At 70.1% G+C, this 57,671-nt stretch carries 51 protein-coding genes and 1 pseudogene (1 of these 52 running past the window's edge); 34 read left to right on the forward strand and 18 right to left on the reverse strand.

What is annotated here, in order from left to right; all coding sequences use genetic code 11:
* The 4 genes and pseudogenes from ABZS54_RS15315 to ABZS54_RS15330 form a co-directional block, all read right to left on the reverse strand.
* A pseudogene (locus ABZS54_RS15315) lies at window positions 1-303 on the reverse strand (protease); the annotation flags it as partial.
* 156 nt (window positions 304-459) lie between these two features.
* A complete protein-coding gene (gene xseA, locus ABZS54_RS15320) occupies window positions 460-1,671 on the reverse strand; it encodes an exodeoxyribonuclease VII large subunit (protein ID WP_355534971.1) in 1,212 nt (403 codons plus the stop codon).
* A gap of 130 nt (window positions 1,672-1,801) precedes the next feature.
* Window positions 1,802-4,258 (reverse strand): SpoIIE family protein phosphatase, encoded by a 2,457-nt coding sequence (locus tag ABZS54_RS15325; RefSeq protein ID WP_355534973.1) that lies wholly within the window; start codon window positions 4,256-4,258, stop codon window positions 1,802-1,804.
* 24 nt (window positions 4,259-4,282) lie between these two features.
* A complete protein-coding gene (locus ABZS54_RS15330; protein ID WP_355534975.1) occupies window positions 4,283-4,783 on the reverse strand; it encodes a (deoxy)nucleoside triphosphate pyrophosphohydrolase in 501 nt (166 codons plus the stop codon).
* A 133-nt stretch (window positions 4,784-4,916) separates the two neighbouring features.
* Here ABZS54_RS15330 and ABZS54_RS15335 point away from each other — a divergent pair, with 133 nt between their 5' ends.
* Together ABZS54_RS15335 and ABZS54_RS15340 are read left to right on the forward strand one after the other, a co-directional pair.
* On the forward strand, window positions 4,917-5,954 hold the full coding sequence (locus tag ABZS54_RS15335; protein ID WP_355534977.1) for a PHB depolymerase family esterase: 1,038 nt from the start codon (window positions 4,917-4,919) through the stop codon (window positions 5,952-5,954).
* 217 nt (window positions 5,955-6,171) lie between these two features.
* Complete coding sequence (locus ABZS54_RS15340) at window positions 6,172-7,125, forward strand: 4-hydroxy-3-methylbut-2-enyl diphosphate reductase (RefSeq protein ID WP_355534979.1); 954 nt, start codon at window positions 6,172-6,174, stop codon at window positions 7,123-7,125.
* A gap of 138 nt (window positions 7,126-7,263) precedes the next feature.
* Here the strand turns inward: ABZS54_RS15340 and ABZS54_RS15345 are convergent, their stop codons facing one another.
* Entirely contained in the window at window positions 7,264-7,647 is a 384-nt protein-coding gene (locus ABZS54_RS15345) for a DUF6542 domain-containing protein (protein ID WP_355534981.1), read from the reverse strand.
* Between the two features lie 536 nt (window positions 7,648-8,183).
* Window positions 8,184-8,726, reverse strand: a complete 543-nt coding sequence (locus ABZS54_RS15350) for a hypothetical protein (RefSeq protein ID WP_355534983.1) — start codon at window positions 8,724-8,726, stop codon at window positions 8,184-8,186.
* A 135-nt stretch (window positions 8,727-8,861) separates the two neighbouring features.
* Here ABZS54_RS15350 and ychF point away from each other — a divergent pair, with 135 nt between their 5' ends.
* A complete protein-coding gene (ychF, locus tag ABZS54_RS15355) occupies window positions 8,862-9,935 on the forward strand; it encodes a redox-regulated ATPase YchF (protein ID WP_355534985.1) in 1,074 nt (357 codons plus the stop codon).
* 263 nt (window positions 9,936-10,198) lie between these two features.
* Window positions 10,199-10,693, forward strand: a complete 495-nt coding sequence (locus ABZS54_RS15360) for an HIT family protein (protein WP_355534987.1) — start codon at window positions 10,199-10,201, stop codon at window positions 10,691-10,693.
* A gap of 105 nt (window positions 10,694-10,798) precedes the next feature.
* Here ABZS54_RS15360 and ABZS54_RS15365 read toward each other — a convergent pair whose 3' ends face one another.
* The 5 genes from ABZS54_RS15365 to ABZS54_RS15385 form a co-directional block, all read right to left on the reverse strand.
* Entirely contained in the window at window positions 10,799-11,557 is a 759-nt protein-coding gene (locus tag ABZS54_RS15365; RefSeq protein WP_355534989.1) for a succinate dehydrogenase/fumarate reductase iron-sulfur subunit, read from the reverse strand.
* A complete protein-coding gene (locus tag ABZS54_RS15370; RefSeq protein WP_355534991.1) occupies window positions 11,557-13,485 on the reverse strand; it encodes a fumarate reductase/succinate dehydrogenase flavoprotein subunit in 1,929 nt (642 codons plus the stop codon). The genes ABZS54_RS15365 and ABZS54_RS15370 overlap by 1 nt, the downstream gene beginning before the upstream one ends.
* A gap of 81 nt (window positions 13,486-13,566) precedes the next feature.
* A complete protein-coding gene (locus tag ABZS54_RS15375) occupies window positions 13,567-14,388 on the reverse strand; it encodes a hypothetical protein (protein ID WP_355534993.1) in 822 nt (273 codons plus the stop codon).
* A gap of 4 nt (window positions 14,389-14,392) precedes the next feature.
* On the reverse strand, window positions 14,393-14,716 hold the full coding sequence (locus ABZS54_RS15380; protein WP_355534994.1) for a hypothetical protein: 324 nt from the start codon (window positions 14,714-14,716) through the stop codon (window positions 14,393-14,395).
* Window positions 14,717-14,991: 275 nt separating this feature from the next.
* Window positions 14,992-15,801 (reverse strand): hypothetical protein, encoded by an 810-nt coding sequence (locus ABZS54_RS15385; RefSeq protein WP_355534996.1) that lies wholly within the window; start codon window positions 15,799-15,801, stop codon window positions 14,992-14,994.
* A 201-nt stretch (window positions 15,802-16,002) separates the two neighbouring features.
* On the opposite strand from ABZS54_RS15385, the gene typA reads away from it, so the two are divergent.
* The 11 genes from typA to ABZS54_RS15440 all read left to right on the forward strand — a co-directional run bounded on the left by typA (window position 16,003) and on the right by ABZS54_RS15440 (window position 31,022).
* Window positions 16,003-17,868, forward strand: a complete 1,866-nt coding sequence (gene typA, locus ABZS54_RS15390) for a translational GTPase TypA (protein WP_355534998.1) — start codon at window positions 16,003-16,005, stop codon at window positions 17,866-17,868.
* A 391-nt stretch (window positions 17,869-18,259) separates the two neighbouring features.
* Window positions 18,260-19,237: an ABC transporter permease gene (locus ABZS54_RS15395; protein WP_355535062.1), complete on the forward strand. Its 978-nt coding sequence runs from the start codon at window positions 18,260-18,262 to the stop codon at window positions 19,235-19,237.
* Between the two features lie 132 nt (window positions 19,238-19,369).
* Complete coding sequence (locus ABZS54_RS15400) at window positions 19,370-21,133, forward strand: ABC transporter substrate-binding protein (protein ID WP_355535000.1); 1,764 nt, start codon at window positions 19,370-19,372, stop codon at window positions 21,131-21,133.
* 129 nt (window positions 21,134-21,262) lie between these two features.
* The gene (locus ABZS54_RS15405) at window positions 21,263-22,249 is read left to right on the forward strand and encodes an ABC transporter permease (RefSeq protein WP_355535002.1); all 987 of its coding nucleotides are present in this window, start codon (window positions 21,263-21,265) and stop codon (window positions 22,247-22,249) included.
* 133 nt (window positions 22,250-22,382) lie between these two features.
* On the forward strand, window positions 22,383-23,483 hold the full coding sequence (locus ABZS54_RS15410) for an ABC transporter ATP-binding protein (protein WP_355535064.1): 1,101 nt from the start codon (window positions 22,383-22,385) through the stop codon (window positions 23,481-23,483).
* A gap of 45 nt (window positions 23,484-23,528) precedes the next feature.
* Complete coding sequence (locus ABZS54_RS15415; RefSeq protein ID WP_355535004.1) at window positions 23,529-24,662, forward strand: oligopeptide/dipeptide ABC transporter ATP-binding protein; 1,134 nt, start codon at window positions 23,529-23,531, stop codon at window positions 24,660-24,662.
* 492 nt (window positions 24,663-25,154) lie between these two features.
* Window positions 25,155-26,795 (forward strand): ABC transporter substrate-binding protein, encoded by a 1,641-nt coding sequence (locus ABZS54_RS15420; RefSeq protein ID WP_355535006.1) that lies wholly within the window; start codon window positions 25,155-25,157, stop codon window positions 26,793-26,795.
* Between the two features lie 159 nt (window positions 26,796-26,954).
* Entirely contained in the window at window positions 26,955-27,884 is a 930-nt protein-coding gene (locus ABZS54_RS15425) for an ABC transporter permease (RefSeq protein WP_355535008.1), read from the forward strand.
* Complete coding sequence (locus tag ABZS54_RS15430) at window positions 27,877-28,887, forward strand: ABC transporter permease (RefSeq protein WP_355535010.1); 1,011 nt, start codon at window positions 27,877-27,879, stop codon at window positions 28,885-28,887. Before ABZS54_RS15425 ends, ABZS54_RS15430 begins: the two co-directional genes overlap by 8 nt.
* Window positions 28,888-28,903: 16 nt before the next feature.
* Window positions 28,904-29,947, forward strand: a complete 1,044-nt coding sequence (locus ABZS54_RS15435; protein ID WP_355535012.1) for an ABC transporter ATP-binding protein — start codon at window positions 28,904-28,906, stop codon at window positions 29,945-29,947.
* Complete coding sequence (locus ABZS54_RS15440) at window positions 29,940-31,022, forward strand: dipeptide ABC transporter ATP-binding protein (RefSeq protein ID WP_355535014.1); 1,083 nt, start codon at window positions 29,940-29,942, stop codon at window positions 31,020-31,022. Before ABZS54_RS15435 ends, ABZS54_RS15440 begins: the two co-directional genes overlap by 8 nt.
* A 284-nt stretch (window positions 31,023-31,306) precedes the next feature.
* On the opposite strand, the gene ABZS54_RS15445 is transcribed toward ABZS54_RS15440, so the two are convergent.
* On the reverse strand, window positions 31,307-33,439 hold the full coding sequence (locus ABZS54_RS15445; protein WP_355535016.1) for a prolyl oligopeptidase family serine peptidase: 2,133 nt from the start codon (window positions 33,437-33,439) through the stop codon (window positions 31,307-31,309).
* 206 nt (window positions 33,440-33,645) lie between these two features.
* On the opposite strand from ABZS54_RS15445, the gene ABZS54_RS15450 reads away from it, so the two are divergent.
* The 5 genes from ABZS54_RS15450 (at window position 33,646) to ABZS54_RS15470 (ending at window position 39,278) form a co-directional block, all read left to right on the forward strand.
* Window positions 33,646-33,846, forward strand: a complete 201-nt coding sequence (locus ABZS54_RS15450) for a DUF2304 domain-containing protein (protein WP_355535018.1) — start codon at window positions 33,646-33,648, stop codon at window positions 33,844-33,846.
* A 238-nt stretch (window positions 33,847-34,084) separates the two neighbouring features.
* Window positions 34,085-34,705, forward strand: coding sequence for a methyltransferase domain-containing protein (locus tag ABZS54_RS15455; RefSeq protein ID WP_355535020.1), 621 nt, complete (start codon window positions 34,085-34,087; stop codon window positions 34,703-34,705).
* 59 nt (window positions 34,706-34,764) lie between these two features.
* Entirely contained in the window at window positions 34,765-35,667 is a 903-nt protein-coding gene (gene mshB, locus ABZS54_RS15460; RefSeq protein WP_355535022.1) for an N-acetyl-1-D-myo-inositol-2-amino-2-deoxy-alpha-D-glucopyranoside deacetylase, read from the forward strand.
* Window positions 35,668-35,677: 10 nt separating this feature from the next.
* On the forward strand, window positions 35,678-36,070 hold the full coding sequence (locus ABZS54_RS15465) for a DUF6113 family protein (RefSeq protein ID WP_040878340.1): 393 nt from the start codon (window positions 35,678-35,680) through the stop codon (window positions 36,068-36,070).
* A gap of 355 nt (window positions 36,071-36,425) precedes the next feature.
* Window positions 36,426-39,278, forward strand: coding sequence for a VanW family protein (locus tag ABZS54_RS15470; RefSeq protein WP_355535024.1), 2,853 nt, complete (start codon window positions 36,426-36,428; stop codon window positions 39,276-39,278).
* Window positions 39,279-39,400: 122 nt separating this feature from the next.
* On the opposite strand, the gene ABZS54_RS15475 is transcribed toward ABZS54_RS15470, so the two are convergent.
* Window positions 39,401-40,120, reverse strand: a complete 720-nt coding sequence (locus ABZS54_RS15475) for a hypothetical protein (protein ID WP_355535026.1) — start codon at window positions 40,118-40,120, stop codon at window positions 39,401-39,403.
* A gap of 90 nt (window positions 40,121-40,210) precedes the next feature.
* Between ABZS54_RS15475 and ABZS54_RS15480 the strand changes: the two genes are divergently transcribed.
* From ABZS54_RS15480 to ABZS54_RS15500, 5 genes are all read left to right on the forward strand, one after another.
* A complete protein-coding gene (locus ABZS54_RS15480; RefSeq protein WP_355535028.1) occupies window positions 40,211-41,161 on the forward strand; it encodes an ABC transporter ATP-binding protein in 951 nt (316 codons plus the stop codon).
* Window positions 41,158-41,886, forward strand: coding sequence for an ABC transporter permease (locus ABZS54_RS15485; protein ID WP_355535030.1), 729 nt, complete (start codon window positions 41,158-41,160; stop codon window positions 41,884-41,886). The genes ABZS54_RS15480 and ABZS54_RS15485 overlap by 4 nt, the downstream gene beginning before the upstream one ends.
* A gap of 46 nt (window positions 41,887-41,932) precedes the next feature.
* Window positions 41,933-43,141, forward strand: coding sequence for a sensor histidine kinase (locus ABZS54_RS15490; RefSeq protein ID WP_355535032.1), 1,209 nt, complete (start codon window positions 41,933-41,935; stop codon window positions 43,139-43,141).
* A 10-nt stretch (window positions 43,142-43,151) separates the two neighbouring features.
* A complete protein-coding gene (locus ABZS54_RS15495) occupies window positions 43,152-43,757 on the forward strand; it encodes a response regulator transcription factor (protein ID WP_355535034.1) in 606 nt (201 codons plus the stop codon).
* 300 nt (window positions 43,758-44,057) lie between these two features.
* A complete protein-coding gene (locus tag ABZS54_RS15500; protein WP_355535036.1) occupies window positions 44,058-45,677 on the forward strand; it encodes a cellulose binding domain-containing protein in 1,620 nt (539 codons plus the stop codon).
* A gap of 63 nt (window positions 45,678-45,740) precedes the next feature.
* On the opposite strand, the gene ABZS54_RS15505 is transcribed toward ABZS54_RS15500, so the two are convergent.
* Window positions 45,741-46,580 carry a transglutaminase-like domain-containing protein gene (locus ABZS54_RS15505; RefSeq protein ID WP_355535038.1) on the reverse strand — a complete coding sequence of 280 codons (840 nt, stop codon included), beginning with the start codon at window positions 46,578-46,580 and terminating at the stop codon, window positions 45,741-45,743.
* Complete coding sequence (locus tag ABZS54_RS15510) at window positions 46,577-47,518, reverse strand: GNAT family N-acetyltransferase (RefSeq protein ID WP_355535040.1); 942 nt, start codon at window positions 47,516-47,518, stop codon at window positions 46,577-46,579. The genes ABZS54_RS15505 and ABZS54_RS15510 overlap by 4 nt, the downstream gene beginning before the upstream one ends.
* Window positions 47,519-47,722: 204 nt before the next feature.
* On the opposite strand from ABZS54_RS15510, the gene fdxA reads away from it, so the two are divergent.
* The 5 genes from fdxA to ABZS54_RS15535 all read left to right on the forward strand — a co-directional run bounded on the left by fdxA (window position 47,723) and on the right by ABZS54_RS15535 (window position 52,734).
* Window positions 47,723-48,049, forward strand: coding sequence for a ferredoxin (gene fdxA / locus ABZS54_RS15515; RefSeq protein WP_020556628.1), 327 nt, complete (start codon window positions 47,723-47,725; stop codon window positions 48,047-48,049).
* A gap of 87 nt (window positions 48,050-48,136) precedes the next feature.
* Window positions 48,137-49,219 (forward strand): succinyldiaminopimelate transaminase, encoded by a 1,083-nt coding sequence (dapC, locus tag ABZS54_RS15520; protein WP_355535066.1) that lies wholly within the window; start codon window positions 48,137-48,139, stop codon window positions 49,217-49,219.
* Between the two features lie 89 nt (window positions 49,220-49,308).
* Window positions 49,309-50,370 (forward strand): succinyl-diaminopimelate desuccinylase, encoded by a 1,062-nt coding sequence (gene dapE, locus ABZS54_RS15525; protein WP_355535042.1) that lies wholly within the window; start codon window positions 49,309-49,311, stop codon window positions 50,368-50,370.
* 75 nt (window positions 50,371-50,445) lie between these two features.
* A complete protein-coding gene (locus ABZS54_RS15530) occupies window positions 50,446-51,228 on the forward strand; it encodes a TIGR00730 family Rossman fold protein (protein ID WP_355535043.1) in 783 nt (260 codons plus the stop codon).
* A gap of 96 nt (window positions 51,229-51,324) precedes the next feature.
* Window positions 51,325-52,734 carry an alkaline phosphatase PhoX gene (locus ABZS54_RS15535; protein ID WP_355535045.1) on the forward strand — a complete coding sequence of 470 codons (1,410 nt, stop codon included), beginning with the start codon at window positions 51,325-51,327 and terminating at the stop codon, window positions 52,732-52,734.
* Window positions 52,735-52,851: 117 nt separating this feature from the next.
* Here the strand turns inward: ABZS54_RS15535 and folP are convergent, their stop codons facing one another.
* On the reverse strand, window positions 52,852-53,664 hold the full coding sequence (gene folP / locus ABZS54_RS15540) for a dihydropteroate synthase (RefSeq protein WP_355535068.1): 813 nt from the start codon (window positions 53,662-53,664) through the stop codon (window positions 52,852-52,854).
* A gap of 203 nt (window positions 53,665-53,867) precedes the next feature.
* Here folP and ABZS54_RS15545 point away from each other — a divergent pair, with 203 nt between their 5' ends.
* Window positions 53,868-54,533 carry a DivIVA domain-containing protein gene (locus ABZS54_RS15545; protein WP_355535047.1) on the forward strand — a complete coding sequence of 222 codons (666 nt, stop codon included), beginning with the start codon at window positions 53,868-53,870 and terminating at the stop codon, window positions 54,531-54,533.
* The gene (locus ABZS54_RS15550; RefSeq protein ID WP_355535049.1) at window positions 54,530-55,108 is read left to right on the forward strand and encodes a DNA-3-methyladenine glycosylase I; all 579 of its coding nucleotides are present in this window, start codon (window positions 54,530-54,532) and stop codon (window positions 55,106-55,108) included. Before ABZS54_RS15545 ends, ABZS54_RS15550 begins: the two co-directional genes overlap by 4 nt.
* Window positions 55,109-55,162: 54 nt before the next feature.
* On the opposite strand, the gene ABZS54_RS15555 is transcribed toward ABZS54_RS15550, so the two are convergent.
* Window positions 55,163-55,960: an enoyl-CoA hydratase-related protein gene (locus ABZS54_RS15555; protein ID WP_355535051.1), complete on the reverse strand. Its 798-nt coding sequence runs from the start codon at window positions 55,958-55,960 to the stop codon at window positions 55,163-55,165.
* A 293-nt stretch (window positions 55,961-56,253) separates the two neighbouring features.
* Between ABZS54_RS15555 and ABZS54_RS15560 the strand changes: the two genes are divergently transcribed.
* Window positions 56,254-56,421, forward strand: coding sequence for a DUF3117 domain-containing protein (locus tag ABZS54_RS15560; protein ID WP_078976897.1), 168 nt, complete (start codon window positions 56,254-56,256; stop codon window positions 56,419-56,421).
* A 138-nt stretch (window positions 56,422-56,559) separates the two neighbouring features.
* On the opposite strand, the gene ABZS54_RS15565 is transcribed toward ABZS54_RS15560, so the two are convergent.
* Window positions 56,560-57,246, reverse strand: coding sequence for an O-methyltransferase (locus ABZS54_RS15565; RefSeq protein ID WP_355535053.1), 687 nt, complete (start codon window positions 57,244-57,246; stop codon window positions 56,560-56,562).
* Window positions 57,247-57,571: 325 nt separating this feature from the next.
* Here ABZS54_RS15565 and sigE point away from each other — a divergent pair, with 325 nt between their 5' ends.
* Window positions 57,572-57,671 carry the 5' end (the start) of an RNA polymerase sigma factor SigE gene (sigE, locus tag ABZS54_RS15570; protein WP_355535070.1) on the forward strand. It continues 518 nt past the right edge of the window, so 100 of the gene's 618 nt are visible here — the first part of the coding sequence; its start codon is at window positions 57,572-57,574; its stop codon lies off the right edge, out of view.

The raw sequence follows: 57,671 nt of genomic DNA on the forward strand, positions 1-57,671 counted from the left end.
GCCGGTCCGGGCCGCGGTCGCCTCCGCGCGGGCGAGCCGGCGGGCGGGGGCCGGGTTGCCCGCGGCGAACTTGCGATCGTATTGCCGGGCCCGCTGCTCGGCCGCGAGCGCGTGCTCACGCACCTCGGTCGACGTGCCCGGTGGCCCGTCGGGCGGCAACGGATCCCTGGGCGCGACGTAGTTGACGTAGGAGTCGGCGGCTGACGGATTCCACCGCGCGGGCGAGTCGTCGGCGGCGGCCACGGAGGACGTGGCGACGCCGGTGAGCAACAACGCGGACGCGGCGAGCAGATGACGCAACACACGCGCAAACTAAGCCGTTTTCACCGCCGATCGGGTGAGACATCACTGCTTGTCATACGAACGGGTCAATAATCCGGATGTGTGAGGGTGACGGCGCGGCCGGCGCACGCCTGGGGTTGATCGGTCGCGCCTGGGGTTGATCGGTCCTTGGATCGATCAGTCCTTCGGGACGACCACCTCGAAGCGTCCGGCCGCCACGCGGGCGGTCAGCCGATCGCCGGCCGCCACCTCCGCGGGATCGCGGACCGCGTGCCCGTCCGCCCGCTGCAACACCGCGTAGCCGCGCTCCAGGGTGGCCGCGGGGGAGAGCGCGACGACCCGCGCGCGCGTGTGCGTGAGGTCGCTCGCGGCGCGGTCCAGAAGGTGCCGCAGGGTGCGCCGGGAACGATCCACGAGCCCGGCCACCTCCTCCGACCGCAGGTCCACCATGCGCTGCGGATCGGCCAACACCGGCCGTGAACGGGCGGCCCGCAGGCCCTGGTACTCCCGATCGAGCCGAGCCCGCAGCGCGAGCCGCCCGCGATCGCGCACCTGGTGCACCCGATGCAACTCCTCGCGGATGTCCGGCACGATCCGCTTCGCGGCGTCGGTGGGCGTGGACGCCCGATAGTCGGCCACCAGGTCCAGCAGCGGCGAATCCGGCTCGTGCCCGATCGCGCTCACCACCGGCGTCGTGCACGCGAAGACGACCCGCACCAACTCCTCGCTGGAGAACGGCAGCAGGTCCTCCACGCTGCCGCCGCCCCGGGCCACCACGATCAGGTCGACGTCCGGGTCGGTGTCCAACTCGCGGATCGCCGCGACCACCTGGGATACCGCGCTCACTCCCTGCACCGCGACGTTGCGCACTGCGAACCGCACGGCCGGCCAACGCCGCCTGGCGTTCTCCAACACGTCCCGTTCGGCGGCCGAGGCACGCCCACAGATCAACCCGACCCGGTGCGGCAGAAACGGCAGCGGCTGTTTGTGCCGCGGATCGAACAGCCCCTCGGCGGTGAGCGCCCGCTTGAGCTGCTCCAACCGCGCCAACAACTCGCCGATCCCCACCGGCCGAATCTCCGCGGCCCGCAACGACAACGTCCCGCGCGCCCGGTACCAGTCCGCCTTCGCGTGCACGACCACCCGCGAGCCCTCGGTCACGATGTCCCCGACCGCGTCGAACACCTTCCGATAGCAGGTCACCGAGATCGACACGTCCTGCTCGGCATCGCGCAGCGTCATGAACACCACCCCGGCCCCGGGCCGCCGACTGAGCTGGGTGATCTGCCCCTCGACCCACACATCCCCGAGCCGATCGATCCACCCCCCGATCAACCGAGAAATCTCCGCCACGGGCAGGGGCGCATCGGCAGAAGTGGTGAGAGCCATCCCCAGAGGCTAACCGCCCGACCGACCGACGAGAGCAGTCCGGGCCGGGGCCGCGCATCGAAGCCGCCGCGGCGGGGCGCTTCCCCGCCGTGTGGTCGGCGCCCTCGGACGACGAATCCCGGCTCGACCTCTACTCCGGCAGCGGGAGTTCGAACCAGACCGTCTTGCCGTGGCCGGACTTTCGGCTGCCCCAGCGTTCGGCGAGTTGGTTGACCAGTTGGAGGCCGCGGCCCCCCTCGTCGGTGTCCTCGGTCTCGCGCATCCGCGGGAGCGTGGTGCCCGCGTCGGCGACCTCGCACAGGAGCGCCCGGCCGCGCAGCATGCGGAGCCGGATCGGGCCGGCGCCGTACCGGAGCGCGTTCGTGACCAGTTCGCTGACCAGCAGCTCGGTGATGTCGACCAGGGCGTCCAGGCCCCACTCGGTGAGGGTCTTGCGGCTCAGTTCGCGGGCGCGGGAGACCACGGCGGGTTCGGCCGGCAGCCACCAGGACGCCACCGAGTCCTCGGCGAGCGCGTCCAGGCGGGCCACGAGCAGGGCCACGTCGTCGAAGCCGGGCTCCTCGTGGACGTCGGCGAGGATCTTGTCGGCGAGATGCCCGAGCGGGCCCGGCGGCCCCGCCACCGCATCGCACAGCAGGTCGATGCCCACGTCGAGGGAGCGGTCCCGGGTCTCCACCAGGCCGTCGGTGTACAGCACCAGCGTGCTGCCCGACTCGACCGTGAAATCGCCCTGCTCGAAGCCGAGACCGCCCACCCCCAGGACCGTGCCGGGCGGGTTGTCGATCACGCGCGGCCGGCCGCCCGCCGGTGCCAGCACCGGCGGCATGTGGCCCGCGCTGGCGAACTCGCAGGTGCGTGCAACCGGGTCGTAGACCACATAGACACACGTCGCGTAGTGGAGTTCGCCGAGCCCCACCACGATGTCGTCCAGGTGCCCGAGCACCTCGGCCGGCGGCAGTTCCAGGCCCGCGAGCGTGCGTACCGCGGTGCGCAGTTGGCCCATCACCGCCGCCGCGTGCACGCCGTGCCCCATCACGTCGCCGACCACGAGCCCGATCCGGCCGCCCGACAGCGGGATCACGTCGTACCAGTCGCCGCCCACCTCGGTCACCGAGCTGCCCGGCAGGTATCGGTGCGCGACCGAGATGCCCGGCAACTCCGGCAGGTTCTGCGGCAGCAGGCTGCGCTGGAGCATCACCGCGGTCTCCCGCTGGCGGTGGTACAGCCGAGCGTTGTCCACCGACACCGCCGCTCGCGCGCCCAATTCGGTGGCGAGCGTGAGGTCGTCCGGGTCGAAGGCGGGCCGGCCCTCGCCGCGCCCGAGCAGCATCGTGCCGAGCACCACCCCGCGGGCGCTGAGCGGGACCACGATCATCGTGTGCAGGCCCAGCGCCCGGGCGGCCTCGGCCCGGCCGGGGTCGTGGATCAGCTCGTCGTACATGTCGTCCTGCACGTTGCGCATCAGGTACGAGCCGCCCGTGCGCAGACAGCGGCCGAACGTCGAGTCGGCCGCGTACACCAGGGTGCTGCCCTGGTGGAGCAGTTCGTCGGTGTACCGCCCCGGGCGTGCGCCGCGCGAGGCGACCCGTTGCAGGCGGGCCTTCTCGGCGTGTGCGCCGGGTGGGATCTCCTCGCCCCGGACGATCGCCTCCAGCAGGTCCACGGCGGCCAGGTCGGCGAAGCCGGGCACCACCGACGCGGTCAGCTCCTCGGCGATCCGGGGGACGTCCAAGGTGGCGCCGAGCCGGGTGCCGGCCTCGTTGAGCAGCGCGAGCCGCTTGCGCGCGGCATCCACCTTGACCATCGCGTAGTGCCGCTCGGTCACGTCGATCAGCGAGCAGCTGATGCCCAGGATCCGGCCGCCGGGCGCCTCGAGGCGGTTGTACGACATCGACCACACGGTGCGCGGGCTGCCGTCGGTGGGGATCGGGCCGAAGATCCGAGAGTCGACCACGGGCTCGCCGGTCTCCAGGACACGCTGTTGGATCGTGCGCACCCGCTCGGTGTCCATCCCGGGACGAACCTCTTCGAGCCGGCGCCCGATGTGTTCCTCGGCGGGCGTCCGGTTGATCGCGGCGAGCGCGTCGTTGACCGCGACGTAGCGCAGGTCGGCGTCGAAGATGCCCACCCCGATCGGTGACTGGTCGAACAGCGCCTCGCGGATCGCCAGGTCGGCCTCGACCTTGCGCACCACCGTCGAGTCCATCGAGGTGATCAGGACGAAGCGGTTCCCGGCCAGGTCCTCGGCGAATGCCGCGCGCGATTCGACCGTGCACATCGTGCCGTCGCCGCGGCGCATCGTGTACGAGCCGGCGAAGACGTCCGCGTCCGCGACCGCCTGCTGGGTGGCCGCCTCCTGCGCGGCGGTGAACGGCGGATGCACCAGGTCGACCGCGTGGGCCCCGAGGATGTCCTCGCGCCGGTAGCCGAACAGCTGCTCGGCGGCCGCGCTCCACATCACGATCCGGCCGTCGGCGTCAAGCACCCACGTGGCCGACGGCACGAGGTCGAACAGGGAGCCGGGCGCCGAGGATCGCCGGGCCGCGTCCCCCGGATTCCGGTCGGCTTCTCGGCGCTGCTGCTCCATCGACGGCGGATCCCTTTGTCGCTGCTACTCCGGACCGTTTTCCCGGTTGATCACTTTCTCAAGCCCGGCCCCCGGGTACGGCCGAGCCGCCCCCGGGTGCGCCATCGGCTGCCGTGCGTTTCGCGCGTCGTGCCCGCCCAACTCGATCGCGACCAGTTCCGCCGCCGGGCGATCCGGTGCCAGCCACGCCAGCCCGGGCACCTCGTCCGGGCCCAGCCAGCGCAGCGCCGAGTGGTCCTGGAGCGCCTGCGGCTCGCCCGCGACCAGGTCGGCGAGCCACACGTGCAATACGTATCCCCGAGCGAGCGGCCACGCCCCGGGCAGCCGGCGGACCGGTCGCACGGTCGCGCCGAGTTCCTCGTGGCACTCGCGCACCAGCGCGGCGGACTCGCTTTCGCCGGGTTCGACCTTGCCGCCGGGGAACTCCCACCCACCCGCCAACTCGGCAGGCGCGCTGCGGCACGCGGCCAGTACGCGCCCTCGATGGAGGATCGCGGCGCCGACGACGATGCGGGTCCCGGTCATGGCGGACAACTCTACGTGCCGAGCGGTCGCCGCATGAGGCAACCTTTGACGGTTCGCGAACGTCGGAGTTCGGGGACGTGTTCCCGAAATGAACCGGATCCGGACCCGGATCGCCGAACGAGGTGGGGTGGCTGTGGCGGGATTCCGGTGCGCGGGCCTGCGAGTGGGTCGGATGCTCGCGGTGTTCGCCGCGGTCGCCGCGGTGCTCGCGGTGTTCGCGTTGGCCCGACTGACCGCCCACCAGACCGGCCCGGCCGCCACCGCCGGATCCTCCGCCGCGGACACCGGGTGCAATGGGCGGGACCGGCAGGGATGGGTGACCGTCCCGGTGTCCTTCTCCGGCGAGACGTACCGGGTCCAGGCGTACGTCCCGCAGAGCTACGACGGCGCGGCCCCGCGCCCGCTGGTGCTCAACCTGCACGGCAGCAACAGCACCGGCCCGGCGCAGATGGCGATCACCGGTCTGGGTGCTTCCGCCGAACGCCACGGCTTCGTCGTCGCGGTCCCGGAAGGCGGCCTGAGTCATCCCGGTTCGGCCGGCGGGCGGGCCTGGAACATCCCCGGCGTGCCGCTGTACGGCGGACACCCGGCCGCGGTCGGCGGCCGGGACGAGGTCGGCTTCGTCGGCGCCACGCTGGACGCGCTGGACCGCTCGTTGTGCCTGGACGATCGCCGCGTGTACGCGACCGGGTTCTCCGGCGGCGCCCGGATGACCTCGCTGCTCGGCTGCACGCTCAGTCGGCGGCTAGCGGCGATCGCCCCGGTCGCGGGCCTGCGTGCGGACGGCACCGACGGCGCCCGGCCGGCGCCGTGCCGTGCGATCCGACCGGTCCCGGTGCTGACCTTCCACGGCCTGGCCGACCAGGCGAACCCCTACGAGGGCGGGATCGCGTCGCGCTGGACCTACCCGGTGACCGATGCGGTGCGGCGCTGGGCCGCGATCGACGACTGCCCGAGCACGCCGGTGCGCACGCGCGTGTCCCGGCACGTCGAGCGCACCGCGTACACCGGCTGCGCGGGCGGCGCGGCGGTGATCCTGTACACGCAGTCCGACGCGGGGCACACCTGGCCGGGCGCGGCGGGCACCGAGGTGCCCGGGTTCGGCCGGATCAACCAGGAGGTCTCGGCCAATGAACTGATGTGGGCGTTCTTCTCCAAGTACACGCTCTGACCCCACGTACCCCCCGATCGTCCAGGACAGGTGCCGGGTCCGGCGGCACAGGTGCACGAACGAGCACGCGCCGAGCAGGAACACCTCGGTGGATCTTGGGGGCCGGGACCCGAGGGGCGCGACGCATCGAGGATCGGCTCCGACAAAGGGCCCTATTACGCGCGCTTTGCCGCGCGGACGCAGGTGGATCACCCGGGGCCGCCCGTACGATGGACCCATGTCGTCAACCAGCCGCGTCCTGCTCGCCGCCCCCCGGGGGTACTGCGCGGGCGTCGACCGAGCCGTCGAGACCGTCGAGAAGGCCCTCGATCTGTACGGTGCGCCGGTGTACGTGCGCAAGCAGATCGTGCACAACAAATACGTCGTCGAGACGCTGGAGAAGCGCGGCGCGATCTTCGTGGACGAGACCGCGGAGGTGCCCGAGGGTGCCACGGTCGTCTTCTCCGCCCACGGTGTGGCTCCCGTGGTGCACGAGGAGGCGGCGGCCCGTTCGCTGCGCACGATCGACGCCACGTGCCCGCTTGTGACCAAGGTGCACAAGGAGGCCGTGCGCTTCGCCGAGGAGGGCTACGACATCCTGCTGATCGGCCACGAGGGGCACGAGGAGGTGATCGGCACCGCCGGTGAGGCGCCCGATCACATCCACCTGGTGGACGGCCCCGAGGGCGTCGCGAACGTCGAGGTGCGCGACCCGTCGAAGGTGGCCTGGCTCTCCCAGACCACGCTGTCCGTGGACGAGACCGTCGCCACGGTCAAGGAGCTGCGCAAGAAGCTCCCGCTGCTGATCGACCCGCCAAGCGACGACATCTGCTACGCGACGCAGAACCGCCAGGTCGCGGTGAAGCAGATCGCCGCCGAGTCGGACCTGGTGATCGTGGTCGGCTCGACCAACTCGTCCAACTCGGTGCGTCTGGTCGAGGTCGCGCTGGAGGCGGGCGCCCGGGCGTCGTACCTGGTCGACTACGCGGAAGAGCTGAAGGACGAGTGGCTGGAGGGGGTCGGCACGGTCGGCGTCACCTCCGGTGCGTCGGTGCCCGAGGTGCTCGTGGACGGCGTGCTCGCGTGGCTGGCCGAGCGTGGTTTCGGCGACGTGCACATCCACCGGTCGGTCGAGGAACGGCTGCAGTTCGCGCTGCCGCAGGAGCTGCGCCGGGATCTGCGCAACGCCTGAGCGGCGGGCGCGCTCGTGCCCGGTGCCGGGTGGAAAAGGTGCCGGGCAAAAACGTCGCCGGATCGAGGAACCGTGGTGCGGGGGCCTGTCCGGGAAAACGGACAGGCCCTGCGGCGTTGTGGGCGGGCCCCACCCGGGTCAGAGGTGGTCGGCCGCTCGGCGCTTGATCAGGACGACGATGCCGGCCAGGGCCGTACCGCCCCACAGCAGGCCCGCCTTGAAGGACAGCGCTGTGATCAGGTCCAGGCCCACCCGGGTGAGGTAGCTCTCCTGGGTGTCGGTGCCCAGGAGTGTGCTCACGAGCACGACGGTCGCGGCGAACGCGATCGGGGGCGTGATGATCGCGGCGATCCAGTTCCGGGCGCGCACCTTCCAGGCCACGAACACCGAGCTGATCAGGAACGCGAGCCCGAACACGAAGCCCAGTTCGTCGGTCGCCAAGTGGTCGACGAGGCCGCCGAGCAGCGTGCCGCCGAGGCCGAACACGGCCGCACCCGCGGCGGTGAGGCCGCTGCCGGACATCCGGAATCCGCCCGGTGCGCCGTTCGCCCGCCGCGGCGGGACCGGCCGGCGTGGTCGGGCCTGTGCTCGGGCCGGGGAGCTCCCGGTCCGGTTCCGAGCCGGCTCGCGGCCGGTACCCGGCGTCGTGGGCGGCGGGGTGGACGGGTCGGGTCGACGGCGCATGGTTTCACCTCGTCCCGGTGCCGGCACGGGAGGCCGTTTCGGTGGGTTCCGGGTCGGAACGGGACGCGCTCCCGTTCGGCTGCGCTGTTCCATTGACCCAAGGTATTGCCGCATCACGGTCAAACCCGTCCAAGAACACGAAAAACCTCACCCCACCCGTGTCGAGCCGGCCGCCCGGTCGCCGCTCACCTCGTCTTCGACCGATCCGTTCCTGCCCCGATTTCTCGGGGTTCACCAGGGAGGACGCTTGTTCGGGCGGGATTGGTGGCGGTCGCGGGCGAGTAATTCGGGCCGACCGGTGCTCGGCGCGCCGCCGGCGCGGTGGTCGTGGCCGTGGCGGGGCGTGGCCGGGTCGGTCGGGTCGGGGGTCGGGGTCACACCTGGATGCCGCTTTCCACCAGGTCCACCGTGCGGACCACCTCGTCGGTGCTCAGCACCTGGACCGGGATGCCACGCGGCGCGGCGTATCGACGCAGGTCCACGGCCAGGTAGGGCAACATCCCCTGGTCCAGGAAGTTGATCGTGTGCTGCTTGCGGCCGCCGGCACGCATCGCGCAGCGCACGATCGCGTAGCACGGGGTGTCCCCGCTGCCGACCTTCAGCTTGGCCTCGACCGAGGAGATCTCCTCCCAGCGCAGGCCGCGGGTGCGGAACAGGCCGTGGAAGACCAGACCGTTGGGCCCGATCGACAACTTTCGGTACTGGTAGAGCGCGAAGCCGAGGAGGACGAAGAGGCTGAGCCCGCCGTAGAGCGCGAAGGCCACGACGGTCGGCAGCCCGAGGTCGGCCACGTCGAACAGGCCGAGCGCGATCGGGACGAACGCGGTGAGCAACAGGATCCGCATGGGCTTGGACTCCCACAGGACGCCGTCCACCAGCTGCCTGCGGTTGTGGTTGGTGTTCGAGGTGCGGCTCATCGATGTCCCCGTCGTTGAGTGGCCGACGTACGAAACCAGGGATGCTACTGGCCACAGGCCACCACCTACACTTTCCGCAGGCGCTTGTATGTCCGCAGCGCGCCACATCGATCGCCGAGAAGCCAGGGAATCCAGTTGTCGCTCACCATCGGAATCGTCGGCCTGCCCAACGTCGGCAAGTCGACGCTCTTCAACGCCCTGACCAAGAACGACGTGCTCGCGGCGAACTACCCGTTCGCGACCATCGAGCCGAACGTGGGCGTGGTGGGCGTGCCGGACCCGCGTCTGGACACGTTGGCCGAGATCTTCGGCTCGGCCAAGAAGATCCCGGCCACGGTCGACTTCGTGGACATCGCCGGCATCGTGCGCGGCGCCTCCGAGGGTGAGGGCCTGGGCAACAAGTTCCTCGCCAACATTCGCGAGTCGGACGCGATCTGCCAGGTCATCCGGGTCTTCAACGACCCGGACGTGGTGCACGTCGACGGCAAGATCTCGCCGGTCGACGACAAGGAGATCATCGAGACCGAGCTGATCCTGGCCGACCTGCAGACGATCGAGAAGGTCCTGCCGCGACTCCAGAAGGACTCGCGCCTGCAGAAGGACAAGATCGCGGTGGCCGCCGCCGTGGAGAAGGCCAAGGAGGTGCTGGAGGCGGGCACCACGGTCTTCGCCGCCGGCCTCGATCCGGAGCCGCTGCGCGAGCTGCACCTGCTCACCGCCAAGCCGTTCCTGTACGTCTTCAATGTCGACGAGGACGAGCTGGTCAACGAGGAGCTCAAGGCCGAGCTGCGCGAGCTGGTCGCGCCGGCCGAGGCGATCTTCCTGGACGCCAAGATCGAGTCCGAGCTGATCGAGTTGGACGAGGCCGAGGCCCTGGAGCTGCTGCAGAGCCTGGGCCAGGAGGAATCCGGCCTGTCGATCCTGGCCCGGGTCGGCTTCGACACCCTGGGCCTGCAGACCTACCTGACGGCCGGCCCCAAGGAGGCCCGCGCCTGGACGGTGGCCAAGGGCGCCACCGCCCCCGAGGCCGCCGGCGTGATCCACACCGACTTCCAGCGCGGCTTCATCAAGGCCGAGGTGATCGGCTTCGACGACCTGGTCGAAACCGGCAGCCGCGCCGAGGCCCGCACCAAGGGCAAGGCCCGCATGGAGGGCAAGGACTACATCATGCAGGACGGCGACGTGGTGGAGTTCCGCTTCAACGTGTGAGCGGATGAAAGAACACCACGTCGCTCACGTGGCAAACATGCAGCTCGGAAGGGGTCGACTCGGTCACGGGTCGACCCCTTGCCGAAACGACGGTTCCGCAGGTCGCAGCTCTGCGCGCTCGATATCGCCGACTCTCGGACGGCGTCTTTGCGGCTGGGACACGAGCGCGGTGCCCGCTTACGGCGCCGACAGTTGCACCTGTCGTTCTTCGATTCCCCGCCGCCACGAAGAGCGTTTGTCCTGCCGAGCGAGGAGGTCGACCCATGGAGCCGAGTGGGACCGGTTGTCACTCCTGCGATCAGGAGACGCGGTTCGGCGAGTTGCCGTCGCGGGAGCGGATTGCGTTCGATGCGTGGTGGCGGGTGGCGCACGCGTTCGACAGTGCGTTGCCGGGGTGGCTGGTGCTGGTTCCGCGGCGGCACGTCGTGTCGATCGCGGAGTTGACCGGGGACGAGGCGGGTGCGCTCGGGACCTGGCAGGCCGCGCTCGCGCGGGCGCTGCGCGAGGTGACCGGGTGCACGAAGACCTACGTGGCCCAGTTCGCCGAGCGTGAGGGGTTCGCGCACGTGCACTTCCACATCGTGCCGCGACCGCCCGACCTGGCGGCGGAGCTGCGTGGGCCGGGCGTGTTCGCGATGCTCGGGCGCCCGGAGGGCGAGCGGGTCCCGGCCGAGCGTATGGACACGTTGGCCGACGCCCTGCGTGCCGCTTTGGGCGCGGCCCCGAGCCGACCGACGATTTCCGGCCGGCCCGCGTGACCGGCCGCCTCGCCCGGCCCGTCGCCCTCACCGCGGCCGCCCCAACCACCGCCGCCTCCGACAAGCGGCCCCCGACCCCCTTCGAGCCGCGGGGCCGCCTCCCCGTCAGTCCCCGGACCCCCGCCGCCGGATCTTGTTGCCCAGCCACACCAGCGGGTCGTACTTGCGGTCCGCCACCCGCTCCTTCATCGGAATCAGTGCGTTGTCGGTGATGTGGATGTGCTCCGGGCACACGTCCGTACAACATTTGGTGATGTTGCACAGACCCAGGCCGTGCTCCTCCTGGGCGGCCTTCTGCCGGTCCGCGACGTCCAGGGGGTGCATGTCCAGCTCGGCGATCCGCATCAGGAAACGTGGCCCGGAGAAGGCCGCCTTGTTGTCCTCGAAGTCACGGATGACGTGGCAGGTGTTCTGGCACAGGAAGCACTCGATGCATTTGCGGAACTCCTGCGAACGTTCGACGTCGACCTGCTGCATCCGGTACTCGCCCGGTTTCAGGTCCGCCGGCGGCGTGAACGAGGGCACCTGCCGCGCCTTGGCGTAGTTGAACGACACGTCGGTGACCAGGTCGCGGATCACCGGGAACGTGCGCATCGGGGTGACCGTGACCACCTCCTCCGGCGCGAACGTGCTCATCCGCGTCATACACAGCAGCCGGGGGCGGCCGTTGATCTCGGCGCTGCACGAACCACACTTGCCCGCCTTGCAGTTCCAGCGCACCGCGAGATCCGGGGCCTGAGTGGCCTGGAGACGGTGGATGATGTCGAGGACGACCTCGCCCTCGTTCACCTCGACCTTGAAGTCGCGCAGCTCGCCGCCGTCGACATCGCCGCGCCAGATGCGAAAGTCAGCCTTGTAGGACATCAGCCGTCCTCCCCGGGAAGTTCTGCGTCGGTCAGGTACTTCTTCAGCTCGTCGCGCTCGAAGAGTTCGAGCAAGTCGGCGCGCATCGGTACGGCCTCGCTCCGGGTCAGGGTCACGGACAGGTGCTCCGCGTCCGGGTCGACGATCGAGCACGCCAGTACCACCCGACGCCACTGGGCCGACATCGCCGGGAAGTCGTCACGGGTGTGCCCGCCGCGGCTTTCTTGGCGCTCCAACGCCGAGCGCGCCACGCACTCGCAGACCAGCAGCATGTTTCGCAGGTCCAGGGCCAGGTGCCAGCCCGGGTTGTACTGCCGATGGCCCTCCACGCCGGCCTTGGCCGCGCGGGCCTTGAGCTCGTCGAGGCGGGTCAGCGCCTCGGCCATCTCGCCCTCCCGGCGGATGATGCCGACCAGGTCGTTCATGGTCTGCTGGAGCTCCTGGTGGACCGTGTACGGGTTCTCCGCGCTCTCCACGGCGAACGGCGCCAACGCCTCGGCGGCGGCCGCGTCGATCTGCTCCCGGGCCGCCTCGCGCCGCTCCTCGCCGAGCGCCTCGGCATAGCGCGCCGCGTGCTCGCCTGCGCGTCGGCCGAACACCAGCAGGTCGGACAGCGAGTTGCCGCCGAGCCGATTGCTGCCGTGCATGCCACCGGCGACCTCACCGGCCGCGTACAGGCCCAGCACGCCCGGCGTCGCCGCGGTGTCCGGGTCCACCGCGATCCCGCCCATCACGTAGTGGCAGGTGGGCCCGACCTCCATCGCCTCGGTGGTGATGTCCACGTCGGCCAGTTCCTTGAACTGGTGGTACATCGACGGCAGTTTGCGGCGGATCTCCTCGGTGCCGCCCGCCATCCGGCCGACCACGGTCAGGAACACCCCGCCGTGCGGCGAGCCGCGGCCCGCCTTGACCTCGGAGTTGATCGCGCGCGCCACCTCGTCCCGGGGCAGCAGCTCGGGCGGGCGCTTGTTGTTCTCCTGGTCGGTGTACCAACGATCGCCCTCGGCCTCGGACTTGGCGTACTTCTCCTTGAACACGTCCGGGATGTAGTCGAACATGAACCGCTTGCCCTCGGAGTTGAGCAACACTCCGCCGTCGCCGCGCACCGACTCGGTGACCAGGATGCCCTTTACCGACGGCGGCCAGACCATGCCGGTGGGGTGGAACTGGACGAACTCCATGTTGATCAGCGGCGCCCCCGCGAGCAACGCGAGGGACTGCCCGTCGCCGGTGTACTCCCACGAGTTCGAGGTCACCTTGAAGCCCTTGCCGATGCCGCCCGTGGCGAGCACGACGGCCGGCGCGTCGAAGACGGTGAAGCGGCCCGACTCGCGCCAGTAGCCGAATGCGCCGGTGATCCGGTTGCCGGTGTCGGAACCGGCGTCCGGGACGGTCAACAGGCGGGTGATCGTGCACTCCTGAAAGACCTTCAGCCGGGCCTCGGGGTCGCCGAACTCGCGCTCGTCCTGTTGTTGCAGGGCGACGATCTGCTGCTGGAGGGTGCGGATCAGTTCCAACCCGGTACGGTCGCCGACGTGCGCCAGGCGCGGGTACTCGTGGCCGCCGAAGTTGCGCTGGCTGATCCGACCGTCCGCGGTGCGATCGAACAGCGCGCCCCAGGACTCCAACTCCCAGACCCGGTCCGGGGCTTCCTTGGCGTGCAGCTCGGCCATCCGCCAGTGGTTGAGGAACTTTCCGCCACGCATCGTGTCGCGGAAGTGCACCTTCCAGCTGTCCTGCGAGTTCACGTTGCCCATCGAGGCGGCGATTCCGCCCTCGGCCATCACCGTGTGGGCCTTGCCGAACAGCGACTTGCAGACGACGGCGGTGCGCAGGCCGCGCATGCGGGCCTCGATCGCGGCCCGCAACCCGGCGCCGCCCGCGCCGATCACGACTACGTCGTACGAATGACGTTCCACTTCGGACACGAGGGCAACTCCTGTACTGGGCTGGGCATGTGTACTGAGTCGGGCAGGTGCGGTGGGTCCGGGGCCGGGGCGAGCCGGTGCTCAGAAGAAGCGGGGGTCGTCGAAGGCGTTGCTCGCGACCAGGTACACGTACAGATCGGCCAGCGCGACGCTGAACAGCGAGGCCCAGGCCAGTTCCATGTGCCGACCGTTGAGCCTGCTGACGAAGCCCCAGAAGCGGTAGCGCACCGGGTGCTTGGAGAAGTGCTTGAGCTTGCCGCCGACGATGTGCCGACACGAGTGGCAGGAGAGCGTGTACGCCCAGATCAGCAGCACGTTCGCGAGCAGCACCAGGGTGCCGAGTCCCATGTGCCCCCAGGCGCCGTGCTCGTCGCGGAACGCGATCAGCACGTCCCAGGACAGGATCACCGCCACCACGGTGGCGAAGTAGAAGAAGTAGCGGTGGATGTTCTGCATGATCAGCGGGAACCGGGTCTCGCCCGAGTACCTGCCGCGCGGCTCGGGGACCGCGCACGCCGACGGCGATGCCCAGAAGCCCCGGTAGTAGGCCTTGCGGTAGTAGTAGCAGGTCAGCCGGAAGCCCAGCGGGAAGATCAGGATCAGCAGGGCCGGGGACAACCCCCACCAGTCGCCGAACAGCGGCGCGTTCGCGCTCATCGGCATGCTGTCGCACTTGGACGCCAGACACGGCGAGTAGAACGGCGACACGTACGGCTCGGCGAAGTAGTCGTCGTTCGCGAACGCGCGCCAGGTCGAGTAGACGATGAAGGCGGACAGGATGGCCACCGTCACCGCCGGCGAGAGCCACCAGCGGTCCGTGCGCAGATGCCGGGCCTGGATCCGGGCCCGGCCGGGCGCGTTGGTGCCGGTACCGCCGGCGGGTCCCGTCGTCCCTGTAGCCAAGACGTCACCTTCCTGTCCGGCGGGACGGACGCATGCCGCCCACGCCTTCGTCGTCCGCGTCCGCGAAGAGGATCGGGTCGTAGGGCAGGTCGGACATCACTTCGGTCGGCGTCGGGACGGGAGCGACCACCGGTTCGCTCTCGGCGACCGTCTCGGCCAGGAAGCCGAGACTGGTCCGCGCCCGTTCCACGTCGTCGCCGAGTCTGCGGACGCCGTACGTGTCGCCGAGCGTGCGGCGCAGAGCGCGCACCGCGCGTGTCAGATCGTCGAGCCTGCGCCTGGCCTGGGCCAGGTCCTCGTGCGCCCGAGTCGTCAAGATCGCGCTCACCTCCTGCTTTTCCGGCGCCACGTCGTCGGGGGCCGGGGGATGGGGATGGTGTTGCGGACTTGCCATTGATTCCCGAGGTGGGAACGTCGGCAGTCTGGCGCGAACGATCAATCGATGGAAAGTGTTTCGCGGATCTGGTGGGTCACAGATCGGAAAAACATGATCACCGATACAAAGATCACCGGAAATTCGATCTTGATGGATCAAGATCGAATTTCCGGTGATCAGGACGAACGGGGTTTCAATTCGTGGCGATGCTCGGTGAAAGTCGAGGTTTAACGATCTTCCGAGCGCAATGTGGCGGCCGGACTGGATTCCACCCGGGTGCGGGTCGCGGCGATGCGCGGGCGGCCGGGAAGAACGCCTTCCGCTTCGACGAGCGCCGCGCGGGCGGCGGTGATGTCGCCTGCGGCGCACACGCACAGCGCGAAAGTACACAATGCGTCGGCGTGCCCCGCACGAGACGAGCGCTTTTCGGCCGCGACAAGGCGTTTGGCGGCCCGTACCGCCTTCGTCGCGTTTCCGTGCAGCACCATCAGCAGCGGCTCGTCGTCCTCGGCCTCGAGGCGGATGGTCGCACCCGACGGGTGCCGGTAGGAGTCGTCGGGTTTGCGCAGTGCCTCCTCGGCGGCGGCCAGGTTGTCCGCGAGCGGCACCGTGCCCATGATCAGCGCCTGCACCATCACCTCGCCGAACAGCGCGCGGGCGGTGTCCCACGCGGGGTGACTCGGGCCGATCCGGTCCAGGTAGGCCCGGGCGACCGCCGCCGCGGCCGCGTCGTCGGCGTGTGCCTCCAGCGACTGGACTCGCGCGAAAGTGCGATAGGGCTCACTTTCGGGGCCCTCGGGGATGAGATCGGCCAATTGTTCGACCATTGCTACATCCCCGTCGCGATACGCCTCGGTGGCCCGCTCGTAGAGCAGCCGGGCCCGCCCCGTCGGGGTGCCCTGATCGGACGGCGGGGGCGTCGCGTCGGCCCCCATATCGGGCGAAACAGGTCCAAAGGACCCGTCCGGTCGGTCGGCGGCCCGCCGGGACCACCGCTTGCGGATGCGCTCGTTGAAGGACTCGCCAGACTCGCTCACACCTACGGATTCTGCCCTGTGGGGCCCTCGAACGGCGGCCGGCGGGCGCCGGCACCGAGCGGGGGACGCTCCTCCCCGTACGATTGACCTTGGCGCCGAGGAGGCAGGCCGGTTCGCGCGATGCCCATCGCGCGGCTGAGGAGGCTCGCGGTCGCCGGCCCGTCCGTAGCATCCCCGACTGAAGCCGAGAGACACGCAGCCGTGCCCACGCGCCATGACATCCGCAACGTCGCCATCGTCGCCCACGTCGACCACGGCAAGACCACCCTCGTCGACGCCATGCTGAAGCAGGCGGGCACGTTCAGTGCCCACCACCAGATGGACGATCGGGTGATGGACTCCAACGACCTGGAGCGCGAGAAGGGCATCACCATTCTCGCGAAGAACACCGCCGTCGCCTATCACCCGAAGGACGGTGGCCCCACGGTCACCATCAACATCATCGACACACCCGGCCACGCCGACTTCGGCGGAGAGGTGGAGCGCGGCCTGTCGATGGTGGACGGCGTCGTGCTGCTCGTCGACGCTTCGGAAGGCCCGCTTCCGCAGACCCGCTTCGTGCTCCGCAAGGCGCTCGCGGCGAAGATGCCGGTCATCCTGTGCATCAACAAGGTCGACCGTCCCGACTCGCGCATCTCCGAGGTCGTCGACGAGACCTACGAGCTGTTCATGGACCTGGACGCGACCGAGGAGCAGATCGAGTTCCCGATCGTCTACGCGTGCGCGCGGGACGGTGTGGCCACCCTCGTGCGTCCCACGGACGGCACCGTGCCGACCGACAGCGACAGCCTGGAGCCGTTCTTCCAGGCCATCCTGGACTCCATCCCGGCTCCGGAGTACGACGAGGGCGCACCGCTCCAGGCGCACGTGACCAACCTGGACGCGTCCAACTTCCTCGGCCGGATCGCACTGTGCCGCGTACACCAGGGCACCATCCGCAAGGGCCAGCAGGCCGCCTGGTGCCGGCACGACGGGACCATCGAGCGGGTCAAGATCACCGAGCTGCTGATGACCGACCAGCTCGAGCGCAAGCCCGCCGAGGAGGCCGGCCCCGGTGACATCATCGCCATCGCCGGCATCCCGGAGATCATGATCGGCGACACCATCGCCGACCCCGAGGACCCGCGTCCGCTGCCGCTGATCACCGTGGACGAGCCCGCGATCTCGATGACCATCGGTACCAACACCTCGCCGCTGGTCGGCAAGGGCGGCAAGGGCCACAAGGTCACCGCCCGCCTGGTGAAGGACCGCCTCGAGCGCGAACTGGTCGGCAACGTGTCGCTGCGCGTGCTGCCGACCGAGCGTCCCGACACGTGGGAGGTCCAGGGCCGCGGCGAGCTCGCGCTGGCGATCCTGGTCGAGACCATGCGCCGGGAGGGCTTCGAGCTCACCGTGGGCAAGCCGCAGGTGGTCACCCGCGAGGTGGGCGGCAAGATCCACGAGCCGGTCGAGCGACTGACCATCGACTCGCCCGAGGAGTACCTCGGCGCGATCACCCAGCTCCTGGCATCCCGCAAGGGCCGCATGGAGACCATGACCAACCACGGCACCGGCTGGATCCGGATGGAGTTCGTGGTGCCCGCGCGCGGCCTGATCGGCTTCCGCACCGAGTTCCTCACGGACACCCGGGGCACCGGCATCGCGCACAGCGTGCACGAGGGCTACGAGCCGTGGTTCGGCGAGATCCGGACCCGCAACAACGGCTCGCTGGTCGCCGACCGCGCGGGTGTCGCGACGCCGTTCGCGATGATGAACCTGCAAGAGCGCGGCCAAATGTTCGTCGAGCCGACCACCGAGGTGTACGAGGGCATGATCGTCGGCGAGAACTCGCGCGCCGACGACATGGACGTCAACATCACCAAGGAGAAGAAGCTCACCAACATGCGCTCGTCGACCTCCGACGAGACCGAGAAGCTGATCCCGCCGCGCAGGCTCTCGCTGGAGCAGGCGCTGGAGTTCTGCCGCGAGGACGAGTGCATCGAGGTGACCCCGGAGACCGTGCGCATCCGCAAGGTCGTTCTCGATCAGAAGGAGCGTGGCCGCTCGGCCTCGCGCGCCAAGCGCTGATCGGTTGACGGTCGCCGTCGCGCGACCCGAGACGAGCCGGTGACCTGCGGTCGAACCCGCAGGTCACCGGCTTTTCGCATGCCGAGACCAAGTCGATATCTTTGCCCGGTTATATTCGTTATGTTGGCTATGTGAGCGAAATAATCGATCAATAATCGATCAACTCCGAAGTTCCAAAGAAACGCAAATGTTAATTACTTTCCGTTTCAAGGTTTACTCTGACTGCCTCTTGACGTCCGGGTAATTGGGTTGCGAGAGTCCGTGCGGCCACCAAACCAAACGGCACTCGGTCGAACCCGACCTCACCTCGGGGGTATTTGCGGCAATGACCATGCAACCCCAGCTGGTCCCGGAAGCGGGCGGACCCTCGGCTTCAGGGGAACCCGGCGCGATGCTCGACAAGACGGGCGTCGGCGCCGTACCGAAAGAGATAGTGGGGCGCTCGCCGAGCCAACTGGCCTGGCGGCGTTTCCGCAAGGATCGTATCGGTATGGTCTCGACGGCCATAGTTATTTTCTTTTTCGTGATCGCTTTTGCCGCGCCCTTGATCTCGAAGCTGTACGGAAAGAACCCGTACACGCGTTACGGCCAGACCGAGCCCGGGCTGCTCAACTCTCGCGGCTTCCCGATCGCGCCCAACGGCGGCATGTCCGGGGACTACTGGTTCGGCATCGAGCCGACGCTGGGTCGGGACGTGCTGACCCAGCTCGTCTACGGCATCCGGACGTCCCTGTTGCTCGCGATCATCGTGGTCCTGATCGTCACGATCACGGGCACCATCCTGGGGATCACGGCCGGCTACCTCGGCGGCCGGACCGACTATGTGATCAGTCGGGTCATCGACACCCTCCTGGCGATGCCCTCGCAGCTGTTCTTCATTGCCTTCACGCCGATCGCCCTCGCACTGTTCGTGAGCGACCGCGAGACCACGCCGGCCTGGCTGAGGGCCACGGCGCTGATCATCGTGCTGTCGATATTCGGCTGGACCCGGATCGCCCGCATCCTGCGTGGGCAGGTGCTGTCGATGCGTGAACGCGAGTTCATCGAAGCCGCCAAGATCAGCGGCGCGAGCTCCAAGCGGATCATCTTTCGCGAGCTCCTGCCCAATCTGTGGACCCCGATCCTGATCGTCGCGACGATCGAGGTGCCGACCTACGTCACCACCGAGGCCGCACTCTCCTTTCTCGGCGTCGGCATGACGGAGCCGACCCCCGACTGGGGCCGGATGATCCACAAGGGCTTCGAGAACATGCAGAGCGACGTCACGTACATGGCCTTCCCGGCCGCCGCGATGGTGCTCTTCGTGCTCGCCTTCAACCTCTTCGGCGACTCGGTTCGCGACGCGCTGGACCCCAAGGCCAACCGGTGACGGACAGCGGTCGCCCTCCGGGCCGACGCGCGTAAACCGCATCCCGTCGCGGCCTTCAAGTCTGCTTCTGGCACTTCCTGCACGCCGTAAGGCACAGCCGGGTGAACCCGGATTTCCTAACGAGGGGATTACATGAAAACGACGGGGAAGCACCGGTTCGCCGCGTTGCTCGCAGTGGGGGCCCTCGCGGCCTCGGCGTCCGCGTGCAGCAGCGGTGGCGGGGACGAGAAGGAAGAGCAGGGCAAGCCGCAGGCCAAGACCGCGGCGGTCTCCGTGGGTACGGCTGCGGACTCGAAGGGGCCCGCTCCCGAGATCCCCGGGGCCAAGAAGGGTGGGGTCGCCGGCGTCCTCAACCGAAGCGGCTTCTCCCACCTCGACCCGCAGCGCACGTATGTCAGCAACCTGATGACCATCTCCGAACTGGTCTCCCGGCGCCTGACCTTCTACAAGAAGGAGGGCGACAAGACCACGCTCGTCGGCGACTTGGCCACGGACCCGGGCAGCACCACCGACGGTGGCAAAACCTGGAAGTTCACCCTGAAGGACAACCTCAAGTACGAGGACGGCTCGCCGATCGTCGCGGCGGACGTCAAGTACGGAGTGGAACGTTCCTTCCACAAGCCCTACAACCAGGGCCCCAAGTGGGTGCAGCAGTGGCTCACCGGCACCGAGAACTACTTCGAGGCCTACGAAGGCCCGTTCAACGGCAAGGAGTTGGGCCCGGACAAGATCGAGGTGCCCGACGCGAAGACGATCATCTTCAAGTTGACCGAGGCGCACCCCGACTTCCCGTTCGCGGTCGCCATGGGTACCTCGTCGCCGATGCCCAAGGCCAAGGAGACCAAGGACGACAACGACCGCAAGCCGTTCGCGAGCGGTCCCTACAAGGTCACCTCGCACGAGCCGGACAAGTCTCTGGTGCTCGACAAGAACCCGAACTGGGACCCGGCCACCGACGCGATCCGGCACCAGTACGTGGACCAGTTCAAGTTCGAGCTCGGGGTCACGGCTCCGCAGCAGTTCCAGCGGCTGACCGCCGCGGCCGGCAGTGACGCCGCCGCGTTCACCCTCAACGAGCGCCCCGACGCCAACTTCGCGCAGCAGATCGCGACCGACCCGGCACTCAAGAACCGGGTCACCGACGCCGTGGGCCCGTACACGAACCGCTGGGACATCAACAACAAGCGGATCACCGACGTCAACGTGCGCAAGGCGATGCTGACCGCGTTCCCGCGCAACTCGGCCCGACTGGCCGAGGGCGGCCCGACCGCCGGCGACTTCGCGAACTCGCTCGCGTCGGTGACGCAGCTCGGCTTCGCGCCGTACAAGAGCCTGTTCGACGGTCTGCCGCCGGACGGTGACCAGGCCAAGGCCAAGCAGATGTTGGAAGCGGCGGGCAAGGTCGGCCAGAAGGTCGTCTTCTGCTTCACCACGTCCAAGACCCAGCAGGAGCGTGCGCTGCCCATCATCGACTCGCTGAACAAGGCGGGCTTCCAGATGGAGCGCAAGGAGATCTCCGACAAGGAGTACTACGACGTCATCGGCAAGTTGGACACTCCCTGCGACCTGTACTGGGCCGGCTGGGGCGCGGACTGGCCGACCGGTGCCACCGTCTACACCCCGGTCTTCGACGGTCGCAAGGTCACCGACGACGGTGAGAACTACTCGCAGTACAACAACCCGAGCGTGAACGCGGAGATCGACCGGATCCTCAAGATCACGGATGTGAACCAGCAGGCCGTCGAGTGGATGAAGCTGGACCAGAAGATCATGGAGGACGTGCCGACGATCCCGTACCTGTACCAGCGGCACCGTCTCGTCTACGGCCCGCAGATCGGTGGGGCCGGGCTGAACATCCACGGTGCGATCGACCTGCACAACATCTTCGTCAAGTAGTAGCCGTCAGCCCCTCTTCCGGTTGATCCGACGGTGAAGCGTTCGGTCCGGGACCCCGAGACGGGGTCCCGGACCGACGCGGCGGGACGGATCCACCCCCTGGGCACATCGCGGAGGAAGCCCGGCCTCATGCTTCGATTCCTGGTCCGTCGGCTGATCGGCGTAGTGGCGATCCTGCTCGTCGTCAGCGGCATCACCTTCTATCTCTTCTTCGCGGCCTCCGGCGCCGACGACGTCGTACGACTTTCGTGCGGTCGCAACTGCACCCCGGAGATGCGCGAAGTCGTCCGGCAGAACCTCGGCCTGGACAAATCCCTCATCGAACAGTTCTGGATCTTCATCTCGGGGATCTTCACCGGACGTACCATCGGTGACAACGTGTGCGACGCGCCGTGCCTGGGCTACTCGTTCGCCAACAACGAGAACGTCTTCGACAAGTTGGCCGACCGTTTCCCGGTGACCCTGTCGCTCGCGATCGGCGCGATCCTGCTGAGCATTACGATCGGCATCGGGATGGGCGTGTTGGCCGCGCTCAAGCGCGGCAAGACCACGGACAAGGTGGCCACCAGCGTTGCGCTGCTCAGTGGCTCCGCCCCGATCTACGTCCTGGGCCCGCTGTTCATCTACGTCTTCGTACAGCAACTCGGATGGCTCGACCGCCCGACGGACCCCCCATCGTTTTTCGGTGATCCCGGAGGATGGGCGTCCGCGTTGCTGCTGCCGTGGGTGTGTCTGATGACCATCCATATGGCGATGTACTGCCGCCTCACCAGATCCACGATGGTCGACGTGTTGTCCGAGGACTACGTCCGAACACTCAAGGCCAAGGGCCTGTCCGGGCGTAGCGTTTACCTCAAACACGCGTTCCGCGGCGCGCTCAGCCCGATCGTCACCGTGCTCGGCGTCGACATCGGCGTCTTGATGAGCGGCACGATCATCACCGAGTCCACTTTCAGCCTGCACGGTATCGGCATGCTCGCGGTGTCCTCGGTGGTCGACTCCGACCTGCCGATGATGATGGGCGTGGTGATGGTCGCGGCCACCTTCACGATGCTCGCGAACCTCGCGGTGGACATGGCCTATGTGGCCATCGACCCCCGGGTGCGGCTGTCATGACGGGCGGCCCGCGATGAGACTGCGCCGCGGCGCTGCCACGAGCCCCGCCCCATCCGAAGCGTCCACCAAGCCCACCACCGCCGCGACATCCACGGATGCCACGGTCTCCGACGAACAGGCCCAGGAGCAGGACATGGCCGCCGGCACCGACACCACCGACGGCACCGCGAGTCTGGTCAAGCAGCGGGATTCGAGCCCGTCCGGCGACCGGCCCGACGCGTTCTTGTCGGTCCGCGACCTACAGGTCCACTTCACCACCGAGGACGGCGTGGTCAAGGCCGTCGACGGGTTGTCCTTCGACGTCGAGAAGGGTCGCACGCTCGGCATCGTCGGCGAGTCCGGATCGGGTAAGTCGGTCTCCTCGCTGACCATCCTGGGGCTGCACAACCGCGAGCGGACCAGGATCGAGGGCGAGATCCGGTTCGACGGCCACGAGTTGGTCAGGATGCCCGAGCGCAAGCTGCGCGACCTGCGCGGGCGACGGATCTCGATGATCTTCCAGGACCCGCTGACTGCGCTGTCGCCGTTCTACACGGTCGGCGAGCAGATCGCCGAGTCCTACCGCCGGCATACGGGCGCCAATCGGCATGACGCGCACGCGCGGGCCATCGAGATGCTGGACCGGGTCGGGATCCCCAATCCCAAGACCCGCGTGAACGACTATCCGCACCACTTCTCCGGTGGTATGCGCCAGCGCGCGATGATCGCGATGTCCCTGGTCTGCGACCCCGACCTGCTGATCGCCGACGAGCCGACGACCGCGCTCGACGTGACGGTCCAGGCGCAGATCCTCGATCTGTTGCGGGACCTCCAGGACGAGTTCGGCACCGCGATCCTGTTCATCACGCACGACCTCGGCGTGATCGCGTCGATGGCGCACGACGTGCTGGTGATGTACGCGGGGCGCAGCGTGGAGAGGGGCACCGTGCGCGAGGTGCTGAAGAACCCCCGGCACCCGTACACGTGGGGGTTGCTGTCCTCGATGCCCAACCTGTCGGGCGACGTCGACATCCCGCTGCGGCCGGTGCGCGGCACCCCGCCGAGCCTGCTGGCGCCGCCCTCGGGCTGCCCGTTCCACCCGCGGTGCGACTACGTCGACGCGGTGGGTGGCGATCGGTGCTCGACCGAGCGCCCGCCGCTCGCCCTGGTGGACGGCCGAGGTGCCGCGTGCCACCTGAGCGCCGAGGACAAGCAGCGGATCTTCATCGACGACGTCCGTCCGCTGCTGGGCTGACCGCCCCAGCCCGGCCGACGACGGTAGAAAGCAGGAGTAACGACGATGACCGAGACGATCAGCGAGTCCCCGGCGCCGACCCCGGACCCGGCGCCCGAGTCGCCCGGCGAGCCGCTGCTCGACGTGCGGGGCCTGGTCAAGTACTTCCCCGTCAAGGGGGGCGGCCTGGTCCGCCGCAAGATGCTCCAGGTGCGCGCGGTGGACGGGATCGACCTGTCGGTCGCGGCGGGGGAGAGCGTGGGCCTGGTCGGCGAGTCCGGTTGCGGCAAGTCCACGACCGGCCGGCTGATCAGCCGGCTGCTCGAACCCTCCGGCGGCACGATCCGCTACGACGGCAAGGACATCACGCACGCAACCCGGCGGCAGATCGCGCCGATCCGCACCGAGATCCAGATGATCTTCCAGGACCCGTACTCGTCGCTGAACCCGCGACAGACGGTGGGCGCGATCATCGCGTCGCCGATGGAGGTCAACGGGATCGCTCCCGAGGGTGGCCGAAAAAAGCGGGTTCAGGAGCTCCTCGAACGTGTGGGCCTGAACCCCGAGCACTACAACCGCTTCCCGCACGAGTTCTCCGGCGGGCAGCGCCAGCGGATCGGTATCGCCCGCGCGCTGGCGCTGCAACCGAGGCTGATCGTGGCCGACGAACCGGTCTCCGCGCTCGACGTGTCGATCCAGGCCCAGGTGATCAACCTGCTCCAGGGCCTGCAACGGGACCTGGGCATCGCGTTCGTGTTCATCGCGCACGACCTCGCGGTGGTCCGGCACTTCTCCCAGCGGGTCGCGGTGATGTACCTCGGCAAGATCGTGGAGATCGCCGACCGCACCTCGCTGTACTCCAACCCGCACCACCCGTACACGCACACGCTGCTGGCCGCAGTGCCGGAAGCGGACCCGGACAAGGGCGCGAACCGGACACGTGTGCACGCCTTCGGCGACATGCCCAGTCCGATCAACCCGCCGTCGGGTTGCCGGTTCCGCACTCGCTGCCCCAAGGCGCAAGACGTGTGCGCGAACGAAGAGCCGCCGCTGATCGAGATCGAGACCCTGCTGGAGGGTCATCGCGTCGCGTGCCACTTTCCCGGACCACTGGAGGCCACCGCGAAGGCGGAGGAGATCATGCCCGAGGAGCGAATCGAAGCGGCTCTGGAAGCGGGGATCATTTCCGACCCTCAGTAACGGCCGGTTGTTATATCGCAGTCGCGAACGGGATGCCACCGATTTGGTGGCATCCCGTTTTCGTGCTTTCCTTGCAGGTCAGCTACGCGCGTTGAACCGTTGCCGGCAACCGGTCCGCGCCGTCTCGATCGACCGTGTTCGGTCACGCTCGGTAGCGTTTCTCGCCTGTCGAGACGAGGAAGGGGCGTCCTAGGGGTGTTCGCTCATCGGACTGTATGCTCCGGACAGCGGTGCATGGTGTCCGTTTGATACGGCTTCGTTACTGGTCTCAAATGTCTGGGTTTCGAGATTGATCATAGATTTACGTGATCAAACTGAAACCTGCAGGGGATTGGTAGCAGCCAATCGGTGACGGATAGTGGATCCGCTTGTGCTCGGAACCTGGTCATGCGCTCGGGGGCGCCGACTCTACGAGCAGCTGTGACGGAAGCTTCCCGCTTGGAAGCCCCGTTGCACTTCACTTCGGTAGTGATTTCCATGAGGAGGCAACCCATGCGCGGAACAACGCGCGTGAAGTGGGTCGTCGGCATGGCCGTTCTCGGCCTGGCGGCGACTGCGTGTGGCAGCAGCGATGACGACAAGGGCAGCAAGGGCGGCGGGCTTCCGGCCGGCTATTACTCCGCAAGTGCCACCGAGCCTCAGAGCCTCATCCAGCCCGCGAACTCGAACGAGACTGGCGGGTTCTACGCGCTCCAGTTGATGTTCCGCGGCCTGTACACCTACGACTCGAAGACCGGCCAGCCCGTGCCGGCCATGGCGCAGTCGGTGGAGAGCCCGGACTCGACGAACTACACCGTGAAGATCAAGCCGGGGTGGACCTTCCACAACGGTGAGCCGGTGACCGCCAAGTCCTACGTGGATGCCTGGAACTGGGGCGCGTACTCCGAGAACAAGCAGATCAACTCGAGCTGGTTCAACCTCATCGAGGGCTTCGACGCGCTGCACCCGGAGAACGGGGCGCCGACGTCCAAGGAGATGACCGGCCTCAAGGTCGTGGACGACAACACGTTCACGGTCAAGCTGATCCAGCCCGTCTCGTCGTTCAAGTCGCGCCTGGGCTACGTGGTGTACGCGCCGCTGCCGACGGAGTTCTACAAGGACCCGAAGAAGTACGGCGAGGCGCCGATCGGCAACGGTCCGTTCCAGCTCGATACCGCCAACGGCGGCTGGAACCACAAGAAGTCGATCACCGTCAAGAAGTTCGACAAGTACGCCGGTGACGACAAGGCGAAGTCGAACGGCGTGCGGCTGGACATCTACACCACGTACGACGCCGCCTACACGGCGCTGCGCGACAACAAGCTCGACGTGATCGACCAGATGCCGGCGTCGGCGGTCGGCAGCTTCAAGAAGGACCTGGGCGACCGCGCGATCGAGGCCCCGCAGTTCTCGATCCAGAAGGTCGGCTTCCCGCTGTACGACGCCGGCTGGGGCGCGCCGGGCAAGGAGAAGGTCCGCCAGGGCCTGTCCATGGCGATCGACCGGGCGAGCATCGTCAAGGCGATCTACAAGGGCGCCGAGCAGCCGGCGACCGACTGGCTGGCCCCGAACATCCCGGGTTACAGCAAGGACATCACCGGCGACCTCACCAAGTACGACCCGGCGAAGGCCCGTGAGCTGGTCCAGGCCGGCGGTGGCATCCCCGGTGGCAAGCTCACCATCGCCACGAACGCGGACGGCCCGCACAAGGAATGGGTCACCGCGGTCTGCAACAGCATCAACGAGGCGCTGAAGCTGCCGGGCGCCTGCGAGCCGAAGCTGTACCCCGAGTTCAGCGTGGCGCGCAAGGACATCACCGACAAGAAGATGACCGGCGCGTTCCGGACCGGCTGGAAGGCCGACTACCCGTTCCCGGACAACTTCCTGTCCGACATCTACATGACCGGTGCGGCCTCCAACGACTCGGGCTACTCGAACCCGGCCTTCGACGACCTGGCCAAGCGCGCGATGGCCGCGTCCGACCAGGCCGAGGGTGTCAAGCTCTGGCAGCAGGCCGAGCAGCAGATGGCGAAGGACGTTCCGTCCATCCCGCTGTGGTACTACGTGACCAAGGCCGGCTCGTCGACCAAGGTCTCCAACGTCCAGTTCGACCCGTACGGCAACCCGGTCTTCACCGAGGTCACCGTCAAGTAAGTGATCCGGACATGACCCGGCACTGACATCGGTCCGGCCGCACCCTGGGTGCGGCCGGACCTTGCCGGTGGCGGGCCGGGCCGGCGACGTGCGATCCACGGCGCCGGTCGCTGGTCCGATCCCTCGCTTCGGGCCGACGACGACAGCAGGAGGCTGGCAATGGGGCGATATGTCGTACGGCGACTGCTCCAGATGATCCCGGTGTTCATCGGGACCACGTTCTTGATCTACTACATGGTCTATCAGCTGGGTGGCGACCCCATCTCGGCCATGTTCGGCGACAGGGGTGCCGACCCCGTCTTCGTGCGCCAGATGCGGGAAGAGTTCCACCTGAACGACCCGCTGATCGTGCAGTACTGGTACTACATCACCGACCTGCTCCATGGTGATTTCGGGACGAGCTTCAACGGCCGTCCCGTTGCCGACGAACTCAAGCGAGCCTTCCCGGTGTCGATCCGGCTCGCGATGATCGCATTTGCGATCGAGGTCGTCGTCGGCATCGGCCTGGGTCTGCTGTCCGGCCTGCGCCGCGGCAAGTTCGTCGACACGCTCGTACTCGCCGGCACGCTGGTGGTCATCTCGATCCCGGTCTTCGTGCTCGGCACCGTCGCCCAGTTCTGGCTGGGTTCGGAGTGGGGCATCTTCGAGGCCACCGCCACCGTGGGCGACGCGACCTGGAGTCAGCTCCTTTTGCCGGGCATCGTGCTCGGCTCACTTTCCTTGGCCTTCGTCGCCCGACTCACCCGGACCAGCGTCGCGGAAAACATGCGCGCCGACTACGTCCGCACGGCGACCGCCAAGGGCCTTCCGCGCCGCCGGGTGGTCACTCGCCACCTCCTGCGCAACTCGCTCATCCCCGTGGTGACGTTCCTCGGTGCGGATCTCGGCGCCTTGATGGCCGGCGCGATCGTGACCGAGGGCATCTTCAACGTCGACGGTGTCGGCCGCCTGATCTACCTCGCGGTCACCAAGCACGAGAGCTCGACAGTGGTCGGCGCGGTGGCGGCGTTGGTGATGATCTACCTGGTCATGAACCTGATCGTCGACCTGCTGTACGCCGTCCTGGACCCGAGGATCCGGTATGCCTGACATGAACAAACAGCAGCGTGAACAGCTGCCGACCAGCAGCGACCAGCAGCCCCAGTCCGCCATCGAGTTTCCCGGCAGCCTGCTCGCGGACGAAGAGGGCACGACGCTGGAGAAGCGCGGCGCGTACTCCGCGCCGGATGCGCAGGGACCGCAGGACAAGCCCCGCGGAGCCTGGGCCGAGGCGTGGCGCGAGCTGCGCAACAGCCCGAGCTTCTACGTGTCGGGCGTGCTGCTGCTGTTCCTGGTGTTCATGGCGATCTTCCCGGGTGTGTTCACGAACATCGACCCGCGGCACTGTCCGATCCTGGACACCAACCAGGACCCGTCCGGCGACCACTGGTTCGGCACCAACGTCCAGGGCTGCGACGTGTACGCGCGCACCGTCTACGGCGCCCGCGCCTCGATCATCGTCGGCGTGGCCACCACCGCGTTGATCGTCATCATCGGTGGTCTCATCGGCGCGCTGTCCGGCTACTTCGGCGGCTGGCTGGACACCATCCTGGCCCGCGTCACGGACATCTTCTTCGGTATCCCGCTGCTGCTGGCGGCGCTGGTGTTCATGAGCTCGGTCAAGGAGCGCACCGTATGGACCGTGGTGGCCGCGCTCGGCGTCTTCGGTTGGATGCAGATCGCGCGCATCATGCGCGGCTCGGTGATCACGGTGAAGAAGTCCGACTACGTGGTGGCCGCCAGGGCGCTCGGCGCCGGCACCCCGCGCATCCTGGGTCGGCACGTGTTGCCCAACGCGATCGCCCCGGTGATCGTGGTCGCGACCATCTCGCTCGGCACCTTCATCGCCACCGAGGCGACGCTGTCCTTCCTGGGCATCGGGCTGCCGCCCACCGAGATCTCATGGGGCGCGGACATCAGCTCCGCGACCACCGCGCTGCGCGACTCGCCGTATCAGCTGATCTTCCCGTCGGTCTTCCTCTCGGTCACGGTGTTCAGCTTCATCCTGCTCGGCGACGCGGTGCGCGACGCCCTCGACCCGAAGCTCCGCTGAGGGAGGGGACAGACAAGTGACGACGATCGACACGAAGAACAAGCCCGAGGGCTCGGGCCCGGCCGCCGCCGCGCCGCTGCTCGAAGTGGACAACCTCCACGTCGAGTTCCGCACCCGCGACGGCGTGGCCAAGGCGATCAACGGTGTCTCGTACGACGTCAGCGCCGGCGAGACGCTTGCGGTGCTCGGCGAGTCCGGGTCCGGCAAGTCGGTGACCGCGCAGACGATCATGGGCATCCTGGACATGCCGCCGGGGCACATCACCGGTGGTGAGATCCGCTTCCACGGCAAGGACATGCTCAAGATGTCCAAGGAGGAGCGCCGGAAGATCCGCGGCCAGAAGATCTCGATGATCTTCCAGGACGCGCTCTCCGCGCTCAACCCGGTGTACTCGGTCGGCTTCCAGCTCGCCGAGATGTTCACCGTGCACCGCGGGATGTCCAAGAAGGACGCCAAGCTCAAGTCCATCGAGCTGATGGATCAGGTGCGCATCCCGGCCGCCAAGGAGCGGGTGGACGACTACCCGCACCAGTTCTCCGGCGGTATGCGCCAGCGGATCATGATCGCGATGGCGCTCGCGCTGGACCCCGAGCTGATCATCGCGGACGAGCCGACCACGGCGCTCGACGTGACCGTGCAGGCGCAGGTGATGGACCTGCTCGCGGAACTCCAGCGCGAGCGCAACATGGGTCTGATCCTGATCACCCACGACCTCGGTGTGGTCGCCGACGTCGCGGACAAGATCGCGGTCATGTACGCGGGCCGGATCGTCGAGCAGGCGCCGGTGCGCGACCTGTACCGGCAGCCGACCCACCCGTACACCAAGGGTCTGCTCGAATCGATCCCGCGCCTGGACCACAAGGGTCGCGAGCTGTACGCGATCAAGGGTCTGCCGCCGAACCTGATGCGCATCCCGTCCGGCTGCGCGTTCAACCCGCGCTGCCCCTATGCGCAGGACGTGTGTCGCAGCGAGATTCCGCCGCTGCACGAGATCTCGGTCGGGCGTGGCAGCGCGTGCCACTTCTGGGAGACCGTGATGGAGGGAGAAGTCCGTGGCTGAGTCCCCGAACGGCGCGACCAGCGCCGATCTGCGCAAGGTCGTCAAGCCGGTGGCGCAGGGCGAGCCGATCCTTCAGGTGCGGGGGCTGGTCAAGCACTTCCCGATTACCCAGGGCATCCTCTTCCGGAAGAAGATCGGCGCCGTCAAGGCCGTCGACGGCGTCACTTTCGACCTGATGAAGGGCGAGACCCTCGGCCTCGTCGGCGAGTCGGGTTGTGGCAAGTCCACGGTTGCCCGGTTGCTGATGAACCTGGAGTCGATCACCGCGGGCAGCGTGCTGTACAAGGGCGACGACCTGGCGAAGTTGTCCGGTCGTGCGCTCAAGGCGGTGCGCCGCAACATCCAGATGGTCTTCCAGGACCCGTACACCTCGCTGAACCCGCGGATGACGGTCGCCGACATCATCGGCGAGCCGTACGACATCCACCCGGAGGTCGCGCCCAGGGGCGACCGCAAGCGGCGGGTGCAGGAGCTGCTCGAACTGGTCGGCCTGAACCCGGAGCACATCAACCGGTATCCGCACCAGTTCTCCGGCGGTCAGCGTCAGCGCATCGGGATCGCCCGGGGCCTCGCGTTGAACCCGGAGATCATCATCGCGGACGAGCCGGTCTCCGCACTGGACGTGTCGGTGCAGGCGCAGGTGGTCAACCTGCTGGAGAAGCTGCAGAACGAACTGGGTCTGTCGTACCTGTTCATCGCGCACGACCTCTCCGTGGTGCGGCACATCTCGGACCGCGTCGCGGTGATGTACCTCGGGCGGATCGCCGAGATCGGCACGGACGCGCAGATCTACGAACACCCGACGCACCCGTACACCCAGGCGCTGCTGTCCGCGGTGCCGGTGCCGGACCCGGACGGCCGCGAGCACCGCGAGCGGATCATCCTCACCGGTGACGTGCCGTCGCCGGCGAACCCGCCCTCGGGCTGCCGGTTCCGCACCCGGTGCTGGAAGGCACAGGACATCTGCGCCGAGCAGGAGCCGTTGCTGGAGATCCGGAAGGGTCTCTCCGGCCTGGGCGCGCACGACAGCGCGTGCCACTTCGCCGAGGAGAAGGACATCGTCGGCGCGGCCTGATCAGCCTCCGACCACGCAGCGCCCGCCGTTCCCGACCGGGAACGGCGGGCGCTGTGGCATGTGGCGGCTCGGTCGGGCCGCCACAGACCCTCGCGGGGGTCGGCGCTCGTCCCGGCTTGGCGTGAAGGAGCCTCCCGGATCTGCTCGCCGCCATCCTCGGCTACGCGGACGGCGTCAGCACGCGCCGGCCGCGACCCGCGATACGACGCGAGCGGGCCGCACCCCGGGTGGAGTGCGGCCCGCTCGCTCGGTGCCGGGTGTGCCGGTTGTCGGCCGCCGGTGGGTCAGTCGGTCGCGGGGCGCGCCAGTGCGCGGCGCAGGAAGTCGACCTGAAGGAGCAGCAGATTCTCCGCGACCTGCTCCTGCGGCGTCATGTGGGTGACGCCGGACAGCGGCAGCACCTCGTGCGGGTAGCCCGCCGCGAGCAGGCTGCTGCTCAGGCGCAGCGTGTGCGCCGCGACCACGTTGTCGTCGGCGAGACCGTGCACCAGCATCAGCGGCCGGTGGGTCGACGCCTGCTCACCCGACCCGACGCCGAAGGACAGCGAGTTCCGACGGTAGGCGTCCGGCTGCTCGGCCGGCAGGCCGAGGTAGCGCTCGGTGTAGTGCGTGTCGTAGAGCTCCCAGTCGGTGACCGGGGCGCCGGCGACCGCCGCGTGGAAGACGTCCGGGCGGCGCAGCACCGCCAGCGCGGCCAGGTATCCGCCGTAGGACCAGCCCCGGATGCCCACCCGCGTGGTGTCCAGCCAGGGCCGCTCGGCGGCGACCGCCGCCAGGGCGTCCACCTGGTCCTGGAGGGTGATCGGGCCGAGGTCGAGGTGGACCGACTTCTCCCACTCGGGGGAGTGCCCGGGAGTGCCCCGGCCGTCCGCGACCAGCACCGCGAAGCCCTGGTCGGCGAACCACTGCGAGGTCAGGTGCGGGTTGCGCGCGGCGAGCACGCGCGGGCCGTGCGGGCCGCCGTACGGGTCCATCAGGATCGGCAGTCGCTCGCCGGAGGCGGGGTCGAACCCGGTCGGCAGGAGCAGTGCGCACGGGATGTCGCGGGCGCCGGCGCGGAGCAGTTCGACCCGCGCGGTGAGCACGGGAGTGGCCGCGTGCGAGGTGATCTCGGCGAGCTCGGCGCCGTCGCGGTGCACGGTGACCCGAGCGCCGAAGCGGTCGAGCGAGGAGGACAGCAGCACCATGGTGTCGCCGGAGCGCACCGCGTTGTGCACGCCGGGCTCGGCGCTCACCCGGGTGACCCCCTCGGCGGCGACCCGGTACACGTGGATCTCGCCGATCTCGGGGTCGCTCGCGTCGGTGCCGGCCGATGCGGTGATCAGCACGTCCTCGTCGGCGATGTCCAGGATCGAGCGCACGAACAGGCGCCGATCGGTCAGCTCCTTGTCCGCGACCACCACGCGACGGGCGCCGTCGGCGTCGACCAGGCGGACCAGCCGGCCGTCCGGCGTCCAGGCGGGCACGCCCGGGACCAGGTCGATCCACACGTCGTCGCTTTCGCCGTGCAGCTCGCCGGTGGTCCCGGCGGCGATGTCGACGGCGAGGGTGAGCATGCGCTTCTGGTCGCGCGGCTGCACGCACAGCAGCGGGTCGCCGCCGGCCGACCAGTGCACGCTCGCGAGGTAGGGGTATGCCGCGCGATCCCAGGTCAGTTCGGTACGGGTGCCGTCGAGGCCGATCAGCCACGCGGTGACCTCGGCGTTGGGGGTGCCGGCCGCGGGATAGGCGACCCGGGTCGGTGCACTGGCCGGGTTGGCCGGGTCGCTGATCCACCAGCGGTCCACCGGCGCGTCGTCCACGCGCGCGACGATCAGCGCGGAGCCGTCGGGGGCCCACCAGTAGCCCCGGTAGCGGGACATCTCCTCGGCGGCGATGAACTCGGCCAGGCCCCAGACGACGTCGTCGCCGTCGGGCTCGGCGAGCGCGGTGTCCCCGGAGCCGTCGGCGGCCACCACCCGCAGTGCGCCGGCCGCCGCGTAGGCGATGTGCGTGCCGGTCGGGGAGGGACGCGGATCGATCACCGGGCCGGGCACGGCCAGCTCGCGCGGGGCCTCGCCGTCGGCGAGGGACACGGCGAACAGCCGGCCCGAAAGGGTGAAAGCCGCCAGGTCACCCGCACCGTCGAGCGCGTAACCGACGATGCCGGCCGCCCCCTCGCGACTGCGTTCGCGCCGGGCCCGCTCCTCGGCGGAGAGGTCCTCGGCCGCGCCGCCGAGCAGCACCGCGGGGTCGGCCACCAGGCGCTCGACGCCGGTCTCCGGATCGAGCGTCCACAGGCACGTGGTGGGGTCGTCGGCGGTCTTGGACCGCAGGAAAGTGATCCGGCCGTCGGCGATGCCGAAGCTGCGCGGAGCGCCTTGGGTGAAGCGCTGCGTGCGGGCGTATTGCCGGGGAAATGTGATCTCCGAGCTCATGCGCCACAGCGTACGTGGCGGGGGCGTCGAGGGAAGGGGAGACCGAGGGAGAGTGCGGACGCCAGTACGAAGACCACCTCGCGCCCGCTGAACGAGTGAACTCTCTGCGTGATCGTCGGCTTACAGTCCGTGTGTAGACATGTCCCTTCGGGTCCGGCGGCCGGCTCCCCCGAGCAAGCCTCGAACCCCCTGCGCACAGGAGGTGCGTGACCGTGGTGGTGTCCGTCTCCGCCGTGCTGCTGCTCGGTGTCACCGTCGTCTTCTTCGTCCGGAAGTCCGCACTCAGGCCCCTCCACGCGATCGTCTGCACGATGCTCGGCTTCTACCTGTCGACAACGTCGATGGCCCCCTCGATCCGAGACGCGGGCATGAGCTTCGCAGGGGTGCTGAACGACATTCATTTCTGACCGGGTGTCGTCGGCGTGGGGTCCGGGGGTCGCCCCCGGGGTGGTGCAGTGCAGGGGTGTTGAACGACATTCATTTCTGACCGGGTGTCGTCGGCGTGGGGTCCGGGGGTCGCTCCCGGGGTGGTGCAGTGCAGGGGTGTTGAACGACATTCATTTCTGACCCGGTGCCGTCGGCTCCGGGTGCGATCGCGTCCTCGCCGGGCCGGTCGGTGGGTCGGGCTTTGTAGGCTCGTCTGCCATGACCAATCGATGGCTGGCCAATACCGGTGGCACCCGAGGGCCCGAGTACGCCGAGCGGTTTCGCCGACTCGCCGCGGAAGGGCGGGACATGCACGGTGAGGCGCGGTTCTGCGACGCGCTGCTGTCCGAGCCCGCGCGCGTGCTGGACGCGGGCTGCGGGACGGGTCGGGTGGCGATCGAGCTGGCCCGGCAGGGCCACGAGGTGGTCGGTGTCGACCTGGACGCCTCGATGCTGGCCGAGGCCGAGGCCGCGGCGCCCGGACTGACCTGGGTGCTCGACGACCTGGCCGACCTGGACCCGCTGCCGCTCGGCGGGCGCGGCAGCTTCGACCTGGTGGTGGCCGCCGGCAACGTGATGATCTTCCTGACGCCGGGCAGCGAGGCCGAGGTCGTGCGCACGCTGGCCGGGATGCTGAAGCCGGGCGGGATCCTGGTCGCCGGATTCAGCCTCGCGGGCGGTCCCGACGGCGCCGGGGCCACGATCGGCGTCGATCAGTACGAGGACGCGTGCGCGGCGGCCGGCCTGACCCGCCGCACCCGGTACGCCGGTTGGGCGCGCGAGCCCTGGATCGACGGCGGCGACTACCTGGTGGCCGTGCACGCGATGCCGACCGGCTGAGCCCGTGACCGCGGGGTGGGCGCGCCGGTCGGTCGGATCGGCTGCGTAGGCTGTCGAGCATGACCGAACGCACTGCCGAAAGCCCGCTGCGCCTGTTGCTCGTGCACGCCCACCCGGACGACGAAGTGATCAACAACGGCGCGTCTATGGCGCGCTACGCGGCCGAGGGTGTGCACGTCACGCTCGTCACCTGCACGCTCGGTGAGGAGGGCGAGATCCTGGTCCCCGAACTGGCCCACCTGGCGGCCGACCGCGAGGACGCGCTCGGGCCGCACCGGATGACCGAGATCGCCGACTCGATGAAGGTGCTCGGCATCTCGGACCAGCGCTTTCTGGGCGGCCCGGGCCGCTACCGCGACTCCGGGATGATGGGCGTGCCGACCAACGACCGGCCCGACTGCTTCTGGCAGGCCGACGTCGACGAGGCCGCCGCGCACCTGGTGCCGGTGATCCGCGAGGTGCGCCCGCAGGTGCTCGCCACCTACGACGAGCGCGGCGGCTACGGCCACCCGGACCATATCCAGGCGCACCGGGTGGCGCTGCGCGCCGCCGAGTTGGCGGCCGACCCGACCTACGCCGAAGGCGAGGGCGAGTCCTGGACGATCGCGAAGGTCTACTACAACGTGATGCCCCGGTCGGTCCTCAAGGCCGGCATCGAGCGGATGATCGAGGCCGGCCAGGAGGTGCCGTTCACCGTGGTCGAGGTGGACGAGTTGCCGTTCGCGGTGGACGACGACCAGGTCACCACCGCCGTGGACGCGGGCGACTACGTGGGCGCCAAGTTCGACGCACTGCGGGCCTACCCCACCCAGGTCTCGGTGGAGGACGGCTTCTTCGCGCTGTCCAACAACATCGGCCAGAGCATCATGTCGGTCGAGCACTATCGACTGATCCGCGGCGAACTCGGGCCCACCGGCCCGGACGGCCGCGAGGTCGACCTGTTCGCCGGACTGCGCCCGTAAGGTAGCCCTCGTGCCAGACAAAGCCGGCCGCATCGCGGCATACGTCGTGCTGTTCCTGCTCGGCGTGGTGATCGCCTTCATCGGGGCGTTCACCCAGGCGGCCTACCCGCCCGCCGGGCTGATCGTCGCGCTCGCGGGCAGCGGCGGCCTGTTCGTCGCGGGCGGTTCGCTGCTCAAGACGAAGGCGGGGGCCGCCGTGCCGGTGGCCGGCTGGATGCTGACCGTGCTGTGGCTGGCGAGTTGGACCAAGCCCGAGGGCGACTGGATCTTCGTCAGCGGGTTCCTGTCCTACATCTTCCTGCTCGGTGGCACCATCTTCGGTGTCGCGGCGGCCACCTACCCCTGGGGCGGCATCAAACCCGTCCTTCTTTCGGGTGAATCGGTGAAGACGCGTACGAGGTGAGTCCCTTGCCCAGCCATGCTTGCCGACGGCGCGTGCTTCGAGGCAGGCGACGGTGCGGGATAACGGTGTGGCAGGAGCGCAGTATTGTGGTTGCCGAGGTGCAGTGCGCGTCATGCCCTGTCCATGGGGCCGTCGCGACCGACTCCTCTAGCCCGTCGTACCGGGCAACCTCGGTGGCCGAGTTCGTCCACTCGCCTTCGATGGGGAGCAGGAAAACCCTCGAAGGCGGTGTCACGACCCGCATGCGGCGTGTGTCAACGCACCGCCGTCGCACTTTCTTGGATACCGTCCGACCCCGGGCGGGGGCGGCCGTGCGCCGCCACGCAACCTTCAGCTGTCGGAGAGCTCGTTCTTCGTGAGTAACGACCAGCCCCCCACGCCCGACGACCCGGGCGCGCAGCCGCGCCGCGACGATGTCGGCGGTGATCCGCATCCGTTCTTCGGACGGGTCGGCCGCCCGTCGCCGGTCGCGCCCGCTGCCCGTGAGCGATCCGCCGCGCCCGCGTCGTCTCCGCATCCATCCCCCGATCCGTTCGGGGACGACGACGAGTTCGCGTCGTGGTTCGACGACGAACCGCCCCGGCCCGCGCCCGTCGCGGGGCCGCCGGGTGGCTCGTCGTGGCCCAGCGCGGACGACGATGTGCCGCCCGTCGCGGAACCGCCTCGGCAGGAGGCTCCCCCGCTGGGGCCCAACGGCCTGCCGCAGCGCGTTCCCGGCGCCTCGGGAGCCAGGAGTCTGACGGCCGACGGTACGGGCGCGCCCGGCCCGGTGCCGTTCTCGGACGCGCCGCCGCAGGCGTTCGTACCGGCGCAGCACGGGCAGCCGCCGGCCCACCGGCAACCACCTCAGGGGCAACCGCACTCCGTCGCGCCCGCCGCCCACGGGGGGGAGCGCGGTGTGGGTGTGCCCGGTGCGGGTCTGGACGACGTCGGCTACGGCCCGCCGCCGGGGGGTGAGCCGTTCGCCCACCCGATCGGGCCGACCCATCCGGCGCCGGGCCAGGCACCCGCGGAGAGCGGCGGGCTGCCGACCCGGGTGGGTCGGCGCCGGCTGATCGCCGGCTTCGGCACGCCCGAGGCCGGCCCGGTGCCGGCGTTGCCCGCCGAGGAGGCGGTCGCCGAGTCGGACGCCGAGTCGGGTGACCAGACCATGACCACCCGGGTCAGCATCAAGATCCCCGGGTCGCGGCCGATCCCGCCGGTGGTGCTGCGGGGACAGGCTCCGCTGCCCTCCCAGGACCCACCGCGCTGGACGCGCGACGGCGAGGCCGACGGGCCGTACGAATACCAGACGCGGCATGAGCAGGACGCCGCCGACCACGGGTTCCCGCAGTACGGCACGACCGACGCGCACGCGGCGGAGACCGGCGCGGCGCACCCCGACGACACCGAGGACCGCGCCGACGATCCGCGCACCGCGCCCGCACGACCGCGGCGGCGCAAGCCGAAGGCGCTGATCGCGTGCGCGGCCGGGCTCGCGGTGCTGGGTGGGGTGTACGGCGCGTCGCTGGCCTATGCCGGCGGCGGGGTGCCGCGCGGCACGTCCGTGCTCGGCGTCAACATCGGCGGCCAGTCCCGGGACGAGGCCGTTCGTACGCTCGAACAAAAGCTCGGCGACCGCACCACGAAGCCGATCCGGCTCACTCTGGCGGGCAAGCAGCTCCAACTCGACCCGGCCGTGGCCGGACTGCTGCTCGACGCCCGTGCGACGGTCAGCGAGGCATCGAAGGGCGGGATGAACCCGCTCACCTCGGTGCCGGCGATGTTCGGCAAGACCCGCGAGACGGCGCCGCGTACGGTCGTGGACCCGGTCAAGCTGGGGGCCGAGTTGGAGGCACTCGCCGCCGAGGCCGGTGGCGCGCAACCGGACGGCGGGATCTCGTTCGCGGGCGGTCAGGCCGCCGCGGTCGCGCCGGCCAAGGGCAAGGTGTTGGACACCACCGCCGCGGTCAAGTTGGTCCAGGCGGCCTTCCTGCGCGGCAACGGTCCGGTCGAACTGCCCACCAAGACCGCCGACCCGAAGGTCACGCAGGCCGAAGTGGACCGCGCGATGCGCGAGTTCGCGGTGCCCGCGATGTCCGGACCGGTCACCCTGACGGCCGGCAACAAGAGCCTCAAGCTGGTCCCGGCCGTGCTTGCTAAGTACCTCACGATGGTCCCGGACGGCAGCGGCAGGCTACAGCCCAAGATCGACGTGAACGGGCTGCAGGACGAACTGGGCCAGACCTTCTCCTCGGTCGGCGACAAGCCGAAGAACGCGACGTTCAAGGTCGAGGGCAAGTTGGCGGCCGGCGCCAAGGTGTCCGTCGTACCGTCCGTGGCGGGCAAGGGCGTCTCCGGCGCGACCGCGGCCGACGCGCTGCTCACCGTGCTGGCCAAGACCGGCACGGCCCGCACCGCGAAGGTCAACCTCGGCCCGATCGAGCCGGAACTGACCACCGAGGCGGCGAACAAGCTCGGCGTCACCGAGGTGATGTCGACGTACACGACGAACTACCCGTACGCCGCATATCGGTTGACCAACATCCACCGGGCCGCCGATCTGATCACCGGTTCGGTGATCAAGCCCGGCGACACCTGGAGCCTGAACAAGACGGTCGGCGAGCGCACCGCCGAGAACGGCTTCGCCAAGGGCACGATCATCAACAACGGGCGCTTCCAGACCGACTTCGGCGGCGGCGTGTCACAGGTGGCCACGACGACCTTCAACGCGGTGTTCTTCGCCGGGCTCAAGGACGTCATGCACCGCCCGCACAGCTTCTGGATCGACCGCTACCCACCCGGTCGCGAGGCCACCGTGGCCTGGCCCTCGCTGGACCTGAAGTTCCAGAACGACTCCGGGAAGAACGTCTACCTGGAGTCCACGTACACCGATTCCACGGTGACCGTGACCCTGCTCGGCACGCGCCGGTTCGACGACATCAAGGCCGAGCCGGGCAGCAAGTACGACGTGGTCAAGCCCAAGTCGGTGGTGGACAAGTCGGCCGGCTGTGTGGAGCAGGCCGCCTCCGACGGGTTCAAGATCGACGTGACGCGGGTGTTCATCCAGGGCGGCAAGGAGACCGCGCGGGAGAAGTTCCACACCAAGTACGACCCGGCGGACAAGATCACCTGTGATCGCACCGGCGGCGCGGAGGGCGAGGGCCAGGGACGCACGGCGGACTCACCGCCGCCGGGCGCGATGCCGGTGCGCGTCTCGGACGACTAGGTCGTAGGTCGGGTCCGCCGGGCCCCGGCGGGATCCGCCGGCGGGCCTGGCGCCGCGCACTCTCTCGCACGCCGGACGGGCGCCTCGCCCGTCCGGCGTCGTGCGTTCGCGGCCGGGCCGGGTCAGTCCGTGGGACGGCCCACGTCGCGGGACAGGTCCAGGGCCAGGAAGCGGTCCAGGTAGGCCAGCGCCTCGAACCGGGCGCCGGGCGCCAGTCCCTGGTCGCGGGCCAGCTCGACCACGAGCCGAAGCGCGGTGCGGGTGTCCAGGCCGTCGTCGAGCGCGGCGTGGATCGGCTCCACCGTCTCGCTCGGCAGCGCCCGGGACGGGGACTCGGCGCACTGTGCCGTCCGGGCGCGCAGCTCGACGAGCGTGCGCTCGGCCTCGGCAGCGCCGTGAAAGCCCTTCGGGTCCGCGCGCAGCGGCTCGTCCGCGGCCAGCGAGAGCAGGAGCAGGCGCAGCGTGAGCGGGTCCTCAGGGTGCGGGATCGGGCACCGCGGCGCCGCCTCGATCTGCGCCGCCGGATGCAACACGTGCACCCGGGCCTTCGGGCCCTGATCGCCGCTCTCGCCGATGTACAGGTCGATCGCGCCGTCCGGCTGCCCGGTGGTGGGCACCGGCATGTTGTACCGTCCGTGGCCCGCCGCGTCCTGGACCTGGGCGCGGTACGGCAGCTGATGGATCGTCACGGTCAGCCGGTGTCGGCCCGCGACGCGGCGGAAGGTGTCGGCGAGGATCGCCGCGCGCAACGAGCGGCTCGGATACGCGACGCGCACCCGTCTGCCGATCGAGGTGGTCACGGGCTCGGACTTGCCGGTCTGGGAGTCGGTCAGTCGCACCATGCGCCCACGGTAGGCGCCATGACATCTGTCATGGCGCGATCAGGAGGTTTCCCACTTCACCGTGTTGGCGCCCGCCGCCACCCTGGATCCATGACGATCACGGCTGGAAAACAGACGACCGCGCCGGCCGTCGCGCTCAGCGGTGTGCGCAAGAGCTTCGGCGATCTGCGCGCCGTGGACGGGCTCGATCTGCAACTGCACCAGGGCGAGACGGTCGCACTGCTGGGCCCCAACGGTGCCGGCAAGTCCACCGCATTGGACCTGCTGCTGGGCCTGACCCGGCCCACCGAGGGCACCGTCGCGTTGTTCGGCGGCGACCCGCGCGACGCGATCCGGCTGGGCCGGGTCGGCGCGATGTTGCAGAGCGGCGGCCTGATGCCGGACGTGACCGTCGGCGAGATGGTCGAGCTGGCCCGCGACCTGCACCCGCGCCCGTTGCCGCAGGCGGAGGTGCTGCGTCGGGCAGGCATCGAGGATCTGGTCGGCAAGAACGTCGCCAAGCTCTCCGGTGGGCAGGCCCAGCGGGTGCGCTTCGCGGTCGCCATCGCGGGCGAGGTGGACCTGATCGTCCTGGACGAACCCACCACCGGCATGGATGTGGACAGCCGGCAGCGGTTCTGGGGGAGCATGCGCGAGCAGGCCGAGTTGGGCCGCACCGTGCTGTTCGCGACGCACTACCTGGAAGAGGCGGACAACGTCGCCGACCGGGTGCTCGTGCTGCACCGCGGCAAACTGCTCGCCGACGCGAGCGCCGCGCAGATCAAGGCTCGCGCGGGCCTGCGCCGGATCGCCTTCGACCTGACCGAGACGGTCGAGCGGCTCGAATCCACCCTGCGCGCGCTGCCCGGCGTCGTGCAGCTCGAACTCGGCGGCGACACCGTGCGCATTCGCAGCGACGACGCCGACGAGACGGTCGCCGCGATCTACGCCGCAGGCCTTCGGCCGCGCGGCCTGGAAGTGGCCGGACTCGGCCTGGAGCAGGCGTTCCTGGCGATCACCCAGCAGGCGGACGAGGCGGAAGGCATGGAGATCGCGTCATGAGGACCCTGATGAGGCTGGAGATCCTGCGGATGCTGCGCAACCGCCGGTACCTGATCTTCACGCTCGCCTACCCGGTCGCGATGTACCTGATCTTCGGCAGCCAGTCGGGTGATGTCGACGGCACCGACGTCGCCGCCTACATCATGGTGTCGATGGCCTCCTTCGGCGCGGTCGGTGCGACGCTCAGCGCGGGTGTGCAGCGGATCGCGGCGGAGCGGCAGAGCGGCTGGACCCGCCAGCTGCGGCTGACCACGCTGACCGGGCGGCAGTACGTGATCTCCAAGCTCGCGTCGGCGGCGGTGGTCAGCCTGCCCGCGATCGTGCTGGTGCTGTTCACCGGTTTCCTGCGTGGCGTGCGGCTGGATCCGTGGCAGTGGGGCGTGCTCGTGATCGCGCTGTGGTTCGGCTCGTTCGTCTTCGCGGTGCTGGGGATCGGGCTGGGCTATCTGGTCGCGCCCGACTCCGCCCAGCCGGTGTTCATGCTGGTCTACCTGGGCATGGCGGTGCTCGGTGGGATGTGGGTCCCGTTGACCGGGTTTCCGCAACTCCTCCAGGACATCGGGCATGTGATGCCGACCTACCGGTTCGGCGAACTCGGTTGGGAGGTGCTGGCCGGCCGGCATCCCCGGATGTCGGACATCGCGATCCTGGCGCTGTATCTGGTCGCGTTCACCGCGTTGGCGGCGTGGCGCTACCGTCGCGACGAGCAAAAGGTCGCGGCCTGAGCGGGATCGCGCGGCCCGGGATCTCGTCCACGGAGGAGCACACGGCATGAACTGGTCGGACCCGACGCGGCAGGACAGCGCGCGAGGGCGGGCGATCCGGATGTCGTGGTCGTTGTTGTGGCTGTTCTTCCTCACCCCGGTCGTGCACGACCTGGCGACCGGGGGCTACGGCCCGGCGCGGCTGGTGCTCGGCTCGTTCGGGCTGCTGGTGGTGGTGGTCTGCTACGTCTCGCTGGTGTTCGGCGGGATCGGCTGGTTCGGCCTGCTCGGCCGGGTGCAGAGCGCACTGCGCCGGGTGCTGGACACCGATCGCACCCTGCAACTGACCTGCCTGCTGTTGTGGGCGACCTCGGTCGGGCTGATCCTGGCCTTCGACGACGAGTGGCTGGGTCTGATGGTCTACGTGTCGGTGTCGCTGGGCGCCGGGCTGCGCTTCCCGCAGTCGATGTGGGCGATCCTGGGCTGCGTGCTGACCGGGCTGGCCCTGGGCACGCTGCTGGACGCGGCCGGGAACGACATCCTGGTGCTCGCGTTCGTCACGGTGCTCACCGGCGGCCTGATGATCGGGATGCGCCGACTCATGGAGACGCTGGTCGAGTTGCGCGAGGCCCGGGAGATCGTGGCCCAGCTCTCCGCGAACGAGGAGCGCCTGCGGATGGCCCGCGACCTGCACGACGTGCTCGGCCACTCGTTGTCGCTGATCACGCTCAAGAGCGAACTCGCCGGCCGATTCCTGCCCGGGCACGTCGAGCGCGCGGCGGAACAGGTCGCGGACATCGAGCGGGTCAGTCGGCAGGCGCTCGTGGACGTGCGCGAGGCGGTCGGCGGCTATCGACGCCCGACCTTCGCGGTCGAGCTGGCGGGCGCCCGGATCGCGGCCCGGGCGGTGGGCATCGAACTGGCCCTGCTGCCCGAACAGTGGCCGGTGTGCCCCGACCCGGAAGCCGAGGCGGTGCTCGCGTGGGCGCTGCGCGAGGCGGTCACGAACACGATGCGGCACAGCGGCGCGCGGCGCTGCACGGTCACGCTGGGCACGGGGCTGGTGTGGAGCCTGGACATCGCGGACGACGGGCGCGGTGCGGCACGCTGCGAGGGAAACGGGCTGAGCGGGCTGCGTGAGCGGTTCGCGCTGGCCGGCGGCGACCTTCGGGTGGGTGTTCCCGACGAGGGCCGCGGGTTCAGATTGACCGCTTCGGTCCCGGTGCTTCCCGGTAAGGGCGACGTGGGGCAGATCGATCCCGGGGTGAACCGCTAACGTTCGGGCCGTGATCAACGTGCTGCTCGCCGAGGACCAGGCCATGGTGCGCGAGGCGCTGGCCGCGTTGCTCGGCCTGGAGGAGGACATTCGTGTCGTCGCCCAGGTCGCGCGCGGAGACGAGGTGCTTCAGGCGGTTCGCACCAGTGGCGCCGACGTGGCACTGCTGGACATCGAGATGCCCGGCCAGGACGGCCTCGCCGCCGCCGCCGAGCTGCGCCGGGCCGTACCCGGGTGCCGGATCGTCATGCTGACCACGTTCGGCCGGCCCGGCTATCTGCGCCGGGCGATGGAGCTGGGCGCGGACGCGTTCCTGGTCAAGGACGCGCCGGCGGCCCAACTGGCCGACGCCGTCCGGCGGGTGCTGCGCGGTGAGCGGGTGATCGACCCCACGCTCGCGGCGACCGCGCTCTCGGTGGGCGCCGATCCGCTGACCGAGCGCGAGCGCGACGTGCTGCGTGCGGCGGCCGACGGCTCGACGGTGTCCGAGATCGCCTCGCGGCTGCACCTGTCCGAGGGCACCGTGCGCAACCACCTGTCCTCGTGCATCGGCAAGACGCACGCCCGCAATCGGGCGGACGCGGTGCGCATCGCGCACGAGAACGGCTGGTTGTGAGCGGCGGCCCGCACCGCGACGCCCGGGACCCCGAACCCGCCCGATCCCGCCCGATCCCGAGGGTGAGCGGGACGAAGCGAAGTCGGGCGCAGCCTGCACACCCGGTCCGTGGGCATGCCACACCATGCCGTGATCCACGGCTCGTAGCCGGGGTTCGATACCCGAATCTCTCCTGTCGAGACAAAGGATCTTTCGTCTCGGTCGCCCGAACGGGTCGATGGGACACGGACCCGAAGGCCGGTAGAGTCCTCGTGCCCGGCGGCCGGAGTGCCGCCGGAGAGGATGTCGGAGGAAATGGGCATGGGGTCGCACCGGGCAAGCGGTCCCGAGCCGGGTGCCGGTCGTCCGCGCCGAGAGCGGATCCGCTGGGCCGCCGCCAGTGCCGCGCTCGCCGCGCTGCCCGCCGCGCTGGTCGTGGCCCTGTCCGGGGACTCGCCCGGGCGCGACCACGTGCTCAGCGCCGACTACGTCCGCACCGGTTCGTGGCCCACCGGGTACAGCGGTCAGTACGTCCTGCGCAACCTGGGCTCCGACACGGTCAAGGGCTGGACGCTGCGCTTCGACCTGCCGGGGGGCACCCGGATCGCCAACGTATGGAACGGCCGCCTGGCACCGGCCACGGGCAAGTACACGGTGCGCAACGAGAATTGGAACAAGGCGCTGCGCCCGGGCGAGAGCATCGTGGTCGGCTTCGAGGTGCGCCGGGACGGCGCCGGCGTGGCGACCGCGAACGAACCGGCCCGCTCCGACGGCCCGATCGCGTGCACGATCAACGACAGGCCGTGCAACGTGTCCGTCCCGACCGCGTCCGGCGACCGCTCGGCCACGGCCGGGCCGATCCCGCCGATCGGCCCGCGCGACGGCACCGAACGGCACACCGCCACGCCCGCGCCCACCCCCACCGGCACCGGCACCGGCCGGGCAGGCGCCTCCACGACCACGTCGCCGACCCCGAACGCGAGCGGAACCGGCGGCGGTGCCGCGCCGCGCTCGGGCGCGGTCGAACACATCGCGCCCTACCTGGACATGACGCTCGCCGGTGCGCTCGACCCCACCCGGGCGGGCTCGGTCGGCGAGGTGCGCGAGCGCACGCTGGCCTACGTCGTGGACGGTGGCGGCTGCCGGCCGATGTGGGGCGGGGTGACCCGACTCGACGACCCGGTGACCACCGGCCGGATCGCCTTGCTGCGTGATGCCGGTGGGACGATCCGGGTCGCCTTCGGCGGCGCCGGCGGCACCGATCTCGCCGCGTCCTGCGGCACGCCCGAGGAACTGGCGTCCGCCTACCGGCAGGTCCTGACCGCGACCGGGGCGACCGGGATGGACCTGGACATCGAGGGCCGCTCGCTGGTGCGCCCCGACGTGGTCCAGCGGCGCAACGCGGCGCTGTACCTGCTCCAGGAGGGCGCCCGGGCAGCCGGCCGGGCCGTGGACATCGGGTACTCGCTGCCGGTGGACCCGCTCCAGGGGCTGGGCGACGAGGCCAAGGCGCTGCTGCGGGACGCCGTCGCGCAGCGGGTCGAGGTCTCCTACGTCAACGTCAAGGCGCTGAACTACGGCGCCGCGGTGGCCCCGCGACCGCAGGGCCGGATGGGCCAGTTCGCGAGCGACGCCGCACATGCCGTGCAGGGGCAGATCCGTGAGGTGTGGCCGCACCTGTCCGAGGAGCAGGCCTGGCGGCGGGTGTCGGTGACGGTGATGATCGGCCGCAACGACGTCGCGGGTGAGGTGTTCACACTCGAGGACGCGCGCAGGTTCGCCGAGTTTGCCCGGACGGTGCACCTGGGCCGGGTCGCGTGGTGGTCCGCCGCGCGGGACCGGCCGTGCCCCGACGGCTCCGACGCCGAGGCGGGCGCCGACCCCACATGCAGCGGGATCGCCCAGGACGCCGACGCGTTCCTGCGCATCCTGAGCGGCTGAGTCCCGGCGTCGAAGCCGGTCGAGAGCGCGGTTGTCCGCCGCACCCGGGCCCGCTGCCGGGGCTCAGTTCAGCCGTGCCCGGGCGGCCTTGGCCTCGGCCAGCACACCCTCGGCGACCTTCGGGTCGATTCGCTCGACGAGTTCGGCGTACTCCTCCAACTGCCGGGCCCCGGCCGCGAACTGGCCGGTCTTGGCGAGCAGCGAGCCGCGCTCGTGGCGCAGCGCCGCCGGATGGCGCGGCAGCAGCAGGGACAGCTCGACCGCCCACAGCCGGGTCCAGGCGCCCTCGATGCCGCGCTCGGGCTGGGCGGCCCACGCGCGGATGTTGTTGAGCACCCGGAGCAGGATCGCGGTCGGTCGGGCCGGCTGCAAAAGCGCCGGATCGCCCGCCTGGTCGCCCGCCTCCGCGGCCAGCCTGCGGGCCCGCGACACCGACAGCGGCACCCCGCCGTGGAACGGGTCGGCCAGCTCGAACGCGCCGTCCGGATCGCCGATCCCGACCACGAAATGTCCTGGCAACGCGACGCCGTACACCGGCAGCCCGGCCCGTCGGCCCACCTCGATCCACACCACCGACAACAGGATCGGCAGTCCGCGTCGCCGGCGCAGCACCTCGTGCAGCAGCGACGAGCGCAGATCGGCGTAGTCCGACTGCTGCCCGAAGAAGCGGGCCCGACCGCCGAGCACGAGCGCGAGCGCCGCTGCGGCCCGCGCCGGGTCGTACTCGGGACCCGCCTCGGCCCGCACGGCCGCCGCGAGTCGGTCCAGCTCGGCGGTGCCGGCGGCCGGGTCGAAGGTCGGATCGACCTCGACGCCCATCAGCAGTGCGGCCTCGGCCAGATCCACCTCGTCCGCCCGGACCACCGAGGCGAACCGGTCGCGTGGGTTCCCGGGGACGCTCACGGGCGTGCGACCGGCGATCGGCGGTAGTGGTAACCGTGGTGGTCGGTGAAGCCGAGCGCGTCGTAGAGCTCGCGGGCCGGCCGGTTGTCCGATTCCACCTGGAGCCACCCGGTGACCGCGCCGCTCGCCAGCGCCCGATCGGTCAGCGCCCGGACGATCGCCCGGGCGTGGCCCTGCCTGCGATGCGCCGGGTCGACCTCCAGGGCGGCGAAGCCCGCGTACCGACCGAGCACGCACACGCGTCCGATCGCGATCGGCGCACCCGAGACCGGATCGCTCACGGTCGCGAACAGGGTGCCCGGCGGGCCCTGGAGCACGTGCCGCTCGGCGCCGCCGCCCGGGCGGCCCGCGACGTGGTGGTAGAGGGAGAGCCACGCGTCGGTGAGGGTGTCCTGCACCCGGACCGCACTCGCGTCCACGTCGTGCAGCACGTCCGCCGCGCGCACCAGTCGCCCGGTGCGCATCAGGGCATCGCCCTCCCCGAGCCATCCGGCCGCGTCGAGGAAGCGGTCGAACGGGTCGTCGTGCGCGACCTGGAACAGGGTCGGCAATCGGCGTTTCTCATACCAGCGATTCACTCGATCGAGTGCCTCCTGGAACGGGACGCCGGGCTCGCCCAGGACCAGCACCGAGTTGGCCCGTCGGGTGAACCCCTCGGCCGCGCGCAGCAGCCATTCGCCGAACGTGGCGACCTCCGGCGCGGGCCAGGACCGGCTGGCCACGTCCTGCAATCGGGCCGGGGTGAGCCGCTGCACGGGCGGTGGGACCACCTTGGCGGCCACGATGCTCGCTTCGGCCACCCGGGCGATGCTGCCGTCCTTGCGGGTGATTGTCAGCACACCGTCGCGCCAGTCCACGAGGTCCCCCACGACGTCCGTGTAGGTCGCTCCGGAGTCCTCGGGCGGCAGCTCGCGGCGCACCGACACGCGTCTGCCCACATCCCGTGGTGTGATCCTCTTCACCTGTCCGGCTTCCCCGATCCGTGCTGACCTCGTCCGCCCACGTCTGCTGACGTGTTCCCGGCCCACAGGTAAGGGCCACCTGCTAGGAGTAGGCCCCGGCCCACCGCGATACTAGTTGTGGGCACCGACGTTGCCGCGCTCCCGCGCACCCTGTACCGCCCGCATGAGGAGGAACCCGACGTGACCTACGTCATCGCGCAGCCCTGCGTCGACCTGAAGGACAAGGCATGCATCGAGGAGTGCCCCGTCGACTGCATCTACGAGGGTGAGCGTGCGCTGTACATCCACCCCGACGAGTGCGTCGACTGTGGAGCCTGCGAGCCCGTCTGCCCGGTCGAGGCAATCTTCTACGAGGACGACACCCCGGAGCAGTGGAAGGACTACTACAAGGCGAATGTGGAGTTCTTCGACGACCTCGGTTCGCCGGGCGGCGCCTCGAAGATGGGCCTGATCGCCAAGGACCACCCGCTCATCGCCGCGCTGCCGCCGCAGGCGACCGGCGAGTAGAGCGACGTGACCGCTTCGCACAACGGTGCGGAAACGCCTACCGACCCCGCAGCCGCGCGGGGTCGGCGGGCGCGTCGCGTCACCGATCTGCTCCCCGTCTTCCCGTGGGACCGCCTCGAACCGTTCGGTGCGCGGGCGCGGGCCCACCCGGGCGGCGTGGTCGATCTTTCGGTGGGCACGCCCGTCGACCCCACCCCGGAGCTGATCCGGGACGCGCTGAGCGCGGCCGCCGACTCGCCCGGGTACCCGACCGTGTACGGCAGGCCCGAACTGCGCGAGTCGATCGCCGCGTGGCTGGTTCGCCGACTCGGGATATCCGGCGCGAACCCGGACGCGGTGCTGCCGGTGATCGGCACCAAGGAACTGGTCGCGGCGCTGCCCCATCAGCTCGGGCTCGGCCCGGGCGACACGGTCGCGCACCCGGCACTTGCCTACCCCACCTACGACGTGGGTGCGCGGCTGGCCGGAGCCACGCCGCTCGCGGTGGTGGACGGCACCCTGCCGGATCCCGCCGGCGTGCGGATGATCTGGTTGAACTCGCCGGGCAACCCGCACGGCGCGGTGCGCTCGGTCGAGGAACTGCGCGCGGTGGTCGAGTGGGCTCGCGCGCACGACATCCTGGTGGTGTCCGACGAGTGCTACATCGAGCTGTGCTGGGACGCCCGGGCGGTCTCGGTGCTGCACCCGGACGTGTGCGGTGGCTCGCACGAGGGGCTGTTGGCCCTGCACTCGCTGTCCAAGCGCAGCAACCTGGCCGGCTACCGTGCGGGCTTCGTCACCGGCGACCTCGCGGTGATCCGCGAACTGCTCGCGGTGCGCAAGCACGCGGGGCACATCGTGCCGGGTCCGGTGCAGGCGGCGATGACCGTCGCCTTCGCCGACGACGAACACGTCGCGGTGCAAAAGGCCCGCTATGCGGCCCGGCGCGCGGCGCTGCGCGGTGCGCTGGAGTCGGCCGGCTTCCGGATCGAGCACTCCCAGGCGAGCCTGTACCTGTGGACCACGCGCGACGAGGACTGCTGGGACACCGTGGCGTGGTTCGCCGAGCGCGGCATCCTGGTCGCGCCGGGCGACTTCTACGGCCCGCTGGGCAACCGGCACGTACGGATCGCGTTCACCGCGACCGACGAGCGGGTGGCGGCCGGCGTGGAGCGCCTCAAGAACGGATGAGCGGTAGCACGGGTGACCGGACCGGCGAGGCCCGAATTACCTGATGCATCGTCAGATATCGCGTCCCGGGACAGGGATAGGCTGCCGGCATGACCGTGAGGCTTGATCTGTCCCAGGACGCGGCGTCGCTCACCGCGCAGCTCGTCGACATCCCGTCCGTCAGTGGCGGCGAGCGTGTGCTCGCCGACGCGGTGGAGGAGGCGCTGCGCGCCCATCCGCACCTGACCGTCCACCGGGACGGCGATTCGGTGGTCGCGCGCACCGACCTCGGGCGGTCCGAACGCATCCTGATCGCGGGTCACCTGGACACCGTCCCGATCGCGGACAACCTGCCGTCCCGGATCGAGGGTCCGCTGATGTACGGCTGCGGCACGTCGGACATGAAGAGCGGCGTCGCGGTACAACTGCGTCTCGCCGCACACTTGGTCGAGCCCAATCGCGACGTCACCTACGTGTTCTACGACTGCGAGGAGATCGAGGCGTCCCGCAACGGGCTGCTGCGGCTGGCGAACACTCGTCCGGAGTGGCTCGTCGCCGACTTCGCGGTGCTGATGGAGCCGACCGGCGGCGCGGTCGAGGGCGGGTGCCAGGGCACGCTGCGGGTGCGGATCACCACGCTCGGTACCCGAGCACACTCGGCCCGCTCGTGGTTGGGCGACAACGCGATCCACGCCGCGGCGCCGATCCTGACCCGGTTGCAGGGCTACGAGGCGGCCAGGGTGGTGATCGACGGGCTCGAGTATCGCGAGGGGCTCAGCGCGGTCGGGATCGAGGGCGGCGTGGCGGGCAACGTGATCCCCGACGCGTGCACGGTGACGGTCAACTTCCGGTTCGCGCCCAACCGCAGTGTCGAGCAGGCGTTCGAGCACGTGCGGGAGGTGTTCGCCGGTTTCGACGTGGTGCTCACCGATGCGGCCGCGGGCGCGCTGCCCGGTCTGGACCGACCCGCCGCAGCGGCGTTCGTGGCGGCGATCGGGACCCCGCCGCGGGCCAAATTCGGCTGGACCGACGTGGCGCGGTTCTCCGCGATGGGCATCCCCGCGGTCAACTACGGGCCCGGCGACCCCAACCTCGCGCACAAGCGGGACGAGCACGTGGAGATCGCACTGATCGGGGACAGCGAGGAGCGGCTCCTGCACTGGCTTCGGTAACGAGCCGGCGCACCGTTCGCGGTGGTTCCCGGTAAATCCGATCACCCGTTGCCCCCGGCGTGACAGGGTGGCCGGATGGATGCGCGATTCGCTCCGGAGGAGCCACCCGAGTTCGCCTCGCCCAGTGAGGTCGAGGAACAGCATCCCGGCATGGGGCACCTCGGTACCGAGGCGTGGCGCGTGCTGCGGATCCAGACCGAGTTCGTGGACGGGTTCGGCATGCTCGCCGACCTCGGCCGGGCGGTGAGCGTGTTCGGATCCGCCCGGACCAAACCGGGGTCGCCCGAGTACCGGATCGGCGAGCGGGTCGGCCGGGCGCTGGCCGAGGCCGGTTACGCGGTGATCACCGGCGGCGGCCCGGGCGCGATGGAGGCGGCGAACAAGGGCGCCCGGGACGCGGGCGGGCAGTCCGTGGGCGTGGGCATCAAGCTCCCGTTCGAGTCCGGGCTCAACCCGTACGTGGACCGGGGCATCACCTTCAGGTACTTCTTCGCGCGCAAGACGATGTTCGTCAAGTACGCGCAGGGCTTCATCGTGCTGCCCGGCGGGATCGGCACGCTGGACGAGTTGTTCGAGGCGCTGACCCTGGTCCAGACCGGCAAGGTCACCCACTTCCCCGTGGTGCTGATCGGCCGCGACTACTGGACCGGCCTGATCGACTGGGTTCGTGACGTGGTGATCGCCCAGGGCAAGGCGTCGCCGGCCGACCTGGACCTGATCCGGATCACCGACGACGTGGACGAGGCCGTGCGCATCATCCGCGACGCCGACCTGGAGTGCTCCAAGATCGAGGCCGAGTCCCGCGCGGACAAGGCCGCGGCGGAACGCCGCGCCGGTGGCGGAGCAATTGCCACCTGACGGGCATTCGGGCGCCCCGTCGCGTTCACTTGGGGGACATCGACGGGCGAAAGCGTAGGGGCGTCCCGATTTTCTGCCTGTCACTGGAGAAACCAGATGTCGCTGTCCCGCAGGGGCTTCCTCGGTCGCACCGCCACCACCGGTGCCGGTGTCGCCCTCATCGGCAGCACCGGCATGCTGCTGGCCCCGAACGCCTCGGCCTCGTCCCGGCACAACGGGAACGGCCGGCCGCCGGCCCAGCCCGGCTACGGTGCGCTGATCAACGACCCCGCCGGGCGCTTGGCGCTGCCCAAGGGTTTCTCGTACCAGATCGTCACCGAGGCCGGTGTCACCAAGCTGGAGTCGGGCGAGGTGACCCCCAGCAACCACGACGGCACCGGCGCCTTCAAGCTGCGCGGCGGCGGCACCGTCCTGGTCAACAACCACGAGCTCGGCGGTTCGCTCAAGGACACCCCGCTCCCGGTCCCGCACCTGGCGGGTCTGGTCTACGACGAGGGTCTCGCCGGCGGCTGCACGGTGGTCGAGGTGAACCGTTACGGCAGGCGCATCCGCGAGTACGTCGGCGTGGCCGGCACCGCGACCAACTGCGCGGGCGGGGTGACCCCGTGGGACACCTGGCTGACCTGTGAGGAGACCGAGCAGCTGGCCGGTCAGGGCAGCGCGACCAAGGACCACGGCTACGTGTTCGAGGTCGACCCCTACGACCGCCGTGCCAACCGCGACCCGAAGCCGATCAAGGCGCTCGGCCGGTTCGCCCACGAGGCGGTCGCGGTCGACCCGCGTCGCGGTCACCTGTACCTGACCGAGGACGCGAGCAACCCGAACGGGCTGTTCTACCGCTGGGAGCCCCCGCGCCACTGGGACGGCGGCCGCGGCCGACTGCGCAAGCTGGCCGACGACGCGGGCACCCTCGCGGCGATGCGTTGCGTGGACGCGAGCGGCACGCACGTGGACGACCTCTCCCGCGCGACCGAGATCGGCACCACCTACGCGGTGAACTGGGTGACGGTGCAGGAGCGCGACGCCCGCACGGTATCCATCCGCAAGCAGTTCCAGAACACCGACATCACCCGCGGTCGCAAGATCGAGGGCATCTGGTGGGGCGACGGCGGCGCGTACGTCGTCACCAGCTTCGCCCGCAAGGAGAGCCCGGGCACGCCGCACGACGGCCAGATCTGGTTCTACGACCCGCGTCGGGCCCGGCTGACCCTGAAGCTGCGCTTCGGCGTCAACGCCACGCCGGACGTGGACGGTCCCTACGACGGCCCGGACAACATCAGCGTCTCGCCGCACGGCGGCGTGATCATCGCCGAGGACGGCGAGGGTGTGCAGCACCTGCTCGGCGCGACCGAGGACGGCAAGACCTACCCGATCGCCCGCAACGACGTCCCCGGCGGCAGCGAGCTGACCGGCCCGGTCTTCTCCGAGGACGGCCGCACGCTGTTCGCGAACGTGCAGACCCCGGGCACGATGTACGCGATCCAGGGCCCCTGGAAGCGTTGCTGATCAGCTGATCCGCCGGCTGCGGTCGGAGCCACTCTTCGGCGCCCGCGCCCACCTCCTCGGTGGGCGCGGGCGCCGAAAGACGTTCTCAGGGGGCCGCGCGGCGGCCCCGCGGGCCGGTCAGGCCAGGGCGCGCCGGGCCACCGCGGGCTGTCGGGTGCCGTGGATCGAGGACACCATGTCCAGCACCTGACGGGTCTCCTCCACCTGGTGCGCGCGGTACACCCGGGCACCCAGCCACGCGCTGACCGCGGTGGTGGCGAGCGTGCCGAGCAGGCGCTCGTTCACCGGCTTGTCCAGCGTCTCGCCGACGAAGTCCTTGTTGGACAGCGACACCAGGACCGGCCAGCCGGTGTCCACCATCTCGCCGAGTCGGCGGGTCGCCTCCAGCGAGTGTCGGGTGTTCTTGCCGAAGTCGTGCCCGGGGTCGATCAGGATCGCGTCCCGGCGCACCCCCAGCCGCGCGGCGCGCTCGGCCAGTCCGACCGTGACGTCCAGGATGTCGGCCATCACGTCCACGTAGCCGATCCGGTGCGGCCGGGTGCGCGGCTGCGCGCGTCCGGCGTGCGTGCACACGATGCCCACGTCGTACTTGGCGGCCACCTCGGCGAGCATGGGGTCCACCCCGCCCCACGCGTCGTTCATCAGGTCCGCGCCCGCCTCGCAGACCGCCTCGGCCACCTCGTGCCGCCAGGTGTCGACGCTGATCACCACGTCGGGGTGGCGGCGACGGACCTCGGCCACGAACGACGCCGTGCGGCGGATCTCCTCCGCGACGTCCACCTCGGCCCCCGGACCGGCCTTGACACCCCCGATGTCCACGATCCCCGCGCCCTCGGCGACCGCGCGTTCGACCGCGTCCAGGGCCGGCCGATCGTCGAAAGTCGCACCCTTGTCGAAAAACGAGTCCGGTGTCCGGTTGATGATCGCCATGATCACCAACTCGTCGCCACCGAACTCCTGTCGCCCCAGCCTCAGCGTCGTCACCCCGTCGACCTCCGCCCACACCCCGCACGTGCCACCTGACCCCCTGATCGTGGCACGATCGTCCCGTGTGACGACCCGGGGGCTTCCCGAAGCGGCTCGGAGCGGACACCCGTCCCAGCACCTGCACCACCGTCGAAGGGGAGCCGTCCGTGTTCTGGATCCAGCTTGTCGTGGTGACCGGGGTGATCCTCGTGATCGCCGCGGTCGTGCTCGGGGCGGGTGGCTCCCTTCCCGACGCCCACCGCGAACAGCCCGAGCTGCGGATGCCCGGCGACCGCCCGCTCACGAGCGCGGATGTCGACGACCTCCGCTTCCCGGTGGTCTTTCGCGGCTACCGGATGAGCGAGGTCGACGTGGTCCTGGACCGGCTCACCGGCGAACTCGCGGCGCGCGACGCGCGCATCCTGGAGCTCGAGTACAAGATCAGCGGCACCACCCCGGCCGGACTCACCGTGTCCGTCCCGGGCGCCGCCGCCGCGGGTGCGAGCGCGCTCGGCGCCGGCCGGTTCGCCCCGCCGCCGCGCGCCACGGGCACCACGCTGTCCCTGGAGAAGCCGGACCGGGCCGCGTCGACCGCGGCCGACCCGGACGAGACCCGGCCCGCGAGCATCGCTGCGAGCGCGGACGCGGGTACGGACGACGTGCGCGAGTCGGTCACGGGCGAGGCCGACGCCCCGGTCGCCGCCGAGTCGACCGCCGAGTCGACCGCCGAGTCGACTGGTGAGCCGACTGGTGAGCCGACCGACGCCGCGGAAGCCTCGGCCGGCGACGACGCCACGCCGACCGCCGAGTCGAAGGGCGACCCGAAGCCGTGACCGTCATCGGCGGACCGGTCGCGGGACCGGATGGACTGCTGCGCTGCCCGTGGGGCGCGACCGGACCGGACGACTACCGGACCTACCACGACACCGAGTGGGGCGTCCCCGTACACGGCGAGGACCCGCTGTACGAACGCCTGTGCCTGGAGGCGTTCCAGTCCGGATTGTCCTGGCTGACCATCCTGCGCCGACGGGCCGGCTTCCGGGCGGCCTTCGCCGACTTCTCGATCGCCCGGGTGGCGCGCTTCGACGACGCGGACCGGATTCGGCTGCTCGCCGACGAGGGCATCATCCGCAATCGGGCCAAGATCGACGCCGCGATAGCCAACGCACACGCGGCGCAGGCCCTCCAGGGCGGTCTGGACGCGCTCGTATGGTCGTTCGCACCCTCCGGGCGCCGGAAGGCTCCCGCGGCCCTGTCGGACGTACCGGCGGTCACCGACGAGTCCACCGCGCTGGCCAAGGAACTCAAGCGCAGGGGTTTCCGGTTCGTCGGCCCGACCACGGCATACGCGCTGATGCAGGCATGCGGGTTGGTCAACGACCACCTCGCGGGCTGCGCGTCTCGCTGAGCATCGGGCACCGCCGCGGGATCGACCTCGCGCGGCGGTGCGCCGAGCCCGGGCTCAGCGGCCGACGAAGGTCGGCTTCTCCTTGGCGACGAACGCCGCGACCGCGATCCGGTGGTCCTCGGAGCCGCCCGCTCGCAGTTGCAGCTCCTCCTCCTTGGCCAGGGTGTCGATCAGCGAGTGGGATGCGCCGTAGGCCACCGACTCCTTGAGCGCGGCCAGCGCCACGGTCGGCCCCTCGGCGAGCCGGCGGGCCAGTTCGCGGGCCGTGTCGAGGACCCGATCGGCCGAAACCACCTGGTTGGCCAGGCCCAATTCGAGCGCCTCGGCCGCCTTGACCGTGCGCGGCAGCATCAGCAGCTCGACCGCGCGGGCCTGACCGACCAGGCGCGGTAGCGTCCAGGACGCGCCGGAGTCGGCGGTCAGCGCGACCCCCGCGAACGCGGTGTTGAAGCCGGCCGTGTCCGCCATGATCCGGAAGTCGCAGGCCCACGCGATCGCCGCGCCGGCCCCCGCCGCGACGCCGTTGACCGCGGCGATCACCGGCTTGGCCATCGTGGCGAGCGCGGTCACCAGCGGGTTGTAGTGCTCGCGCACGGTCGCGAAGGTGGCCTCCGGGCCGGTTTCCAGCTGCCGAATGTGCGCCTTGAGATCCTGACCGGCACAAAACGCCCGACCGCTGCCGGTCAGCAGCACCGCTCGCACGTCGGCGTCCTCGGCCGCGCGGAGCACCGCGTCGCGCAACGCGATCTTGGTCGGCTCGTCCAACGAGTTCATCGCGTCGGGACGGTTCAGCGTGACGGTCGCGACTCCGTCGGCGAGTTCGTAGAGCACATTCTCGGTCTTGTCGGCCATGGCCTGCCTCCGCATCACGTACATCACCGCAGGTGGGATGTGCACAGCATGCCGGACCGCCGCGCCGTGCCCCCGCCCGGCCCTGATGGACCGTCAGGTCATTCCCGAGTCGGTACCGAGCCGGGACGGACCACCTCATTCCGTCGCCGTACGGACGGGGTTCGCGAGGCCGACGGGACCCGATGTTGCTCACCCCACCGTTCGATGCGGGATAATGGTCCCTGATCAATGCTCTCGAAGACCGGTGGCCGGTTTGAGCACCGGTGCGTCGATATGCAGGAAGGGGAACGAGCATGGCGGCCATGAAGCCGCGGACGGGCGACGGCCCGCTCGAGGTGACCAAGGAAGGGCGGGGCATCGTCATGCGCGTTCCGCTTGAGGGCGGTGGACGGCTCGTAGTCGAGCTGTCGGCCGATGAGGCCGGTGCCCTGAGCGAGGCGCTGAAGAACGCCGTGGGCTGACCCCCAGGGGCGACGCCCTCGACGAAAGTCGTGATGCGACGGCCCCGATCCGGACATGGATACTCATGCCCGGATCGGGGCCGTCGGCATGTCCGGGCGCTCCCGGCGACGGCGCGCGACGGTGGCGACCGGTGGTGATCAGCCCCGGCGGGCCGCGCACAGCAGGCCGTCGCCGACCGGGAGCAGGGCCGGCACGAGCGACTCGTGCTCGCGGATCACCCGCAGCACGTCGCGCACGGCCGCGGTCTCCGCGTCCCGATGCGCCGGATCGGCCACCCGGTCGTGCAGGAGCGCGTTGTCGAAGCACACCACGCCACCGGGCCGCAGCAGGCGCAGCGCCTCGGCCAGATAGTCCACGTACTCCAGCCTGTCGCCGTCGCAGAACACCAGGTCGTAGCCGCCGTCGGCGAGCCGTGGCAGCACCTCCAGGGCGCGGCCCGGGATGAAGCGGGCGCGGCCGCTGGGGAAGCCGGCCTCGGTGAAGGTCTCCTTCGCCAGGCGCTGGTTCTCCGGGTCGGCGTCGACCGTGGTGAGCACGCCGTCGGGGCGCATGCCGCGCAACAGGTAGAGGCCGGAGACCCCGGTCCCGGTCCCGATCTCGGCGACCGCCTTGGCCTCCACGGCGGCCGCGAGGAAGCGCAGTGTGGCGCCGCCGCCCGGACCTATCGGGACCACGCCGACTTCCCGGGCGCGGGCGCGGGCGCCCGCGAGGACGGCGTCCTCGCCGACGTACTCTTCCGCGAACGCCCAGCTCGCCTGGCGATTGCCGGAAATGGCTTCCTCCTCTGTCCCGGCCGCCCGTACGCGTCTCGACGAGTCGGCCACCTGAGCTCAAGCGTATTACCGAGGGGTCACCCGCCCGGCCGGGGAGCGCCGCGCGAGTGCGCCCGAGCGCCGGAGCCGACCCGCCGTCGGGCGCCGGGCCGAAATCGGGGAACCCCGTCCGGGCGCGGTTCGTTGACCCCCTCGGAAGACAGGTGAACACGAGGCTCGTGGTCTCGCGGCACCGCAGGTGGGTCGGATCCGGGCTCGGCGCCCTTATCCGGGCTTAACAGTCAGGGCGCTTATGGTGGTTGCGCTACTCGGAAGAGGAGGTGTGGCAGTGGTCGACCACCGCGGGGAACAATCCTGTACCCGCGACGCGTCGCCGATGCCGGATCACGTGGCCGAAGCCGCAAACGCAACCAGCAGCCCAGCCCAGGCCGAATGGGTCCCGCCGTCGTGGGAGGACATCGTCCGCACCCACTCCG

Source organism: Embleya sp. NPDC005575 (assembly GCF_040605455.1).
In the GTDB taxonomy this organism is placed as follows: Bacteria; Actinomycetota; Actinomycetes; order Streptomycetales; family Streptomycetaceae; genus Embleya.

Bases quoted from the DNA above. Each gene is read 5' to 3' on its own strand.
- xseA (WP_355534971.1), bottom strand. From the start codon at position 1,671: ATGGCTCTCACCACTTCTGCCGATGCGCCCCTGCCCGTGGCGGAGATT.
- ABZS54_RS15325 (WP_355534973.1), bottom strand. From the start codon at position 4,258: ATGGAGCAGCAGCGCCGAGAAGCCGACCGGAATCCGGGGGACGCGGCC.
- ABZS54_RS15330 (WP_355534975.1), bottom strand. From the start codon at position 4,783: ATGACCGGGACCCGCATCGTCGTCGGCGCCGCGATCCTCCATCGAGGG.
- ABZS54_RS15340 (WP_355534979.1), top strand. From the start codon at position 6,172: ATGTCGTCAACCAGCCGCGTCCTGCTCGCCGCCCCCCGGGGGTACTGC.
- ABZS54_RS15345 (WP_355534981.1), bottom strand. From the start codon at position 7,647: ATGTCCGGCAGCGGCCTCACCGCCGCGGGTGCGGCCGTGTTCGGCCTC.
- ABZS54_RS15350 (WP_355534983.1), bottom strand. From the start codon at position 8,726: ATGAGCCGCACCTCGAACACCAACCACAACCGCAGGCAGCTGGTGGAC.
- ABZS54_RS15360 (WP_355534987.1), top strand. From the start codon at position 10,199: ATGGAGCCGAGTGGGACCGGTTGTCACTCCTGCGATCAGGAGACGCGG.
- ABZS54_RS15365 (WP_355534989.1), bottom strand. From the start codon at position 11,557: ATGTCCTACAAGGCTGACTTTCGCATCTGGCGCGGCGATGTCGACGGC.
- ABZS54_RS15395 (WP_355535062.1), top strand. From the start codon at position 18,260: ATGCTCGACAAGACGGGCGTCGGCGCCGTACCGAAAGAGATAGTGGGG.
- ABZS54_RS15400 (WP_355535000.1), top strand. From the start codon at position 19,370: ATGAAAACGACGGGGAAGCACCGGTTCGCCGCGTTGCTCGCAGTGGGG.
- ABZS54_RS15405 (WP_355535002.1), top strand. From the start codon at position 21,263: ATGCTTCGATTCCTGGTCCGTCGGCTGATCGGCGTAGTGGCGATCCTG.
- ABZS54_RS15410 (WP_355535064.1), top strand. From the start codon at position 22,383: ATGGCCGCCGGCACCGACACCACCGACGGCACCGCGAGTCTGGTCAAG.
- ABZS54_RS15415 (WP_355535004.1), top strand. From the start codon at position 23,529: ATGACCGAGACGATCAGCGAGTCCCCGGCGCCGACCCCGGACCCGGCG.
- ABZS54_RS15420 (WP_355535006.1), top strand. From the start codon at position 25,155: ATGCGCGGAACAACGCGCGTGAAGTGGGTCGTCGGCATGGCCGTTCTC.
- ABZS54_RS15425 (WP_355535008.1), top strand. From the start codon at position 26,955: ATGGGGCGATATGTCGTACGGCGACTGCTCCAGATGATCCCGGTGTTC.
- ABZS54_RS15430 (WP_355535010.1), top strand. From the start codon at position 27,877: ATGCCTGACATGAACAAACAGCAGCGTGAACAGCTGCCGACCAGCAGC.
- ABZS54_RS15445 (WP_355535016.1), bottom strand. From the start codon at position 33,439: ATGAGCTCGGAGATCACATTTCCCCGGCAATACGCCCGCACGCAGCGC.
- ABZS54_RS15455 (WP_355535020.1), top strand. From the start codon at position 34,085: ATGACCAATCGATGGCTGGCCAATACCGGTGGCACCCGAGGGCCCGAG.
- mshB (WP_355535022.1), top strand. From the start codon at position 34,765: ATGACCGAACGCACTGCCGAAAGCCCGCTGCGCCTGTTGCTCGTGCAC.
- ABZS54_RS15475 (WP_355535026.1), bottom strand. From the start codon at position 40,120: ATGGTGCGACTGACCGACTCCCAGACCGGCAAGTCCGAGCCCGTGACC.
- ABZS54_RS15480 (WP_355535028.1), top strand. From the start codon at position 40,211: ATGACGATCACGGCTGGAAAACAGACGACCGCGCCGGCCGTCGCGCTC.
- ABZS54_RS15485 (WP_355535030.1), top strand. From the start codon at position 41,158: ATGAGGACCCTGATGAGGCTGGAGATCCTGCGGATGCTGCGCAACCGC.
- ABZS54_RS15490 (WP_355535032.1), top strand. From the start codon at position 41,933: ATGAACTGGTCGGACCCGACGCGGCAGGACAGCGCGCGAGGGCGGGCG.
- ABZS54_RS15500 (WP_355535036.1), top strand. From the start codon at position 44,058: ATGGGGTCGCACCGGGCAAGCGGTCCCGAGCCGGGTGCCGGTCGTCCG.
- dapE (WP_355535042.1), top strand. From the start codon at position 49,309: ATGACCGTGAGGCTTGATCTGTCCCAGGACGCGGCGTCGCTCACCGCG.
- ABZS54_RS15530 (WP_355535043.1), top strand. From the start codon at position 50,446: ATGGATGCGCGATTCGCTCCGGAGGAGCCACCCGAGTTCGCCTCGCCC.
- ABZS54_RS15535 (WP_355535045.1), top strand. From the start codon at position 51,325: ATGTCGCTGTCCCGCAGGGGCTTCCTCGGTCGCACCGCCACCACCGGT.
- folP (WP_355535068.1), bottom strand. From the start codon at position 53,664: ATGGCGATCATCAACCGGACACCGGACTCGTTTTTCGACAAGGGTGCG.
- ABZS54_RS15555 (WP_355535051.1), bottom strand. From the start codon at position 55,960: ATGGCCGACAAGACCGAGAATGTGCTCTACGAACTCGCCGACGGAGTC.
- ABZS54_RS15560 (WP_078976897.1), top strand. From the start codon at position 56,254: ATGGCGGCCATGAAGCCGCGGACGGGCGACGGCCCGCTCGAGGTGACC.